The 57671-nt window shown below is 47.0% G+C and carries 46 protein-coding genes and 3 tRNA genes (2 of these 49 only partly in view); 23 read left to right on the top strand and 26 right to left on the bottom strand.

Features of this window, described 5'->3' with window-relative positions:
- A protein-coding gene (locus tag SGRA_RS12875; RefSeq protein ID WP_245538556.1) for a CHAT domain-containing protein crosses the window boundary here: on the top strand, positions 1-912 show its end. The gene continues 1575 nt to the left of window position 1, outside the view; the window shows 912 of its 2487 coding nt (coding positions 1576-2487); its start codon lies beyond the left edge, outside the window; the stop codon is at positions 910-912.
- Positions 913-1407: 495 nt separating this feature from the next.
- Positions 1408-5307: a hypothetical protein gene (locus SGRA_RS12885; RefSeq protein ID WP_015693164.1), complete on the top strand. Its 3900-nt coding sequence runs from the start codon at positions 1408-1410 to the stop codon at positions 5305-5307.
- Positions 5308-5815: 508 nt separating this feature from the next.
- On the opposite strand, the gene SGRA_RS12890 is transcribed toward SGRA_RS12885, so the two are convergent.
- The 6 genes from SGRA_RS12890 to SGRA_RS12915 all read right to left on the bottom strand — a co-directional run bounded on the left by SGRA_RS12890 (position 5816) and on the right by SGRA_RS12915 (position 11724).
- A complete protein-coding gene (locus SGRA_RS12890) occupies positions 5816-6292 on the bottom strand; it encodes a hypothetical protein (RefSeq protein WP_015693165.1) in 477 nt (158 codons plus the stop codon).
- A gap of 23 nt (positions 6293-6315) precedes the next feature.
- Positions 6316-7281: a hypothetical protein gene (locus tag SGRA_RS12895; protein WP_015693166.1), complete on the bottom strand. Its 966-nt coding sequence runs from the start codon at positions 7279-7281 to the stop codon at positions 6316-6318.
- A gap of 21 nt (positions 7282-7302) precedes the next feature.
- Entirely contained in the window at positions 7303-8361 is a 1059-nt protein-coding gene (locus tag SGRA_RS12900; RefSeq protein ID WP_015693167.1) for a hypothetical protein, read from the bottom strand.
- Between the two features lie 104 nt (positions 8362-8465).
- Positions 8466-8537 (bottom strand) — tRNA-Met (locus SGRA_RS12905).
- A gap of 111 nt (positions 8538-8648) precedes the next feature.
- Positions 8649-10640, bottom strand: a complete 1992-nt coding sequence (locus SGRA_RS12910) for a peptidylprolyl isomerase (protein WP_041329655.1) — start codon at positions 10638-10640, stop codon at positions 8649-8651.
- Positions 10641-11004: 364 nt separating this feature from the next.
- Entirely contained in the window at positions 11005-11724 is a 720-nt protein-coding gene (locus SGRA_RS12915) for a pyridoxine 5'-phosphate synthase (protein ID WP_015693170.1), read from the bottom strand.
- Between the two features lie 387 nt (positions 11725-12111).
- Between SGRA_RS12915 and SGRA_RS12920 the strand changes: the two genes are divergently transcribed.
- Positions 12112-12744, top strand: a complete 633-nt coding sequence (locus SGRA_RS12920; protein WP_015693172.1) for an NAD(P)H-dependent oxidoreductase — start codon at positions 12112-12114, stop codon at positions 12742-12744.
- A 117-nt stretch (positions 12745-12861) separates the two neighbouring features.
- Here the strand turns inward: SGRA_RS12920 and SGRA_RS12925 are convergent.
- A tRNA-Met gene (locus SGRA_RS12925) sits at positions 12862-12935 on the bottom strand.
- A gap of 79 nt (positions 12936-13014) precedes the next feature.
- Positions 13015-14148, bottom strand: a complete 1134-nt coding sequence (locus SGRA_RS12930; protein WP_015693173.1) for a PorP/SprF family type IX secretion system membrane protein — start codon at positions 14146-14148, stop codon at positions 13015-13017.
- A 575-nt stretch (positions 14149-14723) separates the two neighbouring features.
- Here SGRA_RS12930 and SGRA_RS12935 point away from each other — a divergent pair.
- The 5 genes from SGRA_RS12935 to SGRA_RS12960 all read left to right on the top strand — a co-directional run bounded on the left by SGRA_RS12935 (position 14724) and on the right by SGRA_RS12960 (position 24462).
- On the top strand, positions 14724-15404 hold the full coding sequence (locus SGRA_RS12935; protein ID WP_015693174.1) for a hypothetical protein: 681 nt from the start codon (positions 14724-14726) through the stop codon (positions 15402-15404).
- Positions 15404-15994, top strand: a complete 591-nt coding sequence (locus SGRA_RS12940) for a DUF3109 family protein (RefSeq protein WP_015693175.1) — start codon at positions 15404-15406, stop codon at positions 15992-15994. The genes SGRA_RS12935 and SGRA_RS12940 overlap by 1 nt, the downstream gene beginning before the upstream one ends.
- 27 nt (positions 15995-16021) lie before the next feature.
- Complete coding sequence (locus SGRA_RS12945; RefSeq protein ID WP_015693176.1) at positions 16022-17929, top strand: cation:proton antiporter; 1908 nt, start codon at positions 16022-16024, stop codon at positions 17927-17929.
- Between the two features lie 1531 nt (positions 17930-19460).
- Positions 19461-20672, top strand: a complete 1212-nt coding sequence (locus SGRA_RS12955; RefSeq protein ID WP_015693179.1) for a C1 family peptidase — start codon at positions 19461-19463, stop codon at positions 20670-20672.
- A 271-nt stretch (positions 20673-20943) separates the two neighbouring features.
- Positions 20944-24462, top strand: a complete 3519-nt coding sequence (locus SGRA_RS12960; protein WP_015693181.1) for a protein O-mannosyl-transferase family — start codon at positions 20944-20946, stop codon at positions 24460-24462.
- Between the two features lie 444 nt (positions 24463-24906).
- Here the strand turns inward: SGRA_RS12960 and SGRA_RS12965 are convergent, their stop codons facing one another.
- The 5 genes from SGRA_RS12965 to SGRA_RS12985 form a co-directional block, all read right to left on the bottom strand.
- On the bottom strand, positions 24907-25470 hold the full coding sequence (locus SGRA_RS12965; protein ID WP_041329656.1) for a hypothetical protein: 564 nt from the start codon (positions 25468-25470) through the stop codon (positions 24907-24909).
- Positions 25471-25894: 424 nt separating this feature from the next.
- Complete coding sequence (locus SGRA_RS12970) at positions 25895-26416, bottom strand: hypothetical protein (protein WP_015693185.1); 522 nt, start codon at positions 26414-26416, stop codon at positions 25895-25897.
- On the bottom strand, positions 26413-27033 hold the full coding sequence (locus SGRA_RS12975; RefSeq protein ID WP_015693186.1) for a hypothetical protein: 621 nt from the start codon (positions 27031-27033) through the stop codon (positions 26413-26415). Before SGRA_RS12975 ends, SGRA_RS12970 begins: the two co-directional genes overlap by 4 nt.
- A gap of 219 nt (positions 27034-27252) precedes the next feature.
- Positions 27253-27753, bottom strand: a complete 501-nt coding sequence (locus SGRA_RS12980; protein ID WP_015693187.1) for a hypothetical protein — start codon at positions 27751-27753, stop codon at positions 27253-27255.
- Between the two features lie 89 nt (positions 27754-27842).
- A complete protein-coding gene (locus SGRA_RS12985) occupies positions 27843-28331 on the bottom strand; it encodes a hypothetical protein (protein WP_015693188.1) in 489 nt (162 codons plus the stop codon).
- Between the two features lie 969 nt (positions 28332-29300).
- Between SGRA_RS12985 and SGRA_RS12995 the strand changes: the two genes are divergently transcribed.
- The 10 genes from SGRA_RS12995 (at position 29301) to SGRA_RS13045 (ending at position 41800) form a co-directional block, all read left to right on the top strand.
- Positions 29301-30926 carry an acyl-CoA carboxylase subunit beta gene (locus tag SGRA_RS12995; RefSeq protein ID WP_015693190.1) on the top strand — a complete coding sequence of 542 codons (1626 nt, stop codon included), beginning with the start codon at positions 29301-29303 and terminating at the stop codon, positions 30924-30926.
- A gap of 102 nt (positions 30927-31028) precedes the next feature.
- Positions 31029-31907 (top strand): ion transporter, encoded by an 879-nt coding sequence (locus SGRA_RS13000; RefSeq protein WP_015693191.1) that lies wholly within the window; start codon positions 31029-31031, stop codon positions 31905-31907.
- Between the two features lie 629 nt (positions 31908-32536).
- Positions 32537-33883, top strand: coding sequence for a tRNA (N(6)-L-threonylcarbamoyladenosine(37)-C(2))-methylthiotransferase MtaB (mtaB, locus tag SGRA_RS13005; RefSeq protein ID WP_015693192.1), 1347 nt, complete (start codon positions 32537-32539; stop codon positions 33881-33883).
- Between the two features lie 423 nt (positions 33884-34306).
- Positions 34307-35026: a toxin-antitoxin system YwqK family antitoxin gene (locus SGRA_RS13015; protein ID WP_245538557.1), complete on the top strand. Its 720-nt coding sequence runs from the start codon at positions 34307-34309 to the stop codon at positions 35024-35026.
- A gap of 98 nt (positions 35027-35124) precedes the next feature.
- Positions 35125-36057 (top strand): DUF4382 domain-containing protein, encoded by a 933-nt coding sequence (locus SGRA_RS13020; protein WP_015693196.1) that lies wholly within the window; start codon positions 35125-35127, stop codon positions 36055-36057.
- Between the two features lie 194 nt (positions 36058-36251).
- Positions 36252-38126: a stage II sporulation protein M gene (locus SGRA_RS13025; protein WP_015693197.1), complete on the top strand. Its 1875-nt coding sequence runs from the start codon at positions 36252-36254 to the stop codon at positions 38124-38126.
- The gene (locus SGRA_RS13030; protein ID WP_015693198.1) at positions 38107-38829 is read left to right on the top strand and encodes a hypothetical protein; all 723 of its coding nucleotides are present in this window, start codon (positions 38107-38109) and stop codon (positions 38827-38829) included. The genes SGRA_RS13025 and SGRA_RS13030 overlap by 20 nt, the downstream gene beginning before the upstream one ends.
- Positions 38829-40199: a DUF4350 domain-containing protein gene (locus tag SGRA_RS13035; RefSeq protein WP_015693199.1), complete on the top strand. Its 1371-nt coding sequence runs from the start codon at positions 38829-38831 to the stop codon at positions 40197-40199. Before SGRA_RS13030 ends, SGRA_RS13035 begins: the two co-directional genes overlap by 1 nt.
- Positions 40200-40257: 58 nt before the next feature.
- A complete protein-coding gene (locus SGRA_RS13040) occupies positions 40258-41289 on the top strand; it encodes an AAA family ATPase (protein ID WP_015693200.1) in 1032 nt (343 codons plus the stop codon).
- A gap of 61 nt (positions 41290-41350) precedes the next feature.
- A complete protein-coding gene (locus tag SGRA_RS13045; protein WP_015693201.1) occupies positions 41351-41800 on the top strand; it encodes a DUF3592 domain-containing protein in 450 nt (149 codons plus the stop codon).
- 188 nt (positions 41801-41988) lie between these two features.
- On the opposite strand, the gene SGRA_RS13050 is transcribed toward SGRA_RS13045, so the two are convergent.
- Positions 41989-42510, bottom strand: a complete 522-nt coding sequence (locus SGRA_RS13050; protein ID WP_015693203.1) for an asparaginase domain-containing protein — start codon at positions 42508-42510, stop codon at positions 41989-41991.
- 257 nt (positions 42511-42767) lie between these two features.
- Positions 42768-43877, bottom strand: a complete 1110-nt coding sequence (locus SGRA_RS13055; protein ID WP_015693205.1) for a TFIIB-type zinc ribbon-containing protein — start codon at positions 43875-43877, stop codon at positions 42768-42770.
- A gap of 167 nt (positions 43878-44044) precedes the next feature.
- Between SGRA_RS13055 and SGRA_RS13060 the strand changes: the two genes are divergently transcribed.
- Complete coding sequence (locus SGRA_RS13060; RefSeq protein ID WP_015693206.1) at positions 44045-45403, top strand: leucine-rich repeat domain-containing protein; 1359 nt, start codon at positions 44045-44047, stop codon at positions 45401-45403.
- Here the strand turns inward: SGRA_RS13060 and SGRA_RS13065 are convergent.
- Both SGRA_RS13065 and SGRA_RS13070 read right to left on the bottom strand, forming a co-directional pair.
- Positions 45382-46236, bottom strand: a complete 855-nt coding sequence (locus tag SGRA_RS13065; protein WP_015693207.1) for a mechanosensitive ion channel family protein — start codon at positions 46234-46236, stop codon at positions 45382-45384. The two genes, SGRA_RS13060 and SGRA_RS13065, sit on opposite strands and share 22 nt — an antisense overlap.
- 203 nt (positions 46237-46439) lie before the next feature.
- Entirely contained in the window at positions 46440-47726 is a 1287-nt protein-coding gene (locus SGRA_RS13070; protein WP_015693208.1) for an HTTM domain-containing protein, read from the bottom strand.
- 108 nt (positions 47727-47834) lie between these two features.
- Here SGRA_RS13070 and SGRA_RS13075 point away from each other — a divergent pair, with 108 nt between their 5' ends.
- Together SGRA_RS13075 and SGRA_RS13080 are read left to right on the top strand one after the other, a co-directional pair.
- The gene (locus SGRA_RS13075) at positions 47835-48506 is read left to right on the top strand and encodes a DUF6438 domain-containing protein (protein ID WP_015693209.1); all 672 of its coding nucleotides are present in this window, start codon (positions 47835-47837) and stop codon (positions 48504-48506) included.
- 76 nt (positions 48507-48582) lie between these two features.
- Positions 48583-48656 (top strand) — tRNA-Cys (locus SGRA_RS13080).
- A gap of 106 nt (positions 48657-48762) precedes the next feature.
- Here the strand turns inward: SGRA_RS13080 and SGRA_RS13085 are convergent.
- The 6 genes from SGRA_RS13085 to SGRA_RS13115 form a co-directional block, all read right to left on the bottom strand.
- Entirely contained in the window at positions 48763-49428 is a 666-nt protein-coding gene (locus SGRA_RS13085; protein ID WP_015693210.1) for a hypothetical protein, read from the bottom strand.
- 17 nt (positions 49429-49445) lie between these two features.
- Positions 49446-49931 carry a hypothetical protein gene (locus tag SGRA_RS13090; RefSeq protein ID WP_015693211.1) on the bottom strand — a complete coding sequence of 162 codons (486 nt, stop codon included), beginning with the start codon at positions 49929-49931 and terminating at the stop codon, positions 49446-49448.
- A 49-nt stretch (positions 49932-49980) separates the two neighbouring features.
- Positions 49981-50757, bottom strand: coding sequence for a M15 family metallopeptidase (locus SGRA_RS13095; RefSeq protein WP_015693212.1), 777 nt, complete (start codon positions 50755-50757; stop codon positions 49981-49983).
- Positions 50750-51208: an SsrA-binding protein SmpB gene (gene smpB, locus SGRA_RS13100; protein ID WP_015693213.1), complete on the bottom strand. Its 459-nt coding sequence runs from the start codon at positions 51206-51208 to the stop codon at positions 50750-50752. The genes SGRA_RS13095 and smpB overlap by 8 nt, the downstream gene beginning before the upstream one ends.
- 226 nt (positions 51209-51434) lie before the next feature.
- Positions 51435-52106 (bottom strand): metal-dependent transcriptional regulator, encoded by a 672-nt coding sequence (locus SGRA_RS13110; protein ID WP_015693215.1) that lies wholly within the window; start codon positions 52104-52106, stop codon positions 51435-51437.
- Positions 52107-52293: 187 nt separating this feature from the next.
- A complete protein-coding gene (locus tag SGRA_RS13115) occupies positions 52294-53463 on the bottom strand; it encodes a GWxTD domain-containing protein (protein ID WP_015693216.1) in 1170 nt (389 codons plus the stop codon).
- Between the two features lie 137 nt (positions 53464-53600).
- Between SGRA_RS13115 and SGRA_RS13120 the strand changes: the two genes are divergently transcribed.
- On the top strand, positions 53601-54074 hold the full coding sequence (locus tag SGRA_RS13120; protein WP_015693217.1) for an aminoacyl-tRNA deacylase: 474 nt from the start codon (positions 53601-53603) through the stop codon (positions 54072-54074).
- Between the two features lie 48 nt (positions 54075-54122).
- Here SGRA_RS13120 and tatC read toward each other — a convergent pair whose 3' ends face one another.
- The 3 genes from tatC to SGRA_RS13135 all read right to left on the bottom strand — a co-directional run bounded on the left by tatC (position 54123) and on the right by SGRA_RS13135 (position 56741).
- On the bottom strand, positions 54123-55004 hold the full coding sequence (gene tatC / locus SGRA_RS13125) for a twin-arginine translocase subunit TatC (RefSeq protein ID WP_015693218.1): 882 nt from the start codon (positions 55002-55004) through the stop codon (positions 54123-54125).
- Positions 55005-55085: 81 nt separating this feature from the next.
- On the bottom strand, positions 55086-55523 hold the full coding sequence (locus SGRA_RS13130; RefSeq protein WP_041329658.1) for a hypothetical protein: 438 nt from the start codon (positions 55521-55523) through the stop codon (positions 55086-55088).
- A gap of 60 nt (positions 55524-55583) precedes the next feature.
- Positions 55584-56741, bottom strand: coding sequence for an OmpA family protein (locus SGRA_RS13135; protein WP_015693220.1), 1158 nt, complete (start codon positions 56739-56741; stop codon positions 55584-55586).
- A gap of 331 nt (positions 56742-57072) precedes the next feature.
- Between SGRA_RS13135 and SGRA_RS13145 the strand changes: the two genes are divergently transcribed.
- Positions 57073-57671, top strand: the 5' portion of a protein-coding gene (locus tag SGRA_RS13145; RefSeq protein ID WP_015693221.1) for an aminopeptidase. 499 nt of this gene lie beyond the right edge of the window; 599 of the gene's 1098 nt are visible here — the first part of the coding sequence; its start codon is at positions 57073-57075; its stop codon lies off the right edge, out of view.

The raw sequence follows: 57671 nt of genomic DNA on the forward strand, positions 1-57671 counted from the left end.
GAGATGCCGGCTCAGGGGCAGGAGTTAATCTTTATCAATGAGGGGAGTTTTGCCTTATTGCCCTTTGAGGTGCTTTTAATGGACCAAAAAGGGGAGGACTTTGAGCAGCTATCTTATTTGCTCCGCAATTACCCTATTAGTTATAGCTATTCGGCAGAGTTGTGGGTACAGGCCGAGCAGGCCTATCGCTCTTCTGCCCAAAAGCTATTTTGGTCTATGGCGGCCAACTATGAGGGCAGTAGTTTTTCTTCCCTACCTTCTGCGGATTTGGAGGCTGAAAAGCTGGCCCAACTGATGGGCGGCGACTATAGTGCGGGGGCCAAAGAAAGTGAATTTAAGCAGGGCGCCAAAAACTATCGGATTTTGCATTTGGCCATGCATGGTTTGCTCAATGACAATAACCCCATGTTGTCGGCCATGGCTTTTAGCGCCAACTCGGAAGAAGATGGTTTATTGCAGGCCCATGAAATTGCGGAACTAGATTTAGGGGCCGAGTTAGTGGTGCTTTCTGCTTGTCAGACAGGCGAGGGAAAATTGCAAACTGGCGAGGGGAGTTTATCTTTGGCTCGGGCATTTCGTTATGCGGGCACCCCTTCCTTGCTGATGAGTTTGTGGCAGGTGAATGATCAGAGCACGGCTTATATTATGGAGGCCTACTATAAGAACTTGCAGTCGGGCATGACAAAAGCCATGGCTTTGCAGCAGGCCAAAATAACCTATTTAGACAACAGCAAGGGCTGGTCTGCTCATCCCGCTTTTTGGGCGGCTTTTGTGCAATTGGGCCAAACGCAGCCTTTACAGGCGGGTAGCAACTGGGTGTTGTGGCTATGGACCTTAGCGGTACCTGCTAGCTTATTACTGGCCTACTACTTTTTGTTTTACAAAAGAGGAAACCGAGAAGAGGCGGCTTAATTGGGCCTGTTTATTTTGTAAAGGGAGAAGAGCAAAATGCTCTTCTCCCTTTTTGTTTTTGGCGGGGGAGCATTCTGCGGCAGGGCCAAAGAGGAGCGAAGCGACGACCGGCTGAGGGATGGGCAGCAGTGGCCGTAGGCCAGACCAAAGCGCGAAGCGCTGCAGGGCCGAGCGAGCAGCGAGCTGCGATACAGCCCGACCCGCCCGCAGGGCGGGGCAGCCCCAAAAAAGGCAAATAATGGTTAAGTCTTTAAGGGGGATAAAGTTATTGTTAAATGAAAAGATAGCGAAAAGGCTAAAGGCGCTAAATGCTTGTAAATACTGAGATTAGCGGCTGTTGTGGGGGCTTGAAGCTAAGCTTAATAGCTGCCTAAAAGTATTAACTGACAAAGCGGGGATTTTTTTGCTTCAAAATTGAAAAAGCTAAAAAAAAAGCCTAATTTAGAAGCCGATTGGAACCGAACTTTTCATGCACTATAATATCTGCCGAATACTATGGCTGAAGAAACTCAAGAATCCTTAGCGGAAAACATGGGGCCTGTAAACCTTAATTACGGACCTTTTGAATTAAAATCTGCTTCTGGAGATCCGACTCAGAACATGAGCGCATCTTTGCGTTTATTTGAAAATAACAATGAAATTCCTCCGGGCATCATTCAGGTGATGAAAGAGGGGGATAATTATAGAGCGAGCTTTGATGGCGCTTATCCTTTGCAGGCGAACTTAGGTGGTTTGCAAACGGAGGGCTTGACGCTCAACCATGTAGCGGTGGGCAGTGGCGGACTGGAGAGTCTGCAAGTACAACTTGCTCGCTTGGCGATGGGCCAACAATTTGAAATTACGAATGCGCAGCTTAGCTTATCGGGTAGCAATGGCAACTGGCAGGTGACTGCTGGCGGAGCTTCTGGTGAACTGATGGGGCATGCCTTTACGGCGGCTGGCGTACAGCTCAACTTAGATAGTAATGGGAGCTTTGTGGATGCAAGCTTTGATAGTGTAAGTGGCGAGGGCATGGAGCTTTCTGGAGGGCGTTTGACGCCTGAAGGTTTGCAGATTGCTAGTGCTGGCTTGCAGTTGCCTGAGGTTTTGGGCCAAAGCATGACGGCTGACTTTACCGATTTGAATATTACGAGCACTGGAGCGACTGGAGCTGGCGTTTTGCGTCAGGATTCTACTCTGGCGCTTTTGGGCGGGAAACTTCAGGTTTCTGGCTTGGTGGGTGCGGTCAACCTTTCTGCTGATAGCTGGATGGTGGATGTGGCGGCTAATGCTGATTTTCAGGATGGCGCACATCAGGTAACGGGCTTATTGGCTCGTTATACGGCCAATGGAGAAAGCACAAATTTGGCGGTAGAAGGAGGAAGTTGGAGCTCTACTGTGGGGCCTTTTACTTTTTCTGGAACTGGCCTTAGTTATGATACTACTTCTGATCAGTTGAATATTGCTACGGCCGAATTATTGGCTGACTTGGAGCAGTTTCAGATGCAAGGCACAGGAAATGGCCTTCGTTTGGGCCCTAATGGCTTTGAGTTTGACAGTATTCAGATGAATACTTTGGCGCCTGTAGATTTGCTGCCGGGCCTTTCTGTAGCTAGCCTATCTGGCGAACTACGCAAGGAAGGCGAGGGCTTTGCTTTTGATGCAGAGGGCCAACAAATTGCAATGAATTATGGCGCAGCTACAGGAACTGTAGGCGCTTTACAATATTACTATAATAGTACGGGAAGCTCTATTGAAGCGCAAAGCATTGCTTTGGAGCATCCTGCCTTGGGTATTTCTGTAGGAAGCTTGAGCCATGTTGCTGGACAAACGACTCTAGGCGAGTCTCAAATTACGGTCCGCAATATTGGCAATGCTGGCGATATTGTGGCTAGTAGTGAAGGCATGGAGTTTACAGAAGCAGGCCTGCGCGTGACTAACTTTAGTGCTAGTTTGCCAGAGTTTGGCGGAGTAGCCGCTACAGCTACTGCTGCGGGAATCACTCTTGGCGATAGCTTGGCCGTAGAAGGCGGAACCCTAGATTTGGCTGGCGAAATTAGCCTTTTGGGTGGAGCCTTGACGGTTACTAACCCTAGCTCTACTTTTGACTATGCCGAAACGGGCTGGCAAACGGAAACTCAGGGTACTATTGGCTTGAATGTTCCTAATACAACGGCTTCTGGAGAGCTTAAGGTCTCTGCTGGGGCTGAAGGAACAGAAATGGAGTTGCTCAATGGCCAAATTGATGCAGAAATTGCAGGCGTTGGCCTTAGTGGTACTGGCGTGAGCTATTCTTCTGAAACCGATGAGCTGAATGTCGATCAGGTACAGATTACCGCCTCAGAATTGCTAGAAGGTGGAGATTTGCAGGCTACAGCTACGGGCATTAAGTTTAATCAATCTGGTTTTGACTTTCAAACGATTGATGTTAGCTCTAGCGGAGCTATGGAGTTGTTGCCTGGCTTTACGGTGAGCGCTATTGATGGCCTACTGAGTAAAAATGGCGAAAGCTTCGACTTGGCCCTTGGGGCCGATGCTACAGTGGCTTTGGGCACGATCAATGGCTCTGCCGAAGTAGATTATACCTATGAAAATGGACAGTCTACAATTGAGTTGCCTAGCCTTCAACTTTCTGCTGGCTTGTTTAGCTTTGAAACGGCTAATCTGGCTTATGAAAATGGCCAATTGAGCATTGATACCGTAGATTTGAATCTGGAAAACCTAGGCTCAATTGCTGGTAGCCTGACGGCCTCGGCTTCTGGAATAGTATATAGCAGCGCAGGCTTGTCTATTGATAGCATGAGCGCAGACTTTCCCGATTTGGCCGGTACTGGCGTTTCTGTCTTGGTAGAAAACTTTAATGTGGCTGCTGGCGGCGCTGTATCGGGTAGCGGAACAGTAAATCTAGCTAGTGATATTGTTTTGGCTGGCGGTTCGGCTACGCTTAGCGATATTGAGTCTAGCGTAGATTTTTCAGGCAGTACTTGGGGCGTTTCTATTGGCGCAGGCTTGGCTTTCCAAGTGGCTGGTGTAGAGGCTTCTGGACAGGTAGATGTCAATTATGCTTCTAATGCAGGCCTAGGGATTAAAATCAGAAATAGCCGATTTGATGCTGGTTTTGCTGGCTTTGAGGCTAGCTCTAAGGAAATGAGTTATGAGGCTACTTCAAGTAGGTTTGTCGTTGATTCTCCTGCCTTTAGCTTCCCTAATTTTGCCGATGGACTAGAAACGGAAGCCGAGTCGATCTCTATGGAGGATGGCGATTTGAAGATGGAAGATGTTAAGGTCACTTTGGGCTATGAGTGGAATATCCGCGAAGGAATTGTGGCCTCTCTAGATGAGGGCGCACTCAATAAAGATGGCGGCAGTACAACCCTTACTGCAGTGGCTTCTCTCAATATTGATTTGCCCAAATATAGCACAACCGGAAGTGCCGCGGCTTCTTTGGAGGTCTCTCTCTCTGACGGAAATGTGGAGGCTGCTCTAGATAGCCTTTCTCTAGATAATGCGATTGTGAACCTAACGGTAGGGGCCGATTCTAAACTGACAGAAAACGGTTTCTATTTTAGTGAGGTCACTTTGGGCATTAGTGAGGATGCCGATTATGATACCCTCAAGGAGATGTTCCCTGCCTTTGGTGGCTTGGGCGCTATGGCAATCAATGCGCTTAAAGGCTCTAATGTAGTGGCTACAGGCGTTAATGTGAGCCGAGCAAATGGCTTTGAGGCCCAAGATATTTCTTTGGACTTTGCCAAGATCCCTTTCCAAGCTATGGGCATGGAGGGAGAACTAGATATCAATAATCTTTCGGCCAAATTGGGCGGCTCTAAGGAGTTCAAATTAGAAGATTTTGGTATTCCGACTAGCGTGGGCATTTCGGTGCCTATTGTGGCTGGAATTAACGCTACTGGCGAAATTGGCATTGATGCCGGCATTAAGCTAGGCGCCAATATTCAGGCCCAGGGCAATAAGGATAGCGATGTTTGGGAACTCATGGGCGGCATTGATGCCGATGGCGCTCTTTCTGTCTATATTCAGGCCGGGGTAGAGGTAGATGCTTGGGTGGCTGGCGCTGGCGCCGCTATTCGCGCAGCCTTTAATACCGATCTCGATATTAGCGCAGGTATTGGTATGGCTATTACTTATAATCCCGATACCAAGTCTGTAGAGATGGTGCATGAGGGAATCACTTTTGATTACCGCGCCTTGGCCGAAATTTACACTAGCTTGAGCCTAGTGCTACATGGCCATATTTTGGGCTGGGAAACTGAAGAAGTCATTGAGTTGGCCCGCTGGGATATTGGTATCTTAGATGCCAAAGGAGATACCGAAGGAAACTCTTTGGGCGAGTTGCTAGGTAACTTTAGCAATTCTGCCAAATTGATGACAGAAGACGATGAGTATAATTTAATTTAGTTTATTTTCTTTTCTTCAAAATATTTAAGGTCCAGAACTACGGTTTTGGGCCTTTTTTATTTTTTGGGGCTGCCCCTTCGGCCTGCGGCCTTCGGGTCGGGCCATTGCGCAGCTCGCTCTCTGCTCGGCCCTGCAGCGGCTGCGCCGCTTTGGTCTGCCGCCTTCGGCGGCCCTGCTACAGCCCCTCAGCCTGCGGCGGCTTCGCCGCCTGCAAGACGCAGAAAATAGGTATAGGCCCAAAAGATGTAAATCAATGCGGGTTTAAACCCGCATGCTATAAAAAGATTGCACAGCAATACCGCCCTTGCTGTAGGTTTCAACCTACAGCAAACGGCCTAGCGATGTGCAGCAGTGGCCGCAGGCCAGACCGAGGCCGTTAGGCCGAAGGGCCGAGCAGACCTGCGAGCTGCGACAACCAGCCCCTATAGGGGCGCCAGTTCGACGACTGTAAGGAGTAACGCCCCCCCAAAAAAAAAAGGCTCCTTCATCAAAGGAACCTTTTAGGGCGTTAATAATGCTGCCTAATTTCATGCACAATAAAATCTAATGCGCCCGTATCGTAGAGTAAGCGGCGGCACATCTGAAAAAATAGCAGCTCCTCCCAAAGCCGATAATTTTCCTCATCCACCAAAGGGTTGCCCGTAGAATGAAAGCGGGCATTTTGAGGCTGAGGCTCAATCTCGATAGCAAAACGGGCCTGAATCTGGCTGCTATCGGCTATTTGTAGGCCCAAAATGCGCTTTCGGCCCTCATGTCGGCTATAAATCTGCATAGGCAAGCTCATGATGGCCTCATTGAAAAAGGTATGTGAGGAAAATAAACTGAATTTTCGGTTTTCTGGAAGCTGAATATGGGCCGCCAAAAAATCAATAATCCATTCATCAATGCTTTTTTCGCCCCGGGCCACATAATAGAAATAGGCCCGCTCCCAATCGGAAGAGGCAGAGGATTGAATCAGGCTATCGTAAGAGGAGCGAGTAGACATATTATAGGGCTTGAGTACTTTGATTAAAGGGCCGTTAGGCCTTGAGGGCTGATGCTAAAGCTTTGTTTAAAGGTTTCATCGGCGGGCTGCCCTTGCATGCTCGGAATATTGCTATCCCATTTGAGCTGAATGCTATTGGGGCTACTGATGTTCAGCTCCAGATTCACATAGTTTTCAAAAATAAGTGGAAGATTGCCCAGGGCGGCATTCCAAACACAACTTCCATCTTTGGCAATGAGGGCAAGCGTAAGCATCTGTTCAGGCGACACAATTTGCTGATCGTCCATAATTTCGGGGCAGGCCGCTTCTTGGACCTCCGCAGCAGTATAGAGCAGCAGGCTTTGTCCGTCTGCCTGCGGAATTTTGCCCCAAACTACAGCCGCATCCTGCTTGAGGATATCGCCTTTTGCCCCCAATAAGCTTTTTAGGTTGGGGACCGCCAGACCAAAGTTTTTCTTTTCTGCATAATTGTTCAAGAGAGAGGCAACGGCCAAGCCTTTGTGGTAATCGGTCTTTAGCGGAAGCTGAAGTTGGGCCAAGTTGGCTAGCAAATCAGACAATTGCGTATATTTTTCATGGCTTTTGCCAGCTAGTTGAACCTTTGCGCCTTGGCCATCTTCTCCGCTTAATTGATCGCCACTAAGGCTAAGCGTCATTTTTTGGGCTTCATCGCCACTTTTTAGGCGCATATCGCTAGCCGAGCCTTCTCCCGAAAGAGAGAAGACTTTACCTTGCTGGCCATAATGCAGCTTATAGCGATAGCTGCCATCCTTGTTTTTTTCTAGCCGAGCCAGATAGGCCCAAATTGGCTGTCCGTTTAGGCTGCCTTCAAACCATTGTCCAGAACGATGCAGGTCTTTCCAATACTCAGTTTGTGTTTTGTTTTGCTCTTTTGTGGGATTTTGCTCTGCTGTTTTTTCTGTAGAAGATGTACAAGCAAAGAGGCTAAAGGTCAAAGCGACCAAAAGCAATAGGGAAGTCTTTTTCATGGGATAAATATTAGGATTGAGTTAATCTAGGCCTTCTAGGCCCTTGCTATTTACATCAAAAACTTGTTCAAATTCTTCGTCGATCATGCGGGCGCCTCTTTCGCCACGCATGTAGGTGGTCCATTTTACTCCAATGCGATTAACTTTTTTGATAGAGAAGCTAAAGTCCATATAATAGGGATCATCGCCAGCATTACCAATATTGCTATTCCAAAGACAGCGGCCTGTTTTATCAAAGAGCGCTGCAGCCAGCATATTTTTGGGGTCTTCTAGATAGGTCCCTGCAATAGATCGGCAGAACTCGGGCATAACTCCAGTGGCCGTATAAAGTAAGAGGGTTTCGCCATTGGGCTGAACAATTTTGCCCCAAACTACAGCCGATTCCTCCTCTAGGAGTTCTGTTTTATCGCCGAGTAGGCTTTTAAAGTTGGGGACCCATAGCCCAAAGTTTTTATTGACATAATGGGGCTTAATATGCTCCTCAATGTCTAGGCCTTCATAGTAGTTTTTATCTATAATAGGGAGCCGAAGGGCGGCCAAATTGGCAATGAGGTCTTTGGCTTGGCTATATTTTTCATGGCCAACCGCCTTGAGCTGCATCGGAAAGCGTTTTCCTTCTACATTCGCCCATTCGCCAGTAAGTTGATCGCCATCTAGCTTTAGCTGCATGCGTTCGCCATCGACCAGTTCGCCAGCTTCAAATTTTTGAAGATCTACTTCTATATGGCTAGGTCCGCCTTTTCCTGTTAGGTAGATGCTAGCCCCTTGGCTAGAGTTGTAGCCATAATGAATGCCATAGGAGTGATCTCCATCGCTGTAGCTATCTACTCGGCTAAGGTATAGCCAGATCGGAATATCTTTTAGGGTGCCTTCAAACCATTGTCCGCGGTGGTTCAGCTCTTTCCAGTATTCTTTGGGCGCTTCTTGCAGGGCCTCGGCTTGTAGGCTGCTTTCTTTTTCGGGAGTAGAAGAGGCGGCACTTTCTGCCTGACCGTCTTCGGCTGTTTTGGGGGCAGAAGATTGACAAGAAAATAGGCTTAGGGCCAAAGCGGCCAAAAGCAGTTTAGCATGCTTTTTCATAGGGAGGTTTACGTTTAATGAGGATTATTGTCCTAAAATAAGCTTTCTTCCCTATAGGCCAAAAAAAAAGAGCTGTCTTCTAAAGACAGCTCTTTTGAACTTTGTTGCAGAGACAGGACTCGAACCTGCGACCTTCGGGTTATGAGCCCGACGAGCTACCACTGCTCCACTCTGCGATACAAATATAAGGCGAGTATTTGGGTTTTCCAAATGCGAATAAAAAAACAGGCTAAAGTAATTTTACTTTAGCCTGTTAGCTTGCTTTAAATCAATGGATTAGCCATCAATTATTTTTTTACAATTTTATCAAGAACTTCTTTATTGATCTTGATTTCATATTCCTTACGCAAGCTAAGGATGAGGTCCTTTTCTAGCTGATCTTGGAAGTCGGCCACTACATAACCGCGGGCTTCGTCTAGACTTTTGTTGCTAGCGGGAATCACTTCCTCAATTTTGATAAAGTAGTAAGAGCCATCTTTGGTATAGCCTTTATTCATTTTGCGGGCTTTCCACTTGATTGCATCCACTTCTGCATTGCGTCCTTTTTCATAGGTGGCTTCGGTGGTTTGGACCAAGGCCTTATCGGCATTAAAGAGCTCCATGACTTCTTTGGCCGTTTTCTTTTTGGCCTTTTTGCGCAATTTCTTGATCTCTTTTTTGTCTACAGAACGAAGAGTATAAAAGGTCACCTTGGCTCTTTCATTCCACTGATAGTCCTCCTTATGGCTTTCGTAAAAGGCTTTGAGGCCTTCCTCATCATTAGAGGCTTTATCCCAGATGAGCTGCTTTTTTACTTCAAAAAGCAAGATGCCCTCTTCATATTCGCGAAGCAAGGCCTTAAATTCTGGATATTTCTCTTCCAAACGAGTTTCTTCATAAGCCAAGCTTTTTTGGGCCACTAGTTTGTCCAATACTCGCTCTAGTGCATCTTCATGGCGGCGGGGACGCATGGCAAAGCGCTCGTTGGGCGAGCGTTGCGCCATCTGAATCAATTCTTTTACGGTTGCATTGAGGTTGCCTAAAGTAAAGACCACTTTCTCATTTTTGAGCAGCTCGGGCTTGGGGGTCCAACGGCCCTGAATAAAGGCTTGGTCCTGGCGCAAAGCCGCAATAACTTCCGCATAGACCTTTTCGTCTAGTTGGTAACCCGCTTCTTCCTTGATTTTATTCACTAGGGAAGTTTCTACCAACTTAAAACGAGGATCTCTCTTGACCTTAGTCGTCAATTCGGCTTTCATCTGTGGGTAGCTGCTCTTATCCATAGATTTTACCCGACGCAAGATGTGCCAACCCGATTCAGATTTTACGGGCTCTCCATAAACGCCATCTTTGGGCAAACCAAAAGCCGCATTCTCAAAAGCCGCATCAAATTGATTGATGCCTACCCAGCCAATAATGCCCGCTCTTGTTTTTGAGCTGTTATCCTGAGAATACTTCGCCGCTAGCTCGGCAAAGGTCGCTTGACCCGCCTTGAGGACCCCATGCAAAGAGTCAATTTTTGCCTTGGCTTTTTCTTCTCCACCTTCCTTTTTGGGGCGGATGAGAATATGGGCCAACTGAATTTGGCCATAAGCTGGACGAACTTCTGTTACTTTGAGCAAATGCAAACCGTATTTGCTCCGAACAATCTCCGATACAGCGCCCTTTTTAGTCGAATACAAGGCATTTTCTAAGGCATAAGGCAGTTGCAAAACCGTAAAAAAGCCCAAATCTCCCTTTTTACCCTTGCTGTAGCTGTCCTCAGAATACTTGCTCACCATGGCCTCAAAGTTCTCTGCAGTTACTTCTTGCTGCACTTTTTTCATCCGAGCATAAGCCTCTTTAACAGCCGTTTCTTCCGCATTTTCACCCAGTTTGATGAAAATCTGAGAAAAACGACGGTCTTCTTGCGCCCGATCAAAGGCTTCTTTGACCAGCTTTTCCGTAATCTCCCGATCCGTCAAATAACTGCTCGATAACTGCCGCTTGTACTGATTCTGCTCCCGCAAAACCTCCGGCTTTTTATCCAAGCCCATTTCTTGGCCCTTAACCACCTGCAACTTGAAGTTGATGTAAAGGTCTAGGTATTCTTCCAATGATTTTTTGCTGTAATCCGCCTTATCACCATTGGTTTTGTCATAGATATAGGTAAACTCAGAAAGACGAACTTCTACGCCTTTTACCGTAAATAAAATAGGATCATCCTCCGAGGAGCGTACCCCAGAATTGGGTTGATGCGCCCAAACTTGCCCCGCCAAAAAAAATAGACAGAAGGCCATTATGCTATGCATCTTCATCATAGGTCTTGAAATATATAATAGTTATGAACAAATTGAAACTCTTCTAGCTTCAGCCCCACAAAGTTAAAGGAGTTCTAGCAAAAAAAGAATTTTCAGAAAATAGAACTATGTCTAGCTGTTGGTTTTGGGGCTGCCCCTTCCGCCGGGTTGAAACCCAGCGCAAAGCGGTATCGCTTTGCGAAGCTATACAAAATGAGGGTTGAAACCCTCATGATATCGGGCGGGTCGGGCTGTTTCGCAGCTCGCTGTTCGCTCGGCCCTTCGCCGCTTTCAGCGGCTCGGTCTGGCCTGTGGCCACTGCTGTCCATCCCTCAGCCGAGGCGCTGCGCGCCTTAGCAGGCGGCAAGCCGCCTGCCTGGACCAATTAGCGCAGACAATTCTTATAAAGCGGAATCACATTCTGAAAGCCCATATATAAAGCATCTACGGTCAAAGCATGCCCAATAGATACCTCTAGCAAATTAGGGATGTTTTGCTTAAAATAGGCCAAATTGACCAGGTTGAGGTCGTGCCCAGCATTGAGCTCAATGCCTACAGCCGCCGCCGCTTCTGCCGCCTTGATATAAGGGGCAATGGCCGCCGCCCGATCTGCCTTGTATTCATGGGCATAAGGCCCTGTATACAATTCTACCCGATCGGCCCCTAGCTTTTTGGCCCCCTCAATCATTTTGGGGTCGGGATCTACAAAAATAGAAACTCTGGCCCCTAAGCTTTTTAGCTCTTCGGTCACCTCCTGCAAAAATGAGGCAAAAGCTAAAGTATCCCAACCCGAATCAGAAGTTAAGGCCTGAGCCGCATCGGGAACCAAAGTGACCTGATCAGAAGGATACTTCCGCAAAAGGTCCATAAATTCAGGAGTGGGATTGCCCTCAATATTAAACTCTGTGGCAATTTTTCCCCGCAACTCTGGAATATCATCATAGCGAATATGACGCTGGTCCGGACGAGGATGTACCGTGATTCCCTCCGCCCCAAATTTTTCGCAATCTAGGGCCACTTGCAATAAGTTAGGAAAATTAGCGCCCCGCGCATTGCGAATTAGCGCCACCTTGTTCAAATTTACGCTTAAGCGACAAGTTGACATATTTTTTCTTTTTGGTCAATTAGATGGCGCAATATACAGAACTCATAGCAAAAGAACTTGACTGACTTAGGAAAGCTAAACGCCCTCTCTTTTCCCCAAAAGGCCTTAACGCTTTTTTAATAGAAAAGGAGAGGAGGAGAATTTGGCCAAGAAAAAAATTAGCGTAAATTTGTATCGCAAGCGATAAGAGTGCCGAAGCTTGCTGCCTAGAGCAAGTTCTTTCGTTGAGCGGCCTAGCGATGGGAAGCAGTGCGGCGCAGCCGCAGACCCAGCGGGCGCAGCCCGCGCAGGGCCGAGCGAGCAGCGAGCTGCTGGACGTAGCGCCGCAGCTTTGCTGCGGAGGCCCCAAAAAAAATTACTAGATCAGAAAATCAAATTAACCATCCAATGGAATTATTAGATAAGCTAAAATGGCGATATGCCGCCAAGGCCATGAATGGCCAAAAAGTGCCTGAAGAGCAAATTGACCAAATTATTGAGGCCATTTCTTTGTCGCCTACTTCTAGTGGCCTACAGCCTTTTGAGGTCTTCGTCATCACGGACCAAGAAGTGAAGGAAAAAATTAGACCAGTAGCTTGGAACCAGTCTATGGTGACCGATTGCTCGCATCTTTTTGTTTTTGCCGCTTGGGATACTTACACTGAAGATCGCATTAACTACATGTTTGATTTGACCAATGAGATTCGTGGTTTTAAGAATGAGGGTTGGGAAAATTACCGTCAGCAGTTGTTGCAGTTTTACCCTCAGAGAGAGGCAGAGTTGAATTTTCAGCATGCGGCCCGACAAGCTTATATTGCTTTTACCAATGCGATTAACGCTGCTGCCTTTTTGGGCCTAGATGCTACGCCCATGGAAGGCTTTGAGCCCGAGGCGGTAGATGAAATCTTAGGCTTGAAAGAAAAGGGATTGAGAAGTTGCGTGATGCTGCCTGTCGGCTACCGAGATGCAGAAAACGACTGGCTGGTCAATTTGAAAAAGGTCAGAAAGCCCCTAAATAAATTAGTCAATAGAATCGACTAAGGGCTTTGGGCCAAAAAGATTTGCGCTATGGATACTTTTTTATCCATAGCGCATTTTTTATGCCCTGAAGTAGGGGCATAAAAAAAGGACCAATGGAAAACCATTAGTCCTTTAAAGTAGCGAGAGAGGGACTCGAACCCTCGACCTCAGCATTATGAGTGCTGCGCTCTAACCAGCTGAGCTATCTCGCCTTTTGCCCTAGTGCGATGCAAATATAGGGCAATATTTTCTTTCTCCAAATTTTTTCTAGAAAAAAGCTAACTTTTTTTCTTAGAAAGTAGGACAGCCAGTTCTTCTTCGGCCATTATCGCCAAAGTTATAGATTAGCGAAACCTCCATACCGCCGCGGCTATTATTGACCGTAGCAAGGGTAGACATAGTGGCATCATAGCTAAAACCAAATTGGAATTGGTTGACATCTAGGCCAACAATAAAGATGATAGCATCTACGCCCAAGGAGCTAGAGTTATCGGTAACATATTGGTTGGCTAGGCGGTTCCATAGGCCAAAGCGGAAGGCAAAATCGTCATATTTGGGAGCTTGGTAGCGGAGGCTCACCCCAGTGCTAATTTCGGTAGAGGGGCCTTGAATCATGACTACAGCGCCAGGCAAAAGGCTCATTGCAGAGCGGCGGCCACCTAGGCGAACCTCTCCACCTGCGTGGATATTAAAGCGGCTGTAGAGCTTTTCGGTAGGTCCGGCAAAGGTATTTCCGGAAGTATCTACGGGAGAGCGGTCAAAGAGAGAGATATCGGGTTGGTTGAGGTGGAAAATGCTAATTCCGCCATAAGCAGACTGACGTTTTCCGAAGGTTCCGTACCACATTAGGCCAACATGAAGGTCGGCATAGATTCTAGAATCGCGAACGGCCAACATATTTTCGCCGCTATTGATATTGGGGTTATAGTAGCCATTGCCATACTCGTTATCATATTGGGTAGAGTAGGTATTTTGGTCCCAATCGATTGCTCTTTGTCCCAAACCGAGGTGACCTCCAGCAATGAGGTAAGAGCTGCGTTCTTTTCCTAGTCGGCCACGTCCTTGAGTAAGGAGTTTTTGGTAATTTACATCTAGGCCGATATCTGTAATAGAGTAGGAGGAGGCGCCAGCGACATCGCGCATTGCATTGAAGCCGACCCCAACGAAATCTTCTTTACCGACGGCAAACTTGCCTTCTGCGGTAAAAGAGGCGGTATTATAGGGTTTGTCCAAAACAGAGGACCATTGGCTGCGGTAATTGATACCTAAGCGGTATTGCGACTCCATAACGCCGGCTAGAGCGGGGCTCAGTCGGGCAGGGGCAGAATAATACTGCGAGTAGCGGGGGTCTTGGGCCTTAGCCTCCTGTAAGTTGCAAAAAAAGGCCAGGAGCAAGAGGGCCGAAATAGGTCGGATAAGCTTCATGCGTCTCTTAAAATTTTATCGGTAAAACCTTTAAGGCTATTAGTCCTTAGATGGGTAGAATAAAATGGCCAACAAAAGTACAAAAACTAATGTGGCTGAAAAATATTGTTTTCCTAGAGTGATTAAGATGTCTTAGACCTTAAAACGGAGATTTATACAAAATCTTGTAAGCGGCCTTAAAATTCTTTTAAAGAAATGCCATTCTTTTAGGTCAAACGGCCATTCTAGCTAATTTGCTGCTAAAGATGGCTGCGGGCAATTGTTAAAAGCGGAATAAAGTCTGTAATTTGGGGCCGCAAAATAGGCGGTAGGGCTTTTTTTGTCTAGCGTTCATTTAATGGGTTTGGGCCATTTGGCCTAGCGATGTGAAGGGGTGGCCGTCAGGCCAGACCGAGCCGCAGCAGGCGGCGAAGGGCCGAGCGAGCAGCGAGCCCGACAACCAGCCCCTATAGGGGCGCCAGTTCGATGACCAACGGGAATAACCGACAACAAGTCCTTTAGGACGCAGTTCGATGACCAAGGGGAATAACCGCCGCAGCTTGGCTGCGGAGGCCCCAAAAAATAAGCATTAATATATGAGAACACAATTAGCTATTCATTTTTTTATGTTTTTGCTCTTGGCGGCGGCTTGTCAGCCCAAGGCAGAGCCAGAAAGCCAAGAAGAGAAAACTGCTTTTACTGTAGATCGAACCTATTATTATGTTCGCTATTTAGAAGATAGCAAAGAGTTGCAGGCCGAGGCCCGCTTTCAGCAAGATACGGGCAGCTTGGTTCTGCCAGATAAATTGTATTTTGAGGGGCAAGCTATGCAGCCCAAAAAGTTGCCTAAAATTGGTTGGGAATATCGTTATCATGAGCGCCCCGCTAAATTTAAGGGCTGTTATCACTTTAGTTATGCGGGCGCAAGCGATACGATTTGTTTCCCTAGCTATAGCAATTTTGCCCTAAAAACGCCAGCGATATCTTTGGCTACTGGCGGCTTGTTGGCCTGGGAAGGGCAGCCTTTGGGGCAGGCCGAAAGTTTGGTCCTTTTGTTTGAAGATAGCAAAGGGCAGTCGAAAACGGTGAATCATGTGGGCTTGACCCGCGGCAGCCAGTTTGAGATTCGCCCCGAACACCTAGAGGGCCTAAATGCGGGCCCGGCTAGCCTGCGCTTGGTACATAAAAGTACCCTGATTCAGAAAGTAGATGGGCAAGTAGAGGTGATTAAATTAGAATATTACCGCAAAGTGTTAAAAATTGAAATTGTAGACTGATGTATATAGTAGCAGAAAAATATTTGGTCACCTCGGATGTCTTCGATAAGCAGTTTGTCTGTAACCTAGATGCCTGCAAAGGCGCTTGTTGTTGGGAGGGCGACTTTGGTGCGCCTCTAGAAGAAGCCGAGGTAGAGACCCTCAAAGCCATTTACCCCCTCATTAAAGACCGCCTGACGCCTGCGGGCCAAGCCGCCATTGAAGAGCAGGGCGTGGCCACGCATAGCGAAGAGCAAGAGGGTTGGGCCACCGCTTTAATTGATGGCGGTCCCTGTGCCTTTATTCATTATGAGGAGGATGGCCGTGCCAGCTGCGGGATTGAAAAGGCCCATAAAGAGGGCATTATTGATTACCTCAAACCCGTCTCTTGCCACCTTTATCCTATTCGAACGAAGCAACTACCCGATTTTTTAGCCCTGAACTATGACCACTGGGATATTTGCTCGGCTGCTTGTAGCTTGGGCGAAGAATTAAAAGTACCTGTTTATCAGTTTTTGAAAGAGCCTTTGACCAAAGCATTTGGTCCCCATTTTTATGAAGAACTAGAAGCTATGGCTGATTATCATGCCCAAACGGGCGAACAGACCTAGCAATCTCTCACCTACTAATATTTGCAAATGATTGCACTAGCTGGAATTATTGTTTTGGGAATTTTGGCCCAATGGGTAGCTTGGCGCCTCCGCCTGCCCGCTATCCTCCCCCTGATTTTGATTGGCCTTTTGGTGGGCCCTATTGCCGAAATCTGGACCGGCCACAAGTTTATTGAACCCGTTTTTGATTACCTCTTTGAGGCCAATGGCAAAGATCTTTTGCTGGATGAACACGGACACCCACAAGGCAATGGGGGACTTTTTCCCTCTGATGTCCTGTTCTGGTTTGTCTCTTTGGCCATCGGGGTGATTCTCTTTGAAGGTGGACTGACCCTGAACCGCCATGAAGTAACAGGAGTAGGACCCGCCATCGGTAAATTAGTGACCCTAGGCTCGGCGATTACCTTTGTTGGTGCGGGCTTGGCCGCTAAGTTTATTATCGGCCTGCCTTATGATATCGCCTTCCTCTTTGGGAGTTTGGTCATTGTGACTGGCCCTACGGTCATTGCGCCCATTTTGCGCAATGTGCCTCTGCGGCGAAATATCTCGACGGTCCTCAAATGGGAGGGAATTCTCATTGACCCCATTGGGGCTTTGGTGGCCGTTTTGGTCTTTGATTTTATTATCTCGCATGAGTCGGAGGGCTCTTTTGGAATAGAAGCCTTTAAGGAGTTTATGGGAATTATCTCGGTGGGCTTTACTTTTGGCATCGGTACGGGCTTTGGCTTTTATCAATTGCTCAAAAGAGATATGATTCCGCATTATTTATTGAATGTGGTTTCTCTGGCCCTCGTACTGGGCGCTTTTGCCCTTTCCGATATTGTGGTGCATGAGTCGGGCCTATTAACCGTGGTGGTGATGGGCATGACCCTGGCCAACCTCAAGGTGCCGCACTTCAAAGAGCTGCTTTATTTTAAAGAGTCTTTGACCGTTTTGCTGATTTCGATTCTCTTTATTGTCCTTTCCGCAAATATTGATGGCGAGCAGCTATTGCTCTTGGCCGATTGGCGCTATTGGGCGCTCTTTGCGGTGGTGGTTTTGGTCCTTCGCCCCCTTTCTGTTTTTGCCTCTACGGCCAAAGGTGGCCTAGATCTCCGAGAAAAGCTCTTTATTTCTTGGGTAGGCCCTCGCGGAATTGTGGCGGCGGGTATTGCCTCGCTTTTTGGGCTCAAATTGGCCAATTATGGTTATGAGGAGGCCGCACTAATTACGCCTTTGGTCTTTATGATTGTGATGGGAACGGTTTTGCTGAATGCTACTACGGCCCGCTTGGTGGCTAGGTTGCTGGGCGTTACCCTACAGCAATCTAATGGGTTGCTCATTGTGGGGGCCAACCCTGGCGCACGACTGATTGCCAACTATTTACAGAATCATGGGCGGCATGTGGTCTTGGTCGATCGCTCCCCAACTTTGGTCCAAGAAGCCCAAGATATGGGCCTCAAAGCCATTGAACAGGATATTATTGAGGGCAATCTGGAGGAGGAGCTAGAGCTCCTCGATATGGGCTATTTGTTGGCCCTTACCCCCAGCATGGCGGTCAATGATGTGGCCTGCAAACGCTATAAAGAGGTCTTTGGCGAAAATGGCACATTCCGCATTGTCTCTCAGGCCGAAAGTCAGGGACAAATCGAATTAGCCGATGAGGCCGCCTTTGATATCAAAACCGATTATATCAACTTTTTGGAGACGGCCCGAGACTACCCGAATATCCGAGAGTATGTTTTGCAGTCTCAAGAGCAGTTTGAACAAATTTGCCAACTGAGCTGCCGCAATACAATTCCGCTCTTTATCCGTAAACCCGATGGCGATTTCCATTTTGTGCGGGCCAACCAACCCCAAAATGAACAGATCGAAGCAGGCGATACGCTGATTTATATGGGCAAAGAAATTGAAGCCCCCAGCACCGAAATGGTCGAGGAGCTAGAGGAAGCTTAGGCCATAAATTTACTGCAATACGATAAAGACAGTCTCTGTTTAGGGACTGTCTTTTTTTTGGGGCCTCCCGCCTGCGGCGGGCGCTACGCTTCAGGGCTCGCAGGTCTGCTCGGCCCTGCGGCCTGACGGCCTTGGTCTGCGGCTGCGCCGCCCCCTTTCGCATCGCTAGGCCATTTGGCCTTCGGCCATCACTGCGGGTTAAAACCCGCAGCCAGATTAGGTCCCAATGAGCCAGCTTTTAGCGGTCCCATGGCTTGCAGCTTAAAAGCCGCAAGACCTAAAAACCGAATGCTTTCGTCGATCTTCAATGAAGCAGGGGCTTTTAAGCTCCTGCGGCGAGAAAGATAATGGCCCAAGCAGATTGTCTGCGGCCTTTTAGCTGCAGAAACAGTGATTTTTACCCCAATTGTTAGGGTATTGTTAAAAATGAAAATAATGTAACAAAATCAAAAAAGGCAAAAGTTCGGTATTTTACCGAACTAGTTCACCTCCAGACCGAACTAGTTCACCTCCAGACCGAAGCAGTTCACCTCCAGACCGAACTAGTTCACCTCCAGACCGAACTAGTTCACCTCCAGACCGAACTAGTTCACCTCCAGACCGAACTAGTTCACCTCCAGACCGAACTAGTTTACCTCCAGACCGAAGCAGTTCACCTCCAGACCGAAGCAGTTCACCTCCAGACCGAACTAGTTCACCTCCAGACCGAACTAGTTCACCTCCAGACCGAAGCAGTTCACCTCCAGACCGAACTGATTTACTAAACGCTAAAATGAAGAGAGGGACGGTTCAGAATTTTGTGTATTAGAATAAAATTTGGGCCTTTAGCTTGTTAGGATTTGGCCAGTAGTCGCCTAGGGACAAGCCCCTAGGCTAACCCAATGGAGTCAGCCCTAAAGGGCCTCAAAGGCTCATATACACGGCCTTGCTAAGTAGTTATTGCAGATAAGGTCCTTATCCAAAGGCCCTCTTTAGAGGGCTGTCTGAAAAAGCTAGCCTAGGGGCTTGTCCCTAGGCAGCAAAAAGGAGAAACACAAAATTTTAAACAGACTCGAATAAAATTTGGGCCTTTAGCTTAGCTTGCAAAAGTAGGATTTGGCCAATCATTGCCTAGGAGGCGCAGGAAAGGGGCGCAGACAAAATTTCAAACAGCGCCTTTTATGCGTGTAGAGGCGGCGAAGCCGCCGGCTGAGGGATGGAGAGGGTGGCCCGCAGGGCCAGACCGAGCAAAAATGCGCAGCATTTTTGCGAAGGGCCGAGCGAGTAGCGAGCCCGGAACAGCCCGACCCGACCGCAGGGAGGGGCAGCCCCAAAAAAACAGCAGAAATAAAACTTAAAGAGAAATTGCTATTTGGCTTAGTTTTTGACTTTAAGAAATTAGTTTTTAATGGTTTAGTGAAAGGTTTTTTTCAAGAAAAGAGAGTTAAACAACTCGACTAAAGCGATTCGGTGGCCTCCCGAATCGCTTTTTTTTGTCTACTTTTTTATCTTAAGGGGCAAATTTTATGATAAAATAAAATCAGGAACAACTATGACGTATAGATGGACGGCCCTTTCGATCTTTATTTGGGCCCTATTGAGCTGCTCGACAATTTACGCTCAGGAGAATACCAAGCTGAGCAATAAAAAAGACGGGGGCTATATTTTTACGCTCCTCAATGACATTGAGGCGACCGAAGTGCAGAACCAAAACCGCACGGGGACCTGTTGGAGTTTTTCGGCTCTATCCTTTTTTGAGTCGGAATTGCTGCGGATGAAAAAGGGCAAGCACAATCTTTCTGAGATGTACATTGCTCGTCGGGCTTATTTGGATAAGGCCGTAAACTATGTGCGGATGCACGGCAACTTTAACTTTGGGCCAGGTGGTGCCTTTCATGACATTCCCTATGTGATTAAGCGTTATGGAATTGTGCCTCAGGAGGTTTATCAGGGCTTGGAGTATGGTATGGAAACGCACAACCACTCGGAGCTCAACAATATGTTGGAGGCCATGGTCAAGGAGGTAATTAAGGCGCCTCAGAAAAAGCTTACGCCCTCTTGGAAAAAGGCCATCAATGGGGTCTTGGATGCTTATTTGGGCGAAGTACCCGAAGAATTTGAGTATCAGGGCAAAACCTATACGCCGGAGTCTTATGCCAAAGAATTGGGTTTAGATATGGATGATTATGTGGTGATTACCTCTTTTACGCATCATCCGTTTTATGAGTCGTTTGTATTGGAGATTCCCGATAACTGGGCTTTTGGGTCTACCTATAATGTCCCTTTGGACGAGCTAGTAGAGATTACCAACAATGCTTTGGAAAAAGGCTTTGGGGTAGCTTGGGCCAGTGATGTATCGGAAAAAGGCTTTTCTTATCGCGATGGCTTGGCGATTGTGCCCAAAGATGAGCGCACAATTCGCATTAAGGGCCGTGACAACCGCAACTTTAGTGATGCGGGGGCAGAGAAAATTGGTTCTGCCTTTGATGAGCCCGTAGAAGAATTGGCTATTACGCAGGAAATGCGTCAGGAGGCCTTTGACAACTACGAAACAACCGATGATCATGGCATGCACTTTACGGGTATGGTAGAAGATCAGCGGGGAACAAAGTACTACATTGTGAAAAACTCTTGGGGAAAAACCAATGATTGCGATGGCTACTTCTATGCTTCGGAGGCTTTCTTCCGTTATAAAACCACCAACATTATGGTGCATAAGGATGGAATTCCGAAAAAGATCAAGAAGAAACTAGGCATCAAATAAAACTGTCTGGACAGGAACTATCTGCAGGCCCGAGCAAAATTGTTTGGGCCTCTTTTGGGTTAAAGGGGCTAGTTAATAGTTGCTTTGCCCTTAAATAGGACTTAAAAAAAAGGGGGGGCTTTTGCAAGCCCTAATAGTTTTACTAAATTTGCCAACTGATGAAACAGGTCTTAGGGCCTGTTTATCTGGATAAAACAGTTTATTTAGCATCCCTCAAACCTGCAAAACGCTAGTATTTTTGCTAGAACATTGATTTTGCCAAACCAAAAAGATGAATAATTTTAAGTTTTTGAACAACCTTACGGGTTGGCTCATGTTTGCTGTGGCTGCCACAGTTTACCTACTCACGGCCGAGCCCACGGGCAGTCTTTGGGATTGCGGTGAGTTTATTTCTGCCGCCTACAAACTGGAGGTGGTTCACCCACCCGGTGCTCCTTTATTTTTAATGATTGGGCGCATGTTTGCTTTTGTGGCCGATACTTTTTCGGCGGATAAAGCCAATATTGCCTATGCCCTAAATGCGATGTCGGGCTTATCGACTGCGGCTTTGGTCTTATTCATTTTTTGGTCCACTACCATTTTGGCCAAGCTCAGTTTGCTGGGCCATCGGGCGCAGGTGAGTAGCATGGGGGATAAGCTTGCTATTTTGGGTGCTGGTGTAGTGGCTGCCTTGTCTACTACTTTTGCCACCTCTGTTTGGTTTTCTGCCGTAGAGGGCGAGGTATATGCCATGTCTTCGGGCTTTACGGGCTTGGTGATCTGGTCGGCTTTGCGTTGGTATGTGACCGACAATGCCCGTTCGGACCGCTGGTTGGTTTTTATTGCCTACATGATTGGCTTATCGATTGGGGTGCACTTATTGAGCTTGCTCGTGATTCCCTTTATTGCGCTTTTGTTTTACTACAAAAAGAGTCAGGTTCGGGAAACAGAGTTTAGCAGCAACATGATGTACAACGTCTTGGCTTTTGCGATTCTCGTTGGGGTGCAGTTTATTTCTACTTTGCCCGTTTGGTTGCATGTAATTTTTGCGCTTTGCGTACCTGCTATTTATATTTATTCTGCGATTCAGGCGCCAGCAGCTGAGCGTAAGATTTGGCGGAATATGGGTCTTTCTTTTGCTATTGGCTTTGCGATTTTGATGTTTATGCAGGCCATATTTATTCCGAAACTTCCTGAAATTGCGGCTGGTTTTGACTTTACTTTTGTCAATAATTTTGGCCTTCCTTTAGGCAGCGGAATGATCTTTTTTGTTTTGTTTTTGATTGGCCTAGTGGCTGCTGGAATTTACTATGCCGAAAGCAAAAAGAACTACTATCTACAGATGGGCGTCATGATGTTTGCGGTAGCCTTGATGGGTTTTTCTACCTATTCTTCTATCGTTATTCGCGCTGCGGCCAATACGCCGATCAACATGAACAAGCCCTCTGATCCTTATAGCTTGTTGTCTTATATCAACCGGGAACAATATGGAGAGCGTCCGCTTTCTTTTGGTCCTCACTTTGCCGCCGAAAATATTGGTTATGAAGCAGGGGATAAGGTCTATCGTCCTGTAGAAAAAGGCAATGGTTTCCGCTATGAGGTAGTGGCCGAAAAAGGAGGCTACAAATACAAGAAATCGGACCAAATGTTTTTCCCTCGTTTGGGCCATATGGACGAGGCGCGCAAAGCGCAGTATCGTCGCTGGCTCAATCTGGCCGATGGCGAAAAGCCCGATATGACGAACAACTTGGATTTCTTCTTCCGCTATCAGGTTGGTTGGATGTACTTCCGTTACTTTATGTGGAACTTTGCGGGCCGCCAAAATGCCAAGCAAGGGTTCTATGAAAATGATCCCACCAAAGGAAACTGGGTTTCTGGTATTGGTCCTCTAGATGGCATGCGCTTGATTCCGCAGTCTAATTTGCCCGAGTCGAGAAGTCAAGATAAAGGCCGCAATACTTATTATCTACTGCCCCTTATTTTTGGTTTGATCGGTTTGGTCTTCCATATCCGCAGACGGCCACAAGATGCCCTAGCCTTGGGTATTCTTTTCCTCGTTACCGGTTTGGCGATTATCGTCTTCTCGAATCAGCCTCCTAGTGAGCCTCGTGAGCGGGATTACGTACTTGTAGGTTCTTTCTTTACCTTCTGTATGTGGATTGGCTTGGCCGTTCCCGCTATTTATAGCGAGCTCAAGCGAGTAATGGGTCAAGGACAGGCTGGCGCAGCTGTTGCCCTTGCCCTAGTTGTTACAGCGCCTATTATCATGGGCTTTGAGAACTGGGACGATCACTCTAGAGCAAAGCATACGGGAGCTCGTGATTATGCGACTAACTTCCTGATGTCTTGTGCGCCCAATGCTGTGATTTTCACTTATGGCGATAATGATACTTATCCACTTTGGTATGCTCAAGAAGTAGAAGGCATTCGGACCGATGTGCGGGTGGTTAACTTTAGTCTTTTGGCTGTAGATTGGTACATTGACCAATTGCGCAGAACGATGAATGAGTCGCCTGCTATTGCCATGACAATTTCGCCAGCTGCTTATCGAGGAACGGCCAGAAATGCCCTGCCTATTCAAGCTTCTGGCCGCCCCATGAATTTGGTGGATGCTGTTCGCTTTATGGGCGAAAATCATCCTTCGGGTCAGGCGCCTAGCTATTTGCCTACGGATAATATTGTGATTCCAGTAGACAAAAAAGCGGTGAGAGCCAATAAGGCTGTTTCTTCTACAGTAACGGATGAGCAAATTGCAGATCAGATTAGCTTCAAAATCAATAAGCGCTTAGTTTTCAAGGATGAAATTGCGCTTTTGGATATTGTCGGAACCAATATGGCCAATGGCTGGACTCGTCCCATTTATTTTGCAGTGACTGTTCGCCCCGAAAAATTGGGCGGCTTTAAGGATTATCTGCAAATGGAAGGGATGGCGCTGCGCATTGTGCCCATCAAAACGCCTAGCCCCAACTCTTATGCGGGAGCTATGGGCATGGGCCGCATCGAGCTGGATAGTATGTACCGCAATGTAGTTGAACGCTTTAGCTGGGGTGGTTTTGATCAGCATGAGATGTTTGTAGACGAAAGCTATGCGCCTAGTGTACAAACTACTCAGTTTGCCATGGTTCGCCTAGCTAGAGAATTGGCCGCTGCTGGCGATAAGGAAAGAGCATTGAATGTTTTGGATAAGCTCTTTGAAGGCTTTCCTCATATGAACTTCCCCTTAGACGAGGGCTACAGCCGCTTGCAGGCCCTAGAGATGTACGCCAACCTTCAAGCTGGCGATAAGGCCGTACCTCATTTGAAGGACCTCAGCCTTACTCTAGCCGATAAGATGGGGTATTATGCTCAGTTTGTGGCGCCTTACAGCCTTGGCGAATTTGCCCAGAAATTTGGCAGCCTACAGCAACAGTTTGATGCAAAACGGAATCAGTTGCAGCAAATGGTGCAGATGATGAACCAAGCGCCCGAAAATAGTCCGCAAAAGCAACAGCTTTATCAGCAGGCGGTACAATTGAACAATGAAGTAGGACAGTTGGAGGCTCAGAAAGAGGCCTTGCTAAAGGATACGGATAATCCAGAAATGGCCACCGTATTTAGCGATGAGCTTTCTTTGGCCATCTCACAAAGCAATTTGGTGAAGCGTCTAGCTGGCCAAATTGGGAACCAAGAGCTCCTCAATACGTACAATGAACTCTTTACGCCTTTGGGCTTTGAGCAAGCTTCTGCTGGCGCTGCGCCGGCTCCAGCTCCTCAGCCTGCTCCTGAGCAAGACAAAGAGGAAGCTCCCGAATCTATTTCTGTAGATTCTTAGGGCTTCTGCCATAGATGCAAAAAAGCCAGTCTCGCTAGAGGCTGGCTTTTTTATGCTCCTATAAGAACTGTTTTACTGCGGTTTTGGGGCCCGCGGCCAGCAAGCTGGCCGCCGCTATGCTGCGGGGCTCACAGGTCTGTTCGGCCCTGCGCCGCCTTCGGCGGCTGGGTCTGGCCTTCGGCCACCCCTACGCAGCGCTGGGCCTGCGGCGGCTTCGCCGCCTTAAAATGGCATTTTGTTTAGACAGCCCTTTGGGCTGATTGGACCCGGCCGGCGGTAGGCGGCTGGCCACTTTTTTCTTTGCGCTTTAGCTAAAATTAGCCCTCAATATATTGCATTTCAGGCAAGGGGGTACCGCAAAGCCGCTTCCGCCTGGGGGCAGGCCTTGTTGGCCTTGGGGGCCAACAAAGCCTGCATGGCCTTCGGCCCTTCGGGCCTCAGCTTCTAATAATCAATATCATACAGCTTCATATCCCGACTACTTTTGGCTTTATCATTAACTAAGCAGAAATAATAAGCCGTATCTGCCAAATCAAAAAAGCCATATTCATAGAGATTATACTTAAAGGCATTGGGGCTATTGGGATAAGGAAAAGCCTCTCTTTGGTCCTCCTGAACTAATATAATTTCATCGCTCCAAGCCTCCTTAATGATTAGGTCTCCCTTTTGGGCCTTCCTCCAAAATTTTAGGGTATCCCCAGCAGGAGGTAAAATCAGTTGTTTAGGCGTCCCAAAGGAGTCGATCACAATAAAATGAATAGAGCTACTAAACGGCCCTAGACTTCCCTCTTTTTTAGCTAAGAGCATCCCCTTAAAATGAATTTTGTTAATTACCAACTGTTCACAATCCTCCCTACTGATTAGATAATCCCAATGGCCCAACAAAAAGAAAAGCAGAGCCGCTACAATAGCGATTACTATAACGGCTATTGTAAGGAAGGAATAGATGTTATACACCCAATCAAGGAGCTTGTTAATGATTTTGAATGGTTTTTTAGTTGAGGACATATTCTTTGTTTGATATTATGCTACAATCACTCCTTTTCTGGACGGAAAGGCCAGGGCAGCTCCTCAGACAGTTTAAGTTTTAAGGTAAAGCGTGAAATAGAACCTCCATGCTCATAGATATAGTTTTTCTTCTCTTTGCACAGCCTATATTTTGCTGCCGAAGCGGAAAGCCAAGAGCCGCACAACAGTTGAGCGGCCTAGCGATGTGCAGCAGTGGCCGTCAGGCCAGACCAAGGCGCTTTGCGCCGCAGGGCCGAGCAACCCGACCAACGGGAGCCGACGCAGCGAAGCAAGTAATAGCGAGCTGCGACAACCAGCCCCTATAGGGGCGCCAGTTCGACGACCATAGGGAGTAAACGTAGCGCCGCAAGGCGAAGCCGCAGCGGAGGCCCCAAAACATAGGCAAAAAAATAGAATTAAAAGGCTATTCTAAGGGAATAGGTTGATCAAGTGGTAGGTAGTCAGGACAAGCTTGCTGAAAAGAAATGCTCTTTCTTTTTATGCCCAAACTAGGGGCTGAAAAAATAAGCTGGTTTCCCAACAAACTAAAACTATGCTTAGGGTAAGGGCCAAGTAGATAGCGGCCAATCAGCTGATGCTGACTATTAAAAACAGAAAGGCTGCTGCTTCCAAGTTGAGTGCTTTGGCTAGCTATGCTATGTATAAAGTGGAGCTTGTCTTGCCCCTGAATGCTCCCCAAATAATGGAAATACAAACTACTATCCTCAGTTTGAGGAATAAGGTACCACTTATTGGGGATGCCCTCAGCCAGAACTTTTGCCCAAGGCCCTGAAGCAACAGTATCTAAACTAAAGGCCAGCTCAAATAACTCATTGTTTTCGCAAAAATGAGCGGGCAACTCAACGGTTACGACTTTGGGTGGCTCCTTTTTAGGCTGACAAGCTGAAAAAGCCAAACAGAGACAAACTAGATTAAACCATTTCATTGGGCCAGATTTGAAGCAGGATGTAAAGGATAAAAACCAGAAAGTGAACAGCTGTCATAAATACCTCGCGAAGGAATCCCTTTCGCAAAACTGAGGCTGTAGTGCCCACAATCTTGCTCAAAAATTAGGGATTGGCCCAAAATGCCCTTGGGCAATAAATCAGTGTAATTTGATAGCTGATAATAGCCCAATAAGCGATTATCTGCAGCATAACAATAAAGCGCTGCATAACTCCTATGCACCCTACACTCCATAGATGCAGACACCAGCCGCTGAACAAATTTAAAGGTATCTTGCTCTTCACTGACAATTTCCCCCAAGTAAGAGAGGTAGAAATGAGGAAAATCAGTTTGCTCAGTTGATATATAGTACCATTTATTAGGGAGGCTCTCGGCCAAAATTTCCAATTGAAAAGCCGCTAACTCCTGCTGATAATTATGCTGCTCTAGCGGCAGCTGCACACTATCTATAAAAACCGCTAGCCCTAAAACAGTATGCGGCTGGCAGTCTGCAGGAGAAACTTGTAAATAACGAATTGGACTTGCTTGCTTGGTCGGCTTTTCTTCGGTACAAGACAGCAGCAAAAGCAAAAAGAGTCCACTAAATAGAAATTTCATAGGCTAACTTTTACTGCGGTTTTGGGGCCCGCGGCCAGCAAGCTGGCCGCCGCTATGCTAAATTTAATGAGGGTTTCAACCCTCATCGATATATCATCGCAAAGCGATACATACCATTGTTGCGGTGGGTTTTAAGCTACCGAAATGGGCCTGCGGCGGCTTCGCCGCCTTAAAATGGCCTTCGGGCCTCAGTTTCTAATAATCAATATTATACTACGATCACTCCTTTTCTGGACGAAAAGGCCAAGGCAGCTCCTCAGACAGCTTAAGTTTTAAGGTAAAGTCTGAAAAATTATCTCCATGCTTATAGATATAGTTTTTCTTCTCTTTTTCTGAAGCCCATTCTAAGTCGAAATAAAATTTCTTATCTGCGAATACCTTGGCCAAAGACTGACCAAGAATATTACACTCTTTACAACTGATTTCCTCTTCACAGGACGGAATAATATTATAAACTCGATAAATAGAATCATTGGAGCTATTCTCTTTGACAAAGGCTATGTAAAAAAGTGGCTGCTGTTTTATCTTTGCCCAGTATTCTTCCGAGTTGTATTTTAGTACCTCTTCTTCTAGATTGAAATCAATATAAACATAAACGTTCATGCTGCTTGGAAAAAGCCTAGGATAATATATAAACAAGCTCCTTGTACTATCCTGCTGCGCCTGAGCTAGCCAACTAAAAGAGAGCGAGAAAAATAGAATCAAAAGGTAGTTATTCATTGCTAGAGGGAGTTAAAAGGCTATTGTAAGGGAATAGGTTGATCAAGTAGTAGGTAGTCAGGACAAGCTTGCTGAAAAGAAATGCTTTTCTATTCTTCTATTTGTTGCTGATCACTTTTGCGGCCATACTTTTTAAAACAAACTTGTAGCCGCTCATAGGCAGTAGCATAACCTGGCAAACTACTACTAGCCAAGGCAGCCAGTAAGTGATAAACCAAACTACTTTGGCCATAGGCCTCACTGCCCACTAAGGCGGCACTATCCTTTAAGCGCTTCAATAACTGCTCTACCTGAATAATGAGCTGCTGCAACTGCTCATATAGAGCCAAATCTTTTGCAATTTCATCGGCGCCAATATGAGGCGGCAAAGGCAAATCTACATAATTCATGACGGCTAGCGTCTCTTGTACAAAATTATGATGGTCCAAATTGATCCGCTTGAGCATTTTGAGCTCTTTGCTGTCTAGCTCTGTTAAAAAAGAAAGGATTTGTTGACAGTTGTCGAGCTGTTGTTTTAGGTCTTGCATCTCCTGATCTGTTAATACTCTGGAGATCCGATTGAGATTTAAATTCGCCATATCGATCTGTTTTTTTGTAGTTTTTTTTAGTTAGAACTTTGTCTATATGCTATTTATGGCGAAAACTGGATTATTGTTACCTCTTTAGTCGGACTTTTTCTAAAAAAAGTAACTCTTCTGCTAAATGGAGCTAGCAGAAAGTTAGCTGGAGCTAATGAAAACCTAGGTCGAGCTAGTCGAAAGTTAGGTGGAGCTAATGAAAACCTAGGTCGAGCTAGTCGAAAGTTAGGTCGAGCTAATGAGCGCCTAGCTCGAGCAAGTGGGAAGTTAGGTGGAGCTAATGAAAACCTAGGTCGAGCTAGTCGAAAGTTAGGTGGAGCTAATGAAAACCTAGGTCGAGCTAGTCGAAAGTTAGGTCGAGCTAACAAAAACCTAGCTCGAGCAAGTAGGAAGTTAGGTCGAGCTAATGAAAACCTAAGTCGAGCTAGTGGGAAGTTAGGTCGAGCTAATAAAAACCTAGCTCGAGCTAGCAAAAAGTTAGCTCATGGAGGTTTTCTATTAAGTTCAGTTAGTCTGTACTTTAACAAAAGTCTAACAAATCACCTAAGCCTCTGCCCCTAGACCGTAGAAAGAGCTACATTTAGTGCCGAAGCGGAAAGCCAAGAGCAGCACAGCAGTTGAGCGGCCTAGCGATGTGCAGCAGTGGCCGTCAGGCCAGACCAAGGAGCCGAAGACGACGCAGGGCCTCGCTCGCATCGGCCTAGCGATGCGAAAGGGGGCGGCGAAGCCGCAGACCCAGGCCGTCAGGCCGCAGGGCCGAGCAGACCTGCGAGCCCTGAAGCGTAGCGCCGCAAGGCGAAGCCGCAGCGGAGGCCCCAAAAAAACAACTAAACAGAAGCGCTCTAAGTAGAAGCAGAAGATAAAAAGCAGCTTTCAAGCAGGAAGGCGATAATTTTTGAGCAAGTTCTTATATATTTGCCCCAAAGAAGAACGAAATTGCGAACCAATAAACGATAGTCTATGACCAAATTGGATTTAGCCTTTAATAAAAATGAGGACGATAATAAGTTAGAGGTCTCGCGAATGCGCCATTTGCTGGAGCGCATTTATGAGGGGGGAGGAAAAAAACGCATTGACAAATTGCATAGCAAAGGGAAATTGACCGCTAGAGAGCGCATCAGTTACCTGATTGATAAAGATAGTGAGTTTTTGGAGCTAGGCGCTTTTGCTGGCTTTGAGATGTATGAAGAACATGGGGGGTGCCCTGCGGGAGGAGTTGTTGGTGGAATTGGATATGTGAAAGGCCGCCAATGTGTGATTGTGGCCAATGATGCGACCGTAAAAGCAGGCGCTTGGTTTCCGATTACGGGCAAGAAAAACCTTCGTTTTCAAGAAATCGCCATGGAAAACCGCCTACCAATTATCTATTTGGTAGATTCTGCGGGGGTATATTTGCCCATGCAAGACGAGATTTTCCCTGATAAGGAGCATTTTGGGCGTATTTTCCGCAACAATGCCGTGATGTCGAGCATGGGCGTGCCTCAAATTGCGGCCATCATGGGCAGTTGTGTAGCTGGTGGGGCCTATTTGCCCATCATGTCGGATGAGGCCCTTATTGTTGATGGCACGGGCTCTATCTTCTTGGCGGGTCCTTATTTGGTCAAGGCCGCTATTGGCGAGCAGGTGGATAAAGAGACCTTGGGTGGGGCTACTACCCAATGCGAAATCTCTGGAGTAACCGATTATAAGGTGCCCAATGACCATGTTTGTCTGGATACCATCAAGGACCTGATTGACAAGCAGGGGGCCTTTGATAAAGCGGGTTTCAACCGAGCTGAATCGGCTCCTCCCGCCAAAGATCCAGAAGATATTTACGGAATTTTCCCCTTCGATCGCAGTCGCCCTTATGATAGCCTAGAGCTGATTGAGCGCCTCGTTGACGACTCTAAACTGACGCAATATAAAGAGGGTTATGGCAAAACCATGATCTGCGGTTATGCCCGTATAGATGGTTGGGCCGTGGGTATTGTCGCCAACAACCGCCAAGTGGTAAAGAACGCCAAAGGAGAAGTGCAGTTTGGTGGCGTCATTTATTCTGATGGGGCCGATAAAGCGGCTCGGTTTATCATGAACTGTAACCAAAAGAAGATTCCCTTGGTCTTTTTGCATGATGTGACGGGCTTTATGGTCGGTAAGCGTTCGGAGCATGGTGGAATTATTAAGGATGGGGCCAAAATGGTTTCTGCCGTTTCTAATTCTACCGTACCCAAGTTCTCTATCGTGATGGGGAACTCGAATGGGGCTGGGAACTACGCCATGTGTGGCAAGGCCTATGATCCTCGTTTGATTGTGGCTTGGCCCAATGCCAAGATTTCAGTGATGGGTGGTTCGCAAGCCGCCAAAGTATTGCTCCAAATCGAGAAGAGTTCACTGGCTGCCAAGGGCGAAGAGCTCAGCGAAGAGAAAGAGCAGGAGTTGCTCGAGAAAATCGAGGCCCGCTACGAAAAGCAGAGCTCGGCCTATTATGCCGCCTCTCGCCTTTGGGTAGATGCTATCATTGATCCCCTAGAAACTCGTCGTGTGATTTCGATGGGTATCGAGGCGGCGAACAATGCGCCTGTGGCTAAATTTAACCCTGGCATTATTCAGACATAATCCTTAGCTTAATATAGGAAATCATTAAATTTGCTGGCTCTCGACAAGAGAGTCAGCAAATTTTTTACATACAGTACACCTCCTTCAATCGAAAAAAGCAATATGGGCACCGCCAAAAAAACCACTTTTTTTAGTCGTCTATTTCTCAATGATCGCAACATTTTGGCCCTGATTAGTCTCAATGCGGTGATTATCTTTTTTCAGGGGTTTCCCGATACGGGCTATGAGCAGCTTTTTACCTATTTGGACGATCTGCTCACGGTTCTTTTCCTAACCGAGCTGCTTGTTAAGGCCAGACATTATGGCCTCAAAGAGTACCTAAGCACCAATTGGAACCGCTTTGACCTTACGCTGATTTTGCTCTCTTTGCCCTCCTTGTTGGTCCATATTATTCCGGACCTAACGGATTATGTGAATGTGAGCTTTTTAATGGTGCTGCGGGTCTTGCGGGTCTTTAAGTTCTTCCGATTTATCCAGTTTTTTCCGCAGGTGGAGCATATTTTCCGCTCGATTAGCGAGGCCCTAAAGGCTTCTTTTATGGTCTTGGTCGGCTTTTTTGTTTTGGTCTTTATCATGGCCATTATTTCCACTTTTTTCTTCCAAGAAGCGGCGCCCAATATGTTTGGCAATCCGCTCAAGGCCTATTATGTCATCTTCCAAGTCTTTACGGTAGAGGGCTGGAACGGGGTGACCGACGCTTTGGTGGAGGAGGCCCAATTTTCGCCAGTGGCCGAGTTTTTTACCAAGGCTTATTTTATTTTCATGCTCATTATGGGGGGCGTTTTTGGCCTCTCTATCGTCAACTCAATCTTTGTGGATGCCATGGTCAGTGACCATGATGAAACCGAGCAGCAATTTGAGGATGTGGAGCAGGAACTGAAAAAAATGCATAGTAAAATGGACCGCCTACTCGCCCTTTTAGAGGCTAAGGGCGTTTTGCCAGAAGAGCTAGAGGATACCGATGAGGAGCAAAAGGATTAGGTGTTTTTTTGTTTTTTGGGGCGTTACTCCTTACAGTCGTCGAACTGCGGACTAAAGTCCTTGTTGTCGCTGCGGCTTCGCCTTGCGGCGCTACGTTTACTCCCTTTGGTCGTCGAACTGGCGCCCCTTTGGGGCTGGTTGTTGGGGCTCGCAGATGTTTTGGGGCCTCCGCTGCGGCTTCGCCTTGCGGCGCTACGTTCCGCAGCTCGCTATTCGCTCGGCCCTGCGGCGCAAAGCGCCTTGGTCTGGCCTGACGGCCACTGCTGCACATCGCTAGGCCAGGGCCACTTCCTTTTTTGCGTTTAGGCGGTAGAAAAAAGAAAGATCTGTCACATTTCTTCTAAAAAGCTGTAACCTTTTTGCCCTTTCGGCCTTATAGGGGTAAGTTAGTTAGATGACCAAAGAAAAATACAGACATAAACGGCCCAATTCAAAGGCACAAAAACCAACTATATCAGGAAAGCTTTAGGGAGCTTTCCTTTTTTTATGCCTAGCTGCAAGGGGAGCGAATAGAAGGCTTGGCCGTTTTGCTCTACTTATGTATCTTTGCGCTTGGCCCTGCGGCAAAGAGCGGGGCCCAAAAGGGTGCTCCTTTTGATTTCATTGGAAGATTATAAAACATTTGCAGTTTGGCAACTCCAAGAACTGTAGCCTTTTATACCTTAGGTTGCAAACTTAACTACTCTGAAACGTCTAGCATTGGCCGTCTTTTTGAAGAGGCGGGCTATGGCGAAGTTCCCTTTAATGAGGGGGCGGATATTTATGTCATCAACACCTGTTCGGTGACTGATTTTGCCGATAAAAAGTGTCGGAAGGTGGTGCGTTCTGCTTTGCGCAAGGCGCCGCATGCCTTTGTGGTGGTCATTGGTTGTTATGCGCAGCTCAAGCCGCAGGAAATTGCCGATATTCCGGGGGTGGATTTGGTCCTTGGAGCCGCCCAAAAGTTTCGGATTCTCGATTATGTGAATGATTTGAGCAAGGCGCCAGAAAAAGGGATGGTTTATGCGGGAGAAGTGCAGGAAGCCAATGAATTTATAGATTCATTTTCTTTTGGCGACCGCACTCGTTCTTTTTTGAAGGTGCAAGATGGTTGTAATTATAAATGCTCATTTTGTACGATTCCGCAGGCTAGAGGAAAGAGCCGCAGCGATACAGTAGCGCAGGCGGTGGCCAATGCGCATAAAATTGCCGAGATGGGCATTAAGGAAATTGTGCTTACGGGGGTAAATTTAGGGGATTTTGGCAATGGCACCGAGGTCATTGAGGGGATGAAGCCTAAAAAAGAGGCCTTATTTATTGATTTGATCAAGGAATTGGACCAAGTAGAGGGCATTGATCGTTTTCGGATTTCTTCTATAGAGCCCAATCTTTTGACCGAAGAAATTATTGACTTTGTGGCCCAATCTAAGCGGTTTTTGCCACATTTTCATGTTCCCTTACAATCGGGAAACAACAAGCAGCTCAAGGCGATGCGTCGCCGTTACAAAAGAGAATTGTATGCGCAGCGAGTGGCTTGGATTCGGGAGAAAATGCCTCAGGCTTGTATTGGGGTAGATGTCATTGTGGGTTTTCCGGGAGAGACCGATGAAGACTTTAAGGAGACCTATGAATTTATTCGGAGTTTGCCTGTTTCTTATTTGCATGTTTTCACTTATTCGGAGCGGGCCAATACGCTAGCGGCGGAGATGGAGGGCAAAGTGCCGATGCATATTCGCAGAGAGCGCAATGAGATGCTTCGGATTTTGTCGGAGAAAAAGAAACTGGCCTTTTATCAGCAGCAATTGGGGCAGGAAGAGCTGGTCCTATTGGAGGCCAAGGAGCAAGCGGGAAAAATGTTTGGATTTACCCGCAACTACGTCAAAGTGGCCTTGCCTTATAAAGAAGAGTGGATCAACAGCTTGCAGCCGATTAAATTGAAGAAAGAGGAATACCTAGCCGATGAATTGGTGGTAGAGGCAGAACTGCTTCCCGCCTAATAAATATGGGTCCATATTGCTAAATGGCTAGTCGTAATTTACGGCTAGCCATTTTTTTGTGAAGGGCCAATTTTGGATGGGACAGGCCCGGAGGGCCGCAGGCTGAGGGATGGGCAGCAGGGCGGCGAAGCCGCAGACCGAGCAAAATGAGCGTAGCGAAATTTTGCGCAGGGCCGAGCGAATAGCGAGCTGCGAGACAGCCCGACCCGCCTGCAGGGCGGGGCAGCCCCAAATCAAAAAGAAAACAGCAGCAGAATAGCATAACTTTTGGGCCAGTTGGCTGGATGGAGAAAATAACTGGCCATCTTATTGCGCTTAAGAAGAGGCGAAGACATTTATTTTTACGTTTAGTGGATGAGGAAGAAGTAAATTATCAAATCGGTTGCAGGGCTTAGTTTCCTGCAGTTGTGAGTAAAAAAAAGTATGATGTATAAGTATATTTTAGTGTGTTTTTTGGTCTTGCCCTATTATTTGGGGGCACAGAGCGACAGCAGCCGATTGGCCTTGACGAGCGAATACAGCTTAGTTTCTGTAAAGGGGGGCGACAGTTTATTTTTGCGCAAGATGTACAATGCAGACACCTTAGTAGAGGAAGTGTATATACAGGGCGGGAAAATCATTGGGCAGTACAAAAGCTACTATAGTGATGGGAGTCGGAAGCGGATAGGGACCTATGACCGTTATGGGCGAGCGAGGGGGCAGTGGAAGAGTTGGCATTCGGGCGGAAACATGTCTAGTGAACTGCATTATAAAGATGGCGGCTTGAATGGGGCGGCCAAATTTTACTATCCCTCGGGGCGTTTGCGAGAAGAGGGGCGTTTTATGAGTCGCAAGACCCAGATGATTATATCGGGGAAGATTGTGGAGCAGCAGCTAGAGGCTCGGATAGGGAAGTGGAAGAGTTATCATCCGAATGGGAAGATCAAGAGCGAGGGGGACTATTGGTGGCCGGGCATCAAGGACCGTAGTTATGAAGACTATTGGGAAGAGCAGGGGAGCATGGAAAGCGGGGAATTTATACAGGCCTGGGAGGGCGACTTGCGTCATGGTGAGTGGAAATTTTATAATGAGTCGGGAGTTTTGGAAAAGGTAGAATACTACCATAAGGGGGAATTGACGGAGCGCAATGTGGGGGGAAATTGAGACTACTAAAATAATGTTAATGTAGTTGATAATTGTGACTTGGCTTGTTTTTTTCGCTCTCTAGTTTAAAGTTGCCCAAACCACTAAAAAAAAATACTATGAAAAACTTACTAAAAATGGCCCTATTGCTAGCTGTATCGATTGTAGGCCTATCTAGCTGCGAAAAAGAAGAGACTGCTAAAGGGACCGTATCGGTAGAAATGACGGATGCGCCCATTGATAATGCCAATGTATCGGCAGCTGTTGTGACAGTAGCTGATGTACAGATTGGGGGCCAATCGATAGAGGGCTTTCAGAAAACGACCATTGATTTGATGGCCTATCAGAATGGCTTGACGGCTGTTTTGGGGCAACTAGATGTAGAAGCTCGTGCCTACAATCAGATCACCTTAGTATTGGACCAGGCGGAAGATGCTTCGGGCAATGCGCCGGGTTGTTATGTACAGACCGTAGATGGAACAAAGCATGCTTTAGTGGCGGCTTCTAACCGCATTGATGTTTCGGGTTATATTGATGTAGCTGAAAATCAGACGACCACTTTGGTGGCTGACTTTGACCTACGCAAATCGATTGTGGCCAGTAGCAATGCCAATGACAACTATGACTTTGTGACGGCATCGGAATTGAACTCGGCGGTACGTTTTGTTCAAAAGGACCGTACAGCAGATATGGATGGGCAGCTATCTAACGACCCTTCTAATGGAGACCGATTGGTGGCCTATGCTTATGTAAAGGGCAGTTATGATCGGGCGACAGAAGTGCAGGGTAGTGGCGCCTCAGAAATTCAGTTTGCCAATGCTGTGAGTAGTTCGGTAGTGGATCAAAACGGCAACTTTCAGCTTTCTTTTTTGGAAGAGGGCGACTATGAGCTACATATTGCTTCTTATACAGAAGACAGCAATGGTAATTTAGAGTTGGCGGGAACTTTAGAGCTTTCTGCGGGTTTGGGCGTATTGCTGAACAACCTTGGGCTTTCTGCAGGGGCCGACCTCAGTTTGTCTCTAACGGCCACAGCCTTTGTTCCTTTATAAGCTAGAAGGCCGATAAACAAGAAGTTGAGCAGCAGTCTATGCGTATAGACTGCTGCTTTTTTATGGGCTTATGGCTGCTGACCTTATTGTTTTTAGAAGGGTTCATTGAATAAGGCAAAAAAAATAGTTAGCTTTAAGAACCTAAACAGAAAGCAATTGGCTTTACTGTCTTTTGTATTACAAATATCCCCCTCATGCGTGAGACCAAATTTATAGAAAAGAATAAGGATAAGTGGATAGAGTTTGAGGAAGTATTGGCTTCTAAGGACCAAGACCCTGAAAAGCTGAGTGAGCTATTTACGGAGTTGACCGATGACTTATCTTATTCTCGGACCTTTTACCCCAACCGTTCGGTGCGGGTATATCTCAACAATATATCGCAGGCTGTATTTGACAGCATCTATAAGAACCGGAAGAGTCGCTGGAAGCGATTTCTACAGTTTTGGTCCAAGGACCTGCCACAGCTCATTTATGAGTCTAGAGTTGATTTTCTATTGTCTTTTGCCATCTTTATTTTGGCGGTGGGCATTGGGGTATTTTCTTCTATTATGGATCCGGACTTCCCTAGAGTCATCTTGGGCGATGGTTATGTTGAGATGACCTATGAGAACATCCGTAAGGGCGAGCCGATGTCTGTCTATCAGGATGAGGATCAGACGGGCATGTTTATGCGGATTGCTTGGAACAACCTGCGGGTAGCTTTTGGGACCTTTATACTGGGATTACTTTTTGGTGTGGGGACCATCTACATTCTCATTCAGAATGGGATTATGGTGGGTGCTTTTCAGTTTTTATTTATTCGGGAGGGCATTTATTGGGACTCTATCCTGACCATTTGGCTGCATGGGGCCGTAGAAATTTCTTGTATTATCATTGCTGGAGCGGCGGGTCTACATTTGGGCCGGGCCTTATTATTTCCGGGTACTTACAGTCGCTTGCAATCCTTGCAATTGGCGGCTAGGCGGGCCTTAAGTATCTATATGGCCATTGTGCCTTTGATTATATTAGCGGCCTTTATTGAGGGCTATATCACCCGATATAGCGATGCCTCTTATGTGGTTCGGGCCATTTTGATTATTGCCTCTTTTGTATTTATGGGGGGCTACTTTGTTTGGTACCCTTGGCGGCTTGGTCGTCGACAGCAGACAGCGGAGGAAGATGAGCTAGAGTTGCCGGTGGCCAAGGAGGTTCCGATCAACCTCAAAATGATTAAGAATCAGGGCCAAGTATTTATGGATGCCTTCAAGCTATATCGTCAGCAACTGCTTCGTTTGGCTTTGGGCTCGGCGGCTATGGCCTTTGTTTATACGGCTGTGAGTATTAAGATGGAGTACTACTTTGAGTTTCATCAGGCTGGATTCCTATTCTCATTTTTTGAGGCATTGGCCTATACGGGCTACCATATTGCTCAATTTTTATTTCTAGAAGAATTGGGGCTGCGTTGGTTGCTCAATGTTGGGGCCATGTCGGTTATTTTGCACATTGCACTTTCTGGCGTTTCGGCTAAGGCCAATGGGCCAATGAGTTGGGCCAAACATGCCTTGCTATACCCCAATGCTTTATTAGCAAGTGCACTAATGAACTTCTTGTTTATTAGTTATGGCAATGAGGACTACTACATCATGATTTTCCTTTATCTGCTCTTTGTCATTCCCATTTTGGCCCATGGCTTAGCGGTTAGTTATAATGAGCAGAAGAACCTGATTGTGAGCATTCCGCTTTGGTTTAAGCATTTGGGCAAAAACTACCTCTCGATGATGGGGAATTATGTAGTGGGCGTACTGATGAGCTTTATTTTTCTTTTTCTCACAACAGCTCCCTTGGTCGATTTTTACTTTAACTCTTTTATGACGCTACTGCCTATCTCTGAGGAGGGGGCACAGCTCTACTATACCAGTTTTAATCTCTTTTTGCATGCCTTTTCGCTCTGCTTTATGTTCCCCTTGGTCTTTTTGGTGATGAGCATTGGCGAGCGAAGCTATAAGCAGACCGTGGCCGCAGAAGATTTATTTGATCATATTGGCCAATTGGGCCAGCAAAAGAAAAGTTATGGAATGGAAAGAGAGTAGCTGGCTGTATCGCCTATTGCTTTTGGGGGCTTTCTTTTGCCTAAGTCCCAATTTTGGACAAGCACAGGATCTAGACCGAGCCGATTGGGAGCGAATTTCTAAGCAATACGACTACAATAAAGAAAAGGTAAAAGAAGAAGCAGAAGAAGAGGAGCCTGAGGATGAGCTATATGCAGATAGGCCTGAGAAAAGCCCCTCTATGTCCGCCTCTACCAAAAATGTCTTAAAGTATAGTCTCTTTGCAGTAGTGATTGGTCTATTGGTCTTTATTGTCTTCCGCCTAGTGGGCGGTGGCCTTTTAGGCGCCAACCAAAAAATTAGTAAAGATGAGGCTTATCTCCTAGAAGAGATAGAAGATAACCTGGAAGAGGCCAATATTAAAACGCCTTTGGAGGATGCCGTACAGGCCGAAAACTATTCTTTGGCCCTCCGCCTCTACTATTTGAGCATTTTGCAGGCCTTGTTGCATGCCGGACATATTGTCTGGAAGAAGGAAAAAACAAATGGAGCCTATATCCGAGAGATTTGGTCGCATCCCGCCCGCCCTTTGCTCCAAAAAGTAACCCGAATTTATGAGTATTTCTGGTTCGCTAAGGGCGCAAAATTAGACCGAACAGAGTTTAGTCGCATCCGCCCCCTATTTGATGATATGCTGCAAAAGGCAAGCGCGCCTAAGGCTAAGCAACAAAAGACGAATGCCTAATGGAACAAAAGAAAAATTCGAGCCTGCTCTATATTGTTATTGCTGTCTTGCTGCTGGGCGTTCTAGCCTACTTCTTTGCCTCTTCTAGAGAAGTAAAGTACCAATGGTGGCCCAGTATGGAGCATGCCGAAGCAGAACCCTATGATTTTAAACTGCTAGAAGAACTCCTTAAAACAAGCGTGGATAGCTTTGAACGCTATGAAAATAAACGCATAGAAGAACAGCTGTCTACCGCCAATGCAGAAAATAGCCTTTATGTTTTTGTTGGCGCCGGAGAACCCTATTATTCTGCCCAAGATGCCGAAAAACTAAAAGCCTTTTTGGAAGCCGGAGGAAACGCCCTGATTGTGGCGATCGAACCCTCCGATAGCTTGTTTTATACCCTCTTTGAAAGCTATCATTGCTTTTATAGCCTGGCTACAGATTATCGCCACAGTAGCATGAGCAGCAAGCAAGTGCTAGCCGGCTTTTATGCCGATGAATATGACGAGGGCGAAAATGCAGAACTTTATCCCTTTGCCTATAAAACAGGCGTAAAGGATACCGGAGAGTATTATTGGACCTATATCCCCGACTATAATATCTGCTCGGGCGATGAACCCGCCGTTGTCGAAGCGGGCTTCTATCAATTAGAGGCTGGCATAAGCGATATGCGCTATCCCTACCTCTTTGCTATGGAAGTAGGAGAGGGGCGCCTCTATTGGCATAGCAACCCAATTATGCTGACCAATCTCTATCTCTCGCAAAAAACAAATGGAACTATAGGCTATAATTATCTTCAACGCCTATTAGAACCCTTTTCGGCCAAAAAAATTATCTGGGATTACGCAAGTACCACCCCCAGACCCTACGAATACCCCCGCAGCCCACAACGATATGACAAACCCCCAACCCCAATGGAGTATGTCTTCTCGCAAACCGCTCTGCGCTGGGCTTGGTTGCTGCTCGTAGCTGGCGCCTTTAGCTATGCCCTTTTTGGTGCCAAAAGAAGACAGCAACAAATTGAGGTCTTGCCCAAAAATCATAATACCTCTTTGGGATTTGTCAAAACAATTAGCCGACTCTATTTCCAACGACAAAGCCATGGACTGATTTTCGAGAAAATTATGCAAATCTTCCATAGCCACCTCAGAAAACGATATGGCCTAAATATTAAAGATTGGGATAATCTAGCTGCTCAACAAATCGCACAACGTAGCGAAGTGGACTATAAAATTATTGAAGAAATTCTAGAACGATATAATAGCCTTTCTTCTCAATTGGCAAAACCCAATGTGACGATGTCGCCAGAAACACTCAATAATTTTTATCTGCTGGTCCAAAAATTCTATGAAGCAGAAGAAGCCCGAAGAAAACAACCCTCGGCCTAAACCAAAAGATAATTGCCCATTTTACTCATCTCCTAAGTCCATAACTTAAGAACTAAATATGCAAGAATTTCCAGAACAAGAACAACCCGCTAAAGAGGAAGAACATAGCCCCAGCATGCAAAGCTGGGAACAAGACGATAGCCAAAGCCTGAAGATTCAAGAGGCTGTCCAAAAAGTAAAACAAGAGGTCCAAAAAGTAATTATCGGACAAGATGAAATGATTGATCTCATCCTCATCGCACTCTTCTCTGGTGGACATGTACTGCTAGAAGGGGTGCCCGGTATCGCCAAAACACTTACCGCCAAGCTCTTGGCCCAAAGTATGAAGGTGGACTTTAACCGGATTCAGTTTACTCCAGACCTCATGCCCTCGGATGTGACCGGTACGACGATTTTTAATATGAAATCTTCGGATTTTGTCTTTACCCAAGGACCCATTTTCTCCAATTTGGTCCTTATCGATGAAATTAACCGAGCCCCAGCCAAAACTCAAGCCTCGCTCTTTGAGGTGATGGAGGAAAAACAAATTTCTGTAGACGGAAAGACCTATAAGATGAATTTCCCCTTTATGGTCCTCGCTACCCAAAACCCTATCGAGCAAGAAGGGACCTATAAGCTGCCCGAGGCCCAATTGGACCGCTTCCTCTTCCGCATTCTCCTAGAATATCCCTCTCTGAAAGAAGAACAACAGATTCTCTATCGCTTTAAGGATGATTTTAGTAAACGTCAGGCCGAAGATGTAAAAGCCGTGCTCTCCGCTCAAGATATCAAAGAGTGCCAAGAGATTATCGAACAGGTCCATATCAAAACCGAATTACTCGATTATATCGCCGAATTGGTCCACCGTAGCCGCTCTCATGCCGACCTTTTCTTGGGCGCTTCGCCTCGGGCCTCTCTGGCCATTATGCAAACGGCCAAGGCCCTGGCCGCCATGAATGGCCGCGGATTTGTCACTCCCGATGATATCCAATATGTGGCTTATCCGGTCCTCAATCACCGAATTATCCTTACCCCCGAAAGAGAAATGGAGGGGATGCAGATTAGTGATGTTGTCGCCGATATTATCGCTAAGGTCGAGGTGCCTCGCTAATTTTTTTTGATGATAATAATAAAAATAATGGGGCCCTAGGCCCCATTTTTACTTTTTCGATATGCCTAGCTTTTCTTCTAATTTAGCCAAACGCTTCGGCTTTTGGCTCCTCCTTTTGCTGCCTAGCTATCTGCTTAGCCTTCAGCTAAAAACGATTTATCAAGGACAACAATTGCAGTTGCATGGCCAAAAGGTCAATGCAAAGGTGGTCAGCGTCCAAACTCATACTAGCTATGACGATGATGGGGATCAGTCGATCAGCTATAGCGCTACTTTTGAGTACAAAGACAAAAATGGCCGAATTTATAAACGCAAAGTCGAAAATATGCAGACCTATTATTATGAGGGCCAATCTGTCGAAATGGTTCATGAAAAAGGTCAACCCAGTTCAGCTGTCCCCAATACCTTCGAAATGATTTATCAAGATGCCGTTATGTTTAGCGTCATTATTTTGGGAACTACCTTTATGCTGGGCCTATTTTTGTACGTCGCTTTTCTCAGAACGTCTTAACCTTTATCAGTATTTATAATAGGGGCTGTCCCGCCCTTCGGGCGGGTCGCTATGCTGCGGGGCTCGCAGGTCTGCTCGGCCCTGCAGGCAGGCTGCGCCTGCCTTTGGTCTGCCCCTTCGGGGCACCCGCTCCGCAGCGCTCATCCGCTCCACTCTTTTGTCCCGGCCCAACAAAGATCTCCGGCCCGCTAATTCTTTTTATCCTTGGTGGTTTCAAAGTAACCCGTAGAGCGATTCTTGCGCACATTGTCCCAATTGAAGTACTCGCCATGCATGGCAATATAAACGCCAGGAGGCAAGGTTTGCACAAAGGCAATTGCACTGCCCAAATTGAAAAACCCATCGGAAGACATGCCAAAGGTGTAGGGAATCATGGCCCCCAATAAAACAATGGTTTTTCCCTCAATTTTTCCAGCCTTGGCAATGGCCGCCGCCGTAACTTCCATGGTATCGGTGCCATGGGTAATCAAAATTTGCTGCTCCTCGGTGCTCTGACAATGCTTAATGATGATGTCTCGGTCCAAATCCGTCATCTCTAAACTATCAACCATCATTAAGGTGCGCACCTTAATATCTAAGGTGGCCCGCCCCCGCTTGAAAATCTCCGAAAGGTGGGTGTCTTTAAAAAAGAGCTTGCCCGTAATCATATCGTACTCCTTGTCAAAGGTGCCTCCCGTTACTAGGGCCAAAATGCTTTTGTTCTTTTTCATGCTCGCTGTGGTTTAAAAAGTAAAGCTCCTTTTTTTGAATAAAAAGGAGCTTCGCAATGATAGCCATATCCCTGCATATTTAGAAAAGGCTAGGGCCGTTTTTTGCGTTTTGCAGGCCCGAAGGGCCGCAGGCTGAGGGATGGGCAGCAGTGGCGCAAAGCGCCAGACCAAAGCGCTGAAAGCGCTGCAGGGCCGAGCGAATAGCGAGCTGCGAGACAGCCCGACCCGCCCGCAGGGCGGGGCAGCCCCAAAAAATCCTAATTTCCCTCGCCTCCAGAAGACAAGAAAATAATGAGCCCAATAATGGCCACAACAATCAAAACCGTAATAATCACCTTGATGGTCGAAATGGGTTTTTCGCCATTAATGCGGCCCGTTTGCCCATTCACAGCAAACTGATAAGACTTGCCATTGTACTGATAACTGCAGAGCCAAACTGGCAAAATCAGATGCTTGAAGGTCTGCTCGAAAAAGTCGCTGTCTACACGCAAACTGCGCTGTTCATCGCCCCCCAACTCTCGGCGGGCCCGATTGCGGAGGTCCTCCATCATTTTCTGCTCGGCCTTTTGGTAGCCCTGCTGCACATCTACGCTGTAAATTTCAGACTCCCAACCGACCACCAATTCATTTTGGTAGTTGATGGTCTCCTCTAGGCGATAAGGAAAAATGCGCTCGATGATTTTTTCGGGCAAGCCCTTAGAGGCCACCACCAAAACATCGTCAAAGGGTTGGCGAAAACGGCCCGACTTTGATTCCCAGCGGGTTTTACGTACCCGTTTGGTCTTTTGCTCGCCATTTTCATAAACCGTTTGGTTTTCATAATAATGATAACCCGCCTGCCCCTGCCATTCGGTGTAGGTCTGGGCGTCAAAGGTCCAAAAAGGGACATAAATGCCATGCACATCGCCCAGTGCAGCCAGTTTTTTCAGCTTGTTGGGATGAAACCAGCCTTTTTTAATCCAATCCTTAAATTTCTCGCTGGCCTGACGTTTTGTGACCACAAAAGGCAAGATGCCCTGCGGCTGAATGAGGTTTTGCTCAAAAGCCTTTTCATTCACTTTTTCCGAGCCACAAAAATTACAACGCAGCGAAACCTCACTGCTATCGACCATGAGTTGGGCCCCACAGCCCCCACAATTCATGACCTTTTTGCCCAAATCTTTGGGCTTATATTGGTTTTGCTGGCTGGCCGCTCGGGCCAAAGATTGCTCCCGAACAAGGTCGTTGGCCTTGTCAAAATCTTTAGAAAAACCACAATGCCCACAGCTAATTAGCTGTTTTTCTGCCGAATAGCTCAACTGGTTGCCGCAGGTTGGGCAGGGCAACTTGAGGATGCTATTCCGAATGTCGTCGTTTTCTGCTAACATATCTCTGTTGTTTGGAGATTACTTAAAAGGGTCTACATAAGCAATATACTTATTTATAACGGAAAAGTAAACCCTAAAAAAGGAAAAAAGAAAACAGGTGATAAATATTGGTAGCTCATTTAAGAATCCTTATTTTGGCGCTTGTTTTAGCTCCAAAAACCGTGATCATGCAACCTCTAACCGAGCAGCTCTGGAAAAAACTTCGCTCCGCCAATCCCGAACAGGTGGAGATGGCCCTGTTGCGCGCCCGCGCCCAAGGCTTCAATCTAAAACCCTGGGAACAGGAATATGCCGAGCTTCGGCAGTATATTCCCCTGCCTTATTATGCCGAACAGCATGAGGCAGTGGCGGCTTGCTATGCGGTCCAAGAGCTAGATTTATCGGAACGAGAGCTGAGCAGCCTGCCGGCTGTCCTCGCTAATTTGCGTCATGTAGAAGTGCTGGACCTTCGGAATAATGAACTGACAGCCCTGCCTACTTGGCTCAATGCATGGAGCAATCTCAAGGAGGTTTATCTAGAAAATAATCAGATTTCAGCCCTCTCGGCCGATTTTCTGGCCCACAGCCGTTTGGAGTTACTGCAGCTTTCCAATAACCAGCTCAAGGCTTTGCCCGCGGCTATTTTGGGCCTGCCTAGCCTGCAGCGCCTAGACCTCAGCCACAATAATATTAGTAGTTTGCCCAATTTGGAGGAGGAGCAGCTGCCCAATCTGAGCTTTTTGGCCCTCAACGATAACCCTATTAGCCAAATTTGGGTCAATATTGGCCAACTCACTAAGCTGCAAACCCTACAGCTCCAAAATTGCTTGCTGCAGCAGTTGCCCGAAAGTATTTGCTCTCTTTTTGCCTTGCAAAATCTCTGGCTACAAAATAATCAGCTTCGCCATCTGCCCGCTCAAATTGGCCAGCTCCGTAGCCTAGAGCTTTTGCAGTTGGCCCAAAATGAACTGCAAGAGTTGCCCGATAGCCTAGACCGCCTAGCTAGCCTCAAACAACTCAACCTGAAAGAAAATGCCCTCCAACATCTGCCCAAGTTGGAAGGCCTGGCCTCTTTGGAGCTGCTCCATCTAGAACATAACCAACTCCAACACCTCCCTTCCGATTTTGCCCGCCTTGGCCGCCTGAAAATGGCCTATTTGCAAGGCAATGATTTGGACCGCCTGCCGCTCATTCTAGACGCTCTCCGCGCCCTAGAGGTTTTGCATATCGAGAGCAATCCTATCGAGCAATTGCCCGATAGCCTGGTCGATTTGCCCAATCTACAACGCTTGTTTGCCGCCCATACGCAGATCAAAAGCTTGCCCAGAAGACTCAGACAGAAGTTGGAGCAACTCGATATTGAAGGTACACCCCTAGCCAATGGAGAACCCCAAGAGGAAACCGAACAAGAGGCCTTCTCTCACCATCCTACGGCCCAAGAAAATGAAGAAGGGCCCAGCCATAGCCCCAAAGGTTGTATGCTGCCCGGATTAGGCATTGTCCTTCTCCTCATTATCGCCCTCATTTATGGCGTAACCTTGTTCTGATGCTCTTTGACAATATGAACAATATGACGAATCATCAAACGGCGAATGTCTTGCTCTAATTTGCGATTCGGCTCCTTCAAAATGTACTGAAATTTAAATATTACCGCATCCCGCTTGAGCTCTTCCACTTTCAGGATGAAGCTGTCTTCTTGTATCCATTCATGATAGTTCGCAATGGCCGTAATCAGGTCTTGCTCTAGGTTCGGTATGCGCCGAACATACTGCAAATCCATCTCAAACTCAATGCTGGTTTTCTTGATGTCTCGCTTGGTGTAATTGACAATCTCACTCAGAAAAACGGTATTGTTTGGGATGTAAATCAGATCGTCATCATCATTCAAAATAACTAGTTTTGACAAGCTCAAACTCATCACTTTGCCCTTCTGCTCCCCAATTTTTACCACATCGCCCAAGTCTACCTCATTCGAAAAGGCAATCATCATCCCACTAATAATGTTCGAGATGTAGTCCTTGCTCAAAATGGCCAAGGCGGCCGCAAAAATACTAATCGAGGTCAATAAACTACTCAAATTGATCCCAAATAGACTCAAAACGGTCATGAATAGGGCCAAGAGCATCACCAAATAGTAAATGTTGTGGCTGCCCGCAATAATGTTGTCTTTCTGCTCTGCCCCCAGCTTTTTCCGCCTCCGATAAATGTATTGCAAAAATTGCATCAGGCTACTAAAGCCCATAAAAAAGAAGTAGAAGCCCGCAAAGCTATTGAGGTAGCGCAAAAAAGGCGCTTTGACCAAATTTAACCATTCCGTTTCTACCAAAAACCAAAGGCCAATAAAGACTAACCAGCCGACTAGTTGTAATAAAATTTTCATTGTTCTTTTTTCTTGTTCTATCCTAATTTTTTGGGGCCTGCCGCCTTCGGCGGCCGGGCTGTGCACGGGCTCGCTCTTCGCTCGGCCCTTCGCCGCTTTCAGCGGCTCGGTCTGGCCTGACGGCCACCCGTTACCATCCCTAGGCCGCGTCGCTTCGCTCCTTTGCGGCGGCTGCGCCGCCTAAAAACAGCCCTTGGCCCACTTTAGTTCGCCAAAGGGAGCAGCCAGGGCCCAAATGGGGCCGCTTGGACCAAATTAACTTCGGGATCAATAATTCTTTGACTCGGCCGAGCGTTCAAACTGACAAAAGCATCTACATATACCGCCAGTTTTTGCCCTGCTTTGGCCTCTTGCTGGGCCAAAAATACAGCAAACTCCCGAATCGCCTCGGGCTGTACGCTCATCCGCTTTATCTGATAGGGCTTGAGGTATTTACTAGCAGATACCTCCCAACGATTCCCTTTTTGGTCCGCCAATTCAAAACGAACCTGCCCCTGATGCTCTACGAGCATTACCCGCCAACCATAACGATAATAACGCTGCGACCAAATAATATCCTTGGCCCCAAAGAAATGATGCCGCAAGGGGAGAATAAATTGCCAAGCAAAATAAAGCAGCAAAATGGGCCCAAACCAGCTTTTATAAGCCGTCTTTTCTCCCTTAAAATAAGGAAGGGGCAGCTTTTTCCAACTTTTAGGCGGAAAAAAAGCTAAGGTCATCCCAATCATCAAGGGCGGAAAAAGACCAATGTTAAACAGGTAGCCCGTGAGCCCATGAAAAATGAGCACTCCCAAATAAGCCCAAGGCCTCGTTCTACTCCAACTCAACCAAATGAAGATGCTCAGGTCGTAGCAGGCCGCCAAACGACCTCCCCAAACAGCTGTTTCGGCTAAGGCCAAAAATTGCCCAATCAAGGGCGTATCCTGGGCCTGTAGCAGCCAAATGCGCAAGGGCCGCCCAGCCCACCAATCTGTACTCAATTTGGCCCAACCCGCAAAAAAATAAACTAGCGCAATTTGTAAGCGCAAGCAAAAAAGCCAAAAGAAAGGATGCTGCTCTAGCCGTATCTTGGGCCGCCGATAGGCATCCCAACTGCTGTTGCGATGCGCCGGCGCAAAAAAGAAAAATAAGGCCAATAACTCAATCAAGTAGTAATGATTGATAAAGTTGCTAGCATCTAAACGATGTAAGTACCCAAAACAACAGGCAAATAAAAGCACCGAAAAACGATAGTAAGCCCCCAAACTGATCCCAATAGCCCCCAATAGCCCAAAAAGATAGATGTAGGGAATGGCCGCATCGCCTAAAGAGGGAAGGGTATAGCCCGACCAACTAAAGCGATAGGCCAAGTCCTGAAAACGCTCCGCCGCTTCTCCCTTCATCCAAGAGCTGATGAAGCCATAGGCGCCAATGCCGCCAAAAAGAATGCGCAAAAGCACTAAAGAACGAATATCAATGGCTTGTCCCAGGTAGTGTTGGACCTTTTTCATAGAACGCTAAAGCTTGTGGAGAATAAAGGGCAAAAGCCTGATTGAGCAGCAAACCCCAAAAAATAATAAGCCTCAAAAAAATCATTATCTTTAGCCCAAAATTAGCAGATGAAAGCACATTATCCAATCCTATGCTTAGCTCTTTTTTTACTCTTGGCCTGCCAACATCGAAAAGAAGAACGTGCCTGGCAAGAACGACTCCGCCAAGCCGATGAACAAGCCGAGGCCAGAAAAGCCCGAGAGCAGGCCATAGCCGCCAAATCATTGGCTGATTCTGCCCGGCAAATGCAGGCTTACCGCCAATCTCGAGAGGGAAGAATAAAGATAGAGCAAGAAACAGGCTTAGGCAGCCAATTTGGTAAGGGGCTCCTGCCCAGCAGCCTGAAAAATAACCAACCCCTAATTAGCTTTATGACTGGCCCCTGCTATGGAGAATGTCCACAATATCACCTATATTTTTGGGCGAATGGAGATGTTCTCTATGAAGGCCTCGCCTTTGCCGAACCCATGGGCAAAAGAGAATGCAAAATAGACCCCAAAAAATTAAAGACCTTATTAGCCAATTGGACCCCCGCTTTTGAAACCTGGCAACGGTATTACCCCCAAGAAGAAGAACCCCTAGAGGGCTTCCCTTTTAAAGCTATTTCACTAAAATTGCCCCAAGGACAAAAAATAATTTTAGATTATCACGATGCCCCTAAAGGCTTGATTCAGTTGGAGAAAAGTATCGATTCACTGGCCAAAGCTAGCTTTGATTCCCCTATGAAAACCATTTTTTAGGCAAAAAGATTTGGATAATCCAAAGCCCTGCCCTATATTTGCAATCGCTTCGACAGAGAAGCATACCCCTTAAAAAGGTCGCGTGGCCGAGTGGCTAGGCAGAGGTCTGCAAAACCTTGTACGGCGGTTCGAATCCGCCCGCGACCTCCAAAACAGTTAGCATTTTTGCTGACTGTTTTTTTTTTGCCCCTAGGCAGTTGGGCCAAAAAAAGGGCAGCTGGAAACTCCAGCTGCCCTTTTTCGCTTTAACGGCTCGCTATTTAGCAAAGAGGCCCAAGTTCTCGACCAGCTCATAGCTGGCCACCGCCTTGAGCTGCTGCTCTTGCTCCGCCGAAAGCATGCCCGTGATTTCTACGGCTTCTATCTTGCCAATATTATCGGGTAGGGCAATTTTGGCCAGCTCTCTTTCGCTATTCTCTTCTTTTAGATAAAAGCGACTTTCACTAATGGCATTGCGCCGCTCCAAACGGCCAATATCTCGGCCACGCTCGTCGACCAACTGACCATTGGGGCGGAGCAGCCCAACTAGGCGCTCATCTCGCCGAATTTCGGTCCCTTTGGTGCTGGTCCGAAAGACATACTCATGCTCTAGCGTAAGCACATAGACCAAATTGTTTTTCCCCGGACCAATATAGCTGCGAAAAGCATAGGCAAAAACAGGCTGCCCCTCCGGAGAGAGAAAAACACCCTTGCCCTGCCGCTGATTGCTCTTTTCAACCACCTGGTCTACCTCTTTGGCAGAAATGCCCGCAGACCAAGGAACAAAGCCGCCCTTAAAGCTAGCAATAGCCTCCTTAAGGCTGGCTAAGTCTTCTTCTAACTCGCCTTCATCGGGCTGTACATTGCGCAAAAAGCGAAGCAGGAAGAAAATACCCGCAATCAAGAGTAATACAACAAGGGCAATTATGGCAAAAATATTCATAGGAGAGGGATTAAAAGTTATTCTTCATCTTTGTAGCGAATGCGATAGACCTTAGAGCAGACCCGGCAGTAAAAACGGCCCATGTACTGCTTGGCGTTGATGATGTCCTCATCCCGTTTTTCGTTTTTTACCGATTTTACAGAAGAAAACTCTGGATTGGTCTTCATAAATTTATTATGGACCATGCAACGCTGCATGCTGGCCTTGTTTCCACGAGCACGCTCCTCTGCCGCAAATTGCTTTTCTTCTTTGGTCAGCAACTTGGTGCAAACCGAGCAATAACGACGATAATTGAGCTGATAGGCAAATGGATAGGCCTCACTACGGCGAAAATCAGAGGCATTGGCCCGATAATTATCGCTGAGTTTCATCTTCTTTTTGTGCAAAGGACATTTGCGCATGGTGTTTTTCTCCTCACGACTGAGGTTTTCCAAATCGGGCTGGGCCCAGCTAGCTACGGCTAGCAAAAGAAAGCAAAAGCTTAAAAAATAAGAGAGTTTCATAAATGTCGTTTTGTTAAGTTCTTGGCCAATTCTGCAAGAATTGTGCATTTTAGCCCTTTGGCTCCAAACTATCTGTGGGGCAAGACCATTGCCAATTAGATAAGGGAAAGCGTTGGGCTTTATAAACAAAATGCCACCACTCGGTCCGAATGGTAGAAAAACCAGCCGCCTGCATCTGCTGCCGCAACAATTTACGGTTTTTATTGACTTCTTCCGAATGTTGGGTATAGGACCAATAGGCTTCTTTGCCAAAATAATCAAAGGGAGTGCCCATATCCAATTCCCGACCCAAACTATCCACCAAACTGAGATCTAAGGCGTTGCCACGGCTGTGCATAGAGCCCTGCTTGGGCGGATGCACATAACGAGGGTCTGGCGTTTTCTTCCAAAGGGCCCACTGCGCCGAAGAGGGCCGGTAGCAATCAAAGAATTTAAGACTTAGGCCTATACTATCCAAATTCTGCTGCACTTTCATTAAGGATTTGGCCACCGCCAAACGACTATAACAGCCCGGACAATCATAGACCTGCAATTCCATAAAGTTGTTGCTCGTCGCATAACGGATTTCATATTCCGCCTGCGGAATCAATTGCTGCAAATCTACCCAGGCACTATCCTCCAAAGAAAGTAAGGAGTCCCGAATTTCTAATTGCCGAAGCCGACGAGCTTCTGCGTATAAAAATGCTGTATCTTCGGCCGGAGCCAAAGATACAGCACTGTCTGTTTTTTCTTCTGAACTAGGCTCCGCTTTTTCTTCTACAACCTCGCCTTGACAGGCAAGCAAAAAAAGCAAACTCAGCAGTAAAAAAGGGCTAAACTTATCCATATTTTAAATTGCGGTCCATATCGCGCTTGAGGTCCTTTTGCTTCAGACTGTCGCGCTTATCAAAACTCTTTTTACCACGGGCCAAGGCAATTTCTAACTTTACCTTCCCCCGCTCATTTAAATAAAGGCGATAAGGTACAATAGAAAATCCTTTTTCCTTTACTCGACCCAGCAATTTCTTAATTTCTTGTTTGTGGGCCAAGAGCTTACGAGGCCGCAAAGGCTCATGATTGTTGTAGGTCCCTAGCTCATAAACCGAAATGTGCAGCTTTTCCAACAAAAGCTCGCCCTCTACTACCCGACAAAAAGCATCGCCCATATTGACTTTGCCCTGACGAATAGACTTAATTTCGGTCCCTTGCAATACAATCCCCACTTCTAGGGTGTACACAAATTCATATAAATGCCGCGCTTTGCGGTTGACGATTTCGATTTTATTCTTAAATTCCATGAGTTGTTATTTTTTTGGGGCTTCCCCTCGCTTCGCTCGGGTCGGGCTGTTTCGCAGCTCGCTGTTCGCTCGGCCCTGCGCCGCCTTTGGCGGCTGGGTCTGGCCCTGCGGGCCACTGCTGTCCATCCCTAAGCCTGCGGCGGCTTCGCCGCCTGCAAAACCCAGAAGAAAGCCTTTTTCTTGATTTCGGGGGCATAACTTTTTTGCCTTCGGCAAAGTTCCAACTTTAGCAAAGGCGAACAAAAAGGTGCTGCCCCAATTTTTTGCTCAGTTGCAGTTGTGTGCCATCTTTTTTCTGGACCAACAAGCTGCCATCAAAGCTAAAGTGCTTAATGAGCTGCAGCTCTACGCCTAGTTGTAGGCCCAATTCTTCTAAGTAGCGGAGAAAGTCGGCATCATCCTCTTTGACGCCCACAATGCGAGCGCATTGCCCCTCTTTTAGCTCGGCCAAAATGATATGCTCTAGCACATGAAAATTGCCCTCTGCATCTGGAATGGGGTCGCCATGTGGGTCTACTTTGGGGTAGCCCAAAAAAGCATCTAGACGGTCCACCAATTCTATAGAGCGAATATGCTCGAGCTGTTCGGCTAGAGGGTGGACCTCATCCCAGCTAAAGTCTAGTTTTTCTACCAAAAAGGTTTCCCAAAGGCGGTGCTTTCGGATAAGGGCCAAGGCCTGCTGCTTGCCTTGGGGGTTGAGGCGCACCCCCTTATATTTTTCATAAACAATTAGCTCTTTTTCAGATAGGCGGCGGAGCATATCGCTGACCGAGGCGGCAGAAATCTGTACCTCCTGAGCAATGGCGTTGGTAGATACTGGCCCAGGGGCGAGGTCGGCCAATTTATAGATGGCCTTTAGGTAGTTTTCTTCTGTGATGGAGAGGTCTAGCTCATTCATAGATTTTGTAGCGTCTAGAAGCGGGCGCAGCCCGCTGGCTTAGGGATGGTAACTGTTGGCCGTCAGGCCAGACCGAGGCGGCGAAGCTGCCGAAGGGCCGAGCGAACAGCGAGACAGTGCACAGCCCGACCCGGAGCGAAGCGAAGGGAAAGCCCCTAAAAAAACACTTCTGCTCCTCCTTTAGGCTCTATTGTATGGCATTTCGCCAGTTGAGGACTTCGGCATTCCAGGCGCTGCGGTATTGGCTGCTACGTTGGAGTATCCATTGGCCCTCATAGGCACTAAAGGTAAAATGGACGGGATAGCGGCCGCGACTGCTGCCATAGTACCAGTGCAATTCCTTATTGGTTTGTCGAATAAGTTGTGGCGGCCCAAAGATAGTATAAATTATTCCTCTATCCGTTTTCCAGCCTTCTTTATAGCTGCTAAAGCTCTGGTTGGCGTACTCCATGCGGCCATAATAGCTTTTGATGAGTTTTCGGGCCACGGCTTCTTTTCGGCTTCGGGCCAGCCAAAATTCGTCTAGGGCCTTTTTGGGACTTTCGGCCTTATTCATCTTATTATACTCTATATTTTTCGTGATATATCGGCTACCGAGAATAAGGTCTTTGATGCGGTTAATTTTGGGGAAATCCTCGCCAAAGTAGTTGAGATAAATGCCCTGGCTGGCGTTGCTATCGCTCCGAATCCAGTAGAGTCCCTCTTGGCTGAGTTGTAGCTCTTGGCCCTTTTTGACCCAAAATCGGGCTTTGGCGCTTTGGTTTTGGCCCAAAAAGATGCCGCTATTATTGCTGTATGGGGGAGGGGCGGGGGCTTGAGATTTTGGAAAAAAATCGATACAAAAGAGCTGTATAGAGTCGGCGGCGCTAGCCAACTGTAAAATATCAGCGGCTTTGGCGTAGCTGCCCAGAAAGGGGCGGTCATCGCTATGTTCTAGGTAAATCTCTTGGCCAATTTGTCGCTCCGGACCATTGAGGTAGAAGAGTTGGGTGCTCAGCAGCTTCTTTTGGGGCGAAGCAATTTGTAATTTGAGGACCAATGGCTGGCCCCCCACCTTAAAATCGCCTAACTTTAGGCTTTGGGCCTGCCCCAACTCCACGGCCTGAAAATCGAGGACCTCATGATACAAAAGGGTCTCTTTGCTCTGATGTGGATAGACTTGAACATCAAGGATGTAGTTGCTTTTGGGGTGCTCCCAGCGCAGATAAAAATGCTGCCCTTTTTGGATGCAGTCGGTCCGTAAAACCATCGCTTTATCATACTGCTGATACTCTAGCTTATAGAAGGGACTATAATGGCTGGGGGCGCAGGCTTGTAGACCAAAAATGAGAAGAAAAAGAATGGGAGAGAGGCGCATATTTGTGAATTTGTTGTCTATCAAAATTAAGAAATATCTCTGTGTTTGCTGCTGCTTTGGCCTTTTTGCCTAAGCCATCGATTTGAACTTTTTGTGCTATTTTGGCTTTAGCCCATCAAATAAAAAAAGCAAAACTAATGAAAAAGACCAATGCCATGCGGCTATTAGCAGCGGCAAAAATTCCCTATAAAAGCATTTTATATCAGTACGATAGCGAGAACCTAGATGTGGCCAAAATTGCCGAAGAAAACGGATTGCCCCTGGCCCAGATTTACAAAAGTTTGGTCCTGCAGGGCAGCAATAAGCAGCTCTTAATGGCTTTGGTGCCTGGCGATCGGCAATTGGACCTCAAAGGGCTCAAAAAAAGTTTGGGCATTAAGCAACTAGAGCTTTTACCTCAAGCTCAGCTACAAGCTAAAACAGGCTACATCCGTGGAGGTTGTAGCCCCTTGGGCCTCAAGCAGCCTATACCCATTTATATGGACCAAAAGGCGCTAGATTTGCCCCTATTTGCCATCAATGCAGGCAAAAGAGGGATTTTGCTAGAACTCTCCCCCTTGGCCCTTAAGGAGCTCTTGCAAATAGAAGTTTTGCCGCTTTCTAAGGCTTAGGGCCATAGAAAAAGGGCAATCGGAATTCTCCGATTGCCCTTTTGTCATTTAGGCCTGATCTTCAAGCATGCCCAATTCTTCATTTCGTTTTTTCTCTTGCTTTTTCGCAATGTTAATGCTTAGCTCATAGAGAATGTAAACGGGAATAGAAACAATAATTTGCGTCATGACATCTGGGGGCGTAATCATTGCCGAAAGCAAAAGAATCCCAATGATGGAATGCCGACGATATTGCCGCATTCCCGCAGAGGTGACAATCCCCATACGGGCCAAATAGTACACAATAATAGGCAGTTCGAAAATAAGGCCAGCAGGCAAGGTGAACATAATCATATAGTTCACAAAAGACTTGGCCTTAATAATGCTTTGGCCCTCATTGACCATAGGTAGCTGATAGCCCACCAAAAAGTTGATCGCAAAAGGCGATAAAATGAAGTAGCCAAAAGCTACCCCCAACAAAAAGAGCAAACTCCCCACGCCCACTACGCCACGAGTGGCGCTCACCTCGCTATTATAGAGGCCTGGACGAACAAATTTCCAGAACTCATAAAGCACATAAGGAAAAGAGACAATCAATCCCCCAATTAAGCAGACTTTGATGTGGAGCAAAAAGGCTTCCCCCATATCAAAGGTTTGTAGCTCGGGGTTAACTGGCGTATAGCAAAGGGCTTTGGTCCCTAGCTGTTCCGAAATGCCACAAAATAACTTGTAGGTAATGAAGTTGGGGTCTAGCGGACCAAAAATGACATATTTAAAGACCAGCTCTGTGGCAAAGAACATCACAATAGCCGCTGCACTAATGCCGATAAAGGCGCGAATGAGGTGCATCCGCAGCTCATCCAAATGCTCGACAAAGCTCATTTCGGCCCCCTCGCCATCTTGTTCTTGTTGGCGCTGGGCCCTTCGCTTGATGAAAGAAAGTAAGGCCATGAATTAGTAGTTAGCAGGGGCAAATATACCCCCTAAAGAAAAAAAGTCCCAAGGGAGAAGACTCCCTTGGGCCAAAAAGGTTTAGGCTTCTTCTGTATTCTCTTCAGTGGCTTCCTCTTCTTCTTCATCATCGGCGCCAGGACGAAACTCTACCTCTTCCCCTTTTAAGGTCGCTTTGAGGTAGTCGTTGAGCTCGCGAATCTCTTCGCGGTTGTATTTATTGCCCGGGTTGGTCAAAAGGTCTAGATAGTACTCTAGGCTAGAGATATCATTCTCTTCCTCCCAAGCCGCTAGGCTGAATGTCCAATCTTTCGATTCGGCATATTCATAAACTAAGCGAAGAGACTTAACCAAGGTAGGCTGCTCTAACTCAATGTACATTTGACGAAGCGCCTTCATTTTATCGACCATGGGCTCGCTAAAGCCGTTTTGGTCCAAGTACATTTGACGAATCGCTTCAATCGGCTTCTGAATAGCCGCCTCTCTTAGGCGGGGATCATCCATGTTGTTTCTACGCATGATGTAAACTTCTTTCTAAAGATTGGAATAATTTCAAGCCACAAACTTACAAAAAATAGCCTACTTTTTCAGCAGCTTAATTTGAATGCGCTCATTTTTCGCCCGACCCGCCGAACTATCATTCAAGGCAATGGGCCGCGCCTGTCCATATCCCCGATATTTTAAGCGACTGCGATGCACTCCAGAGGCCACCAAATAGTCATATACGGCCTTGGCCCGCTTCTTCGATAGAAAATGATTTTCTCTGGGATCCCCTTTGTTGCTGGTGTGCCCCGATATCTCAATCTCGTAGCTGGGGTTCATCTCCATGATCTTGGCCAAATTATCCAACTCTTCTTTGGCCCCCTCCAAAAATATCGCATTGCCCCGCTCAAATTGAACCTGCTCCAAAATATCTACCTGATTGAGGCGGTATTCTTTGCGATTCAAACGAACATCCAAGACAATTTTTTCCCGCCGCTGCGTATTGAGCATCTCAAAACTCCCACAATTACATGTGAAATTTGACTTCTGACTGGTCAAACAAACATCATCTATAAAGTAGTAGGCAAAGTCTACATGCGGATTGCGAAAAGAATCCACTTCTATCGCTCCAGTCACTTTGGTCGAACGATCATCCTGAAAATTTCCCAAAATTAAGAAGTTTTCTCCCCCCTCTGCTACATAGTCTCCCTGCACTTCTACCCACTGCCGCTGGTCCAAGGGCGAACGGTCCTGATTGAATAAATAAGTGAATTTTATATTCTGCAAAACGGCCTCGTCTTCCTGCTCCATCGGAAAACGACTGGCCCCAGCCCCAAATGCCCCCAATGCCCGATTAGAGGCCTCGGCCAAATAGAGCTGCGCCTTGATGCAGTAGGTCTCGCCCCGCTTGAGCGGATGCTTGAGCTTGACCTGAACATATTCCCGATAATCTCTTTTACTATAGCGACTAGTATAGGCATATACTCCCGCATATCCCCGCCCCGTCTTGGCCTTGGTCCGCCCCATTTTGTTCCGAGGCACCGCTACATTACTGCCCTCCGATCGCTCATGGTAGTAGTCGGCTCCGGCCAAATTAGCCCCACCCCAATAGGTCGATAAACTGATCTGCCCCAGGTCTTTAGGGTACTGCTTCCGATATTGCTCAAAACTAGGATTGCGCACTATATTTTGTAATACCTGCGCCTGCAAACTGCCAAAAAGGACCAAAAACAAAAGACTAAAGTTGTATTTCATCTGATTTTCTGCTTTTTATAGCCCCAAAGATACAGAAGCAGACGGAATATGCCTTGAAGATGTTCGATATTTTGGGGCTGCCCCGCCCTGCGGGCGGGTCGGGCTGTGTCGTGGCTCGCAGGTCTGCTCGGCCCTGCAGTTTTTCGCTACGCTCAAAAACTTTGGTCTGCGGCTTCGCCGCACCACTTTCCATCCCTCAGCCTGCGGGCCTTCGGCCCTGCAAAACCGCAGTAAATACAAGCTCTAAGCCATAAAGAAGCAGGCCCAAAAGGGAAAAAAAGCCGTATTTTCCTCAAAAAAAATTAACTTTGGTCAAAGTCAAAACAAAGCTATGAACTACCTGAAAAAATATGCAAAACTCTTGGTCGGCTACTCCCTAAGTGTACAGCTCGGCGAAAGAGTATATATCGCTTCTACCACTCTGGCCGAAGATTTAGTCCGTGAGGTGTATGCCGAGGTGCTCAAAGCCGGAGGCATTCCTTATGTTAGCCTTAGCTTTAGAGAACAAGGCCGCCTGCTCAACCAATACGGCGAAACCCCTCAGCTAGAAGCTATTGACCCTATCTATGCACAGGCTATGCAGGAGTTTGAATGCTATCTCTATATTAGAGCGCCCTTCTATGGCCAACTCTGCTATAGCCCCAATGGCGATAAACAAAAACTCAGAGCCCTAGCGCATGCGCCTTATCGCAAATTATATAGCGAACGAACAGCCGACCTGCGCCTAAAACGCAGCCTTTGCGAATATCCCACTATGGCCCATGCCCAAAATGCTGGCCTAAGCCTAGATGAATATACCGATTTTATCTATACCGCCTGCCGCTTAGATGCAGCAGACCCCAAAGCCGCTTGGGAGGCCCTAAGCAGAGAGCAGCAAGGCATTGTGGACCACCTCAATGCTTGTAGCCAAATTCACTATAAAGGCGAAGG

Source organism: Saprospira grandis str. Lewin, from assembly GCF_000250635.1.
GTDB classification, from domain to species: Bacteria; Bacteroidota; Bacteroidia; order Chitinophagales; family Saprospiraceae; genus Saprospira; species Saprospira grandis.

Coding starts and splice junctions, on each gene's coding strand:
- SGRA_RS12885 (WP_015693164.1), top strand. CDS start 1,408: ATGGCTGAAGAAACTCAAGAATCCTTAGCGGAAAACATGGGGCCTGTA.
- SGRA_RS12890 (WP_015693165.1), bottom strand. CDS start 6,292: ATGTCTACTCGCTCCTCTTACGATAGCCTGATTCAATCCTCTGCCTCT.
- SGRA_RS12895 (WP_015693166.1), bottom strand. CDS start 7,281: ATGAAAAAGACTTCCCTATTGCTTTTGGTCGCTTTGACCTTTAGCCTC.
- SGRA_RS12900 (WP_015693167.1), bottom strand. CDS start 8,361: ATGAAAAAGCATGCTAAACTGCTTTTGGCCGCTTTGGCCCTAAGCCTA.
- SGRA_RS12910 (WP_041329655.1), bottom strand. CDS start 10,640: ATGATGAAGATGCATAGCATAATGGCCTTCTGTCTATTTTTTTTGGCG.
- SGRA_RS12915 (WP_015693170.1), bottom strand. CDS start 11,724: ATGTCAACTTGTCGCTTAAGCGTAAATTTGAACAAGGTGGCGCTAATT.
- SGRA_RS12920 (WP_015693172.1), top strand. CDS start 12,112: ATGGAATTATTAGATAAGCTAAAATGGCGATATGCCGCCAAGGCCATG.
- SGRA_RS12930 (WP_015693173.1), bottom strand. CDS start 14,148: ATGAAGCTTATCCGACCTATTTCGGCCCTCTTGCTCCTGGCCTTTTTT.
- SGRA_RS12935 (WP_015693174.1), top strand. CDS start 14,724: ATGAGAACACAATTAGCTATTCATTTTTTTATGTTTTTGCTCTTGGCG.
- SGRA_RS12940 (WP_015693175.1), top strand. CDS start 15,404: ATGTATATAGTAGCAGAAAAATATTTGGTCACCTCGGATGTCTTCGAT.
- SGRA_RS12945 (WP_015693176.1), top strand. CDS start 16,022: ATGATTGCACTAGCTGGAATTATTGTTTTGGGAATTTTGGCCCAATGG.
- SGRA_RS12955 (WP_015693179.1), top strand. CDS start 19,461: ATGACGTATAGATGGACGGCCCTTTCGATCTTTATTTGGGCCCTATTG.
- SGRA_RS12960 (WP_015693181.1), top strand. CDS start 20,944: ATGAATAATTTTAAGTTTTTGAACAACCTTACGGGTTGGCTCATGTTT.
- SGRA_RS12965 (WP_041329656.1), bottom strand. CDS start 25,470: ATGTCCTCAACTAAAAAACCATTCAAAATCATTAACAAGCTCCTTGAT.
- SGRA_RS12970 (WP_015693185.1), bottom strand. CDS start 26,416: ATGAAATGGTTTAATCTAGTTTGTCTCTGTTTGGCTTTTTCAGCTTGT.
- SGRA_RS12975 (WP_015693186.1), bottom strand. CDS start 27,033: ATGAAATTTCTATTTAGTGGACTCTTTTTGCTTTTGCTGCTGTCTTGT.
- SGRA_RS12980 (WP_015693187.1), bottom strand. CDS start 27,753: ATGAATAACTACCTTTTGATTCTATTTTTCTCGCTCTCTTTTAGTTGG.
- SGRA_RS12985 (WP_015693188.1), bottom strand. CDS start 28,331: ATGGCGAATTTAAATCTCAATCGGATCTCCAGAGTATTAACAGATCAG.
- SGRA_RS13000 (WP_015693191.1), top strand. CDS start 31,029: ATGGGCACCGCCAAAAAAACCACTTTTTTTAGTCGTCTATTTCTCAAT.
- SGRA_RS13015 (WP_245538557.1), top strand. CDS start 34,307: ATGATGTATAAGTATATTTTAGTGTGTTTTTTGGTCTTGCCCTATTAT.
- SGRA_RS13020 (WP_015693196.1), top strand. CDS start 35,125: ATGAAAAACTTACTAAAAATGGCCCTATTGCTAGCTGTATCGATTGTA.
- SGRA_RS13025 (WP_015693197.1), top strand. CDS start 36,252: ATGCGTGAGACCAAATTTATAGAAAAGAATAAGGATAAGTGGATAGAG.
- SGRA_RS13030 (WP_015693198.1), top strand. CDS start 38,107: ATGGAATGGAAAGAGAGTAGCTGGCTGTATCGCCTATTGCTTTTGGGG.
- SGRA_RS13035 (WP_015693199.1), top strand. CDS start 38,829: ATGGAACAAAAGAAAAATTCGAGCCTGCTCTATATTGTTATTGCTGTC.
- SGRA_RS13040 (WP_015693200.1), top strand. CDS start 40,258: ATGCAAGAATTTCCAGAACAAGAACAACCCGCTAAAGAGGAAGAACAT.
- SGRA_RS13045 (WP_015693201.1), top strand. CDS start 41,351: ATGCCTAGCTTTTCTTCTAATTTAGCCAAACGCTTCGGCTTTTGGCTC.
- SGRA_RS13050 (WP_015693203.1), bottom strand. CDS start 42,510: ATGAAAAAGAACAAAAGCATTTTGGCCCTAGTAACGGGAGGCACCTTT.
- SGRA_RS13055 (WP_015693205.1), bottom strand. CDS start 43,877: ATGTTAGCAGAAAACGACGACATTCGGAATAGCATCCTCAAGTTGCCC.
- SGRA_RS13060 (WP_015693206.1), top strand. CDS start 44,045: ATGCAACCTCTAACCGAGCAGCTCTGGAAAAAACTTCGCTCCGCCAAT.
- SGRA_RS13065 (WP_015693207.1), bottom strand. CDS start 46,236: ATGAAAATTTTATTACAACTAGTCGGCTGGTTAGTCTTTATTGGCCTT.
- SGRA_RS13070 (WP_015693208.1), bottom strand. CDS start 47,726: ATGAAAAAGGTCCAACACTACCTGGGACAAGCCATTGATATTCGTTCT.
- SGRA_RS13075 (WP_015693209.1), top strand. CDS start 47,835: ATGAAAGCACATTATCCAATCCTATGCTTAGCTCTTTTTTTACTCTTG.
- SGRA_RS13085 (WP_015693210.1), bottom strand. CDS start 49,428: ATGAATATTTTTGCCATAATTGCCCTTGTTGTATTACTCTTGATTGCG.
- SGRA_RS13090 (WP_015693211.1), bottom strand. CDS start 49,931: ATGAAACTCTCTTATTTTTTAAGCTTTTGCTTTCTTTTGCTAGCCGTA.
- SGRA_RS13095 (WP_015693212.1), bottom strand. CDS start 50,757: ATGGATAAGTTTAGCCCTTTTTTACTGCTGAGTTTGCTTTTTTTGCTT.
- smpB (WP_015693213.1), bottom strand. CDS start 51,208: ATGGAATTTAAGAATAAAATCGAAATCGTCAACCGCAAAGCGCGGCAT.
- SGRA_RS13110 (WP_015693215.1), bottom strand. CDS start 52,106: ATGAATGAGCTAGACCTCTCCATCACAGAAGAAAACTACCTAAAGGCC.
- SGRA_RS13115 (WP_015693216.1), bottom strand. CDS start 53,463: ATGCGCCTCTCTCCCATTCTTTTTCTTCTCATTTTTGGTCTACAAGCC.
- SGRA_RS13120 (WP_015693217.1), top strand. CDS start 53,601: ATGAAAAAGACCAATGCCATGCGGCTATTAGCAGCGGCAAAAATTCCC.
- tatC (WP_015693218.1), bottom strand. CDS start 55,004: ATGGCCTTACTTTCTTTCATCAAGCGAAGGGCCCAGCGCCAACAAGAA.
- SGRA_RS13130 (WP_041329658.1), bottom strand. CDS start 55,523: ATGCGTAGAAACAACATGGATGATCCCCGCCTAAGAGAGGCGGCTATT.
- SGRA_RS13135 (WP_015693220.1), bottom strand. CDS start 56,741: ATGAAATACAACTTTAGTCTTTTGTTTTTGGTCCTTTTTGGCAGTTTG.